This is a genomic window from Hymenobacter sp. M1-2, assembly GCF_057808495.1.
Genome location: NZ_JBTYZO010000006.1, coordinates 1 through 56,818, shown reverse-complemented (window position 1 = coordinate 56,818; position 56,818 = coordinate 1). Strand labels below are relative to the sequence as shown.

The window sequence follows — 56,818 nt, the reverse complement described above, 5'->3', positions numbered from 1 at the left end:
CGACCAGGTAACCATCACCATCCAGGGCCAGCCCGAAACCGTAGGCTGGCGCCTAACCGTAACCGACGACGGTATCGGAATTCCGAAAGGCTACCTGCCCGCCGTATTCGACCGTTTCTTCCGGGTGCCAACCGGCAACCTGCATCCCATCAAAGGCTTCGGGTTAGGTCTTTATTACGTCCGCCAAGTAATAGAGCGCCACGGCGGCCAGCTGCAAGTACAAAGCGAACCAGGCAGCGGCAGCGCCTTTTCCTTCTGGCTTCCGTGAATAGTAGTGAGACGTGCGTATTGAGTAGTTAGATTACCAAGGCGCCTATGGTCCTTGGATATTGGTCTTGTACTCACTACTAAATACCAACTACTGAATACTGAACTGCTACACATGCCCACTGTTCTGCTCATCGAAGATGAAGCGTCCCTGGCTTTAATCATCAAAGACAGCCTGGAAACGCGCGGCTTCACGGTGCGGCACGCCGCCGATGGCGAACAGGGCCTGCACCTATTCCGGCAGCAAACGCCCGATGTCGTAGTGGCCGACATCATGCTGCCCCGGCTCGATGGGTTCTCCTTCGGCGAGCAGCTGCGGCGCGAAAATCAGACCGTTCCGCTCATCTTCCTCACGGCCCGCTCCCAGCCCGCCGATGTGGTGCGTGGCTTCGAGCTAGGTGGCAACGACTACCTCAAAAAGCCCTTCAGCATGGACGAGCTGGTGGTGCGCATCCAAGCGCAGCTCAATCGCGCCATCGTGCCCGCCAAGTCGAATCCGCAGGAACCACTCAGAATAGGTCGCTACGTATTCGCCTACACCCAGCAGAAACTCCGCCTCGACGAAACCGAAATTCAGCTCACCAACCGCGAGGCGGAATTACTCAAACGCCTCTACGACCACCGCAACCAAGTCCTGGAGCGCTCCACCGTGCTGCTGGATCTGTGGGGCCAGGATCATTTCTTCAACGGCCGCAGCCTGGATGTATTCGTCACCCGCTTGCGCCGCTACCTGCGCGCCGACCCGCAGGTGCAAATTCTAAATGTGCGCAGTATCGGCTACAAGCTGATTTTCTGAAGTTAGCGGGGTAGGGGAAGGGCTGTTCATCGGTGTACTTCATTACGAAAGTCTACGGTTAGTACCCGCAACCAATAGCGCCGGCGCCAAGACGCGTGTTGGCATCTGGTAGTTGAACAAGGTTGCAGCAGGTCTTACCAACCGTAGCGGCAACGAGAAGATGATACGCGTCTCATCGACTGCCCGCGCCATTGGCTAAATAAGCCAGACAACTACTGAGACAAGCGTAGTATTCTCTGAGTTGAAAAGTCTTCTAGCAATTTGATTCTTTCAGTGGTGGTAACAGGAAAGCAGCAGCAAGTGCTGTGTTTGCTCATTTGTTGATATTGATATTTTACGGTGTACATTTGGCGTCTTAATTTCAGGGCTTAAAACATTTGAGTACATGACAAACGCACAGACAGTAGGGCAGAGATTCATGCAGTTGATTTCTCATTTGGGTATTTCTAAAAATGCCTTTGCTGCATCTTTAGATAAGACGGCTACTGTAATACAACATTTAGTTGATGAGCGTAATAAGCCCGGTTTTGACCTTTTATGTAAAGTTTTTGAAGTTTACCCAAATGTGTCAAAGGAGTGGTTGATGCAGGGCAAAGGCTCTATGCTGATGAATGAATCCAATGTCCCCGAAGCACCCCAAGTCGCTAAGCAGCCAATTGTCACGGAAGAAACTCCGAACATCAGTCTGCAACCAGCCGCTCGACTTCGCAACGAAACTCATACTGCCCCGGCAGAAAATCTAGCCTCAGCCTCAGAACCTGCTCCAGTAGCTACCTCACCTACAACTACGGGACCAGCAGCTACCGCGCCCGTTAATCAATTTGCGTCAGTTGCGGTGCCCGTTGAAGCTCCGGCTGCGCCTCCTGCTCCCGTATCTGTCACGCCGGATACCAGCTGGCAAACGGCGCTGTACACGCAGCAGATGGCGCACCAATTGGCCATGGCCGAGCTGCGCAACCAGCACTTGCAGGAACAGCAGCGCCTCATGCAACAAATGCTGGACCTGATGCAGCGGAAGCTGTAGCACTTAGAAGCTGTTCGACTTATTAAAGAAATCCTGCTTGCTCAATCAAGAGCCGTTTCGGGCGGCGTGTCCACCGAGGCGGAATACGCCGCCTCGGTGGACACGCCGGATACTACCGTCAAAACGGCTCTAGAGACAGGTAGACGGATGGTAGTGGGGCGACGGACTGAAGTCCGTGCCACAACACAACGACCAGACACGTGCTTGTGGCACGGACTTCAGTCCGTCGCCCCACGACGTAGAGCGGGCTGACGTAGCTAAAAACCGTCCTGCTTGACGTGCAATGAAACCCACTTAGCTAACGCAAACGGCTTCTTAGCTTTTCCAAACAACCAAGCCCCGGAGGGGCGGCATATCGGTAGCATCACCGCAGCCAGGAAAAAGGTAAAGCCCCATCGGGGCGACACTAATCGTTAGACGGTTTGTGTCGCCCCGATGGGGCTTTTAATCAACTGTACAGTTCTTTCTACCGACATGCCGCCCCTCCGGGGCTTGGCTATATAGGTCGCAACGGGGCTAGCGGGGCTACATTAAGGCAGCTGCATAAGAGCATGTACAGCCTCGAAAACAAGTTGCCTTAGCTTATATGATCAAGCTAAGCTCTGAATTCTAAGCTCTCAATTCATAATGCTGCAACACTGCAATGCCTAGCTCTTCGGCTTCCATCAGGTTCTGCGGGTTCACCGCTACCAGGCGCAGGCGCTTCAATTCGCCTACCAGCAGCGGGTCGTACTTGGCCGTGACGCGGATGTAGTTGGGCGTGAAGCCTTCCATTTGCCCGTTTGTCACGTCATCCTCGAATAACACGGCGGTTTCCTGGCCCACGTGCTGCTCGTAGAAAAAGCGCTTCTTCTTTTCGGAGAGGCCGCGGAGCTGGGTGGTCCGGTCGTGGCGGTGACGGTCCTGCACCCGGCTGGGCAGCGTGGGCGCCAGCGTGTTTTCGCGCTCCGAGTACGGGAACACGTGCAGGTAGCTCACGTCCAGCTCGTTGAGGAACTGGTAGGTGGTGAGAAATTCCTCCTCCGTCTCGCCGGGGAAACCCACAATCACATCGACGCCGATGCAGGCGTGCGGCATCACCTCCTTGATAAGCGCCACCCGCTCCTGGTATAGCTCACGGCGGTAGCGGCGGCGCATGAGGCCCAGAATCTTGTTGGAACCCGATTGTAGCGGCATGTGGAAGTGCGGCATAAACCGCTTCGACTGCGCCACGAAGCGGATAATCTCGTCGGAAAGCAAGTTGGGCTCGCAGCTGCTGATGCGGAACCGTTCGATGCCTTCTACTTCGTCGAGGGCGCGTACTAGGTCGTAGAACGTTTCTTTGCGCTCCCGCTCGGGACCTTGCAGCCCGAAGTCGCCGAGGTTGACGCCCGTGAGTACGATTTCCTGGACGCCAGTTTCGGCCAGCTGCTGCACCCGCTCCACCACGCTTTGCACGGAATCGGAGCGGCTGTTGCCGCGGGCCAGCGGAATGGTGCAGAACGAGCAGGAATAGTCGCAGCCGTCCTGCACCTTGAGGAAAGTGCGGGTCCGGTCGCCGTAGGAGTGGGCGGTGTGAAACTCGGTGGCTTCGGAAATCGGCGAGGCAAAGACCTGGCCCGGCTGTCCGGCTTCCGGCTTCTGGAAGCCCGCCAGCGTTTCTACTAGCTGGAATTTCTCGGCGGCACCCAGCACGGCGTGCACACCCGGAATTTCGGCTATTTCCTGGGGTTTGAGCTGGGCATAACAACCCACGATGGCCACGAAAGCCTCCGGGTTATGCTTCAACGCCTCCTTCACCACCTTGCGGCACTTGCGGTCGGCATGGTCCGTGACCGAGCACGTGTTGATGACGTAGATGTCGGCCGCGTCTTCGAAGGTGGTTTTCACGAAGCCGTGCTCCTCAAACTGCCGCCCAATGGCGGAAGTCTCGGAGAAGTTGAGCTTGCAGCCCAGCGTATAAAAGGCAACTTTTCTCGTTTCCATAAGCAAGGCGGCAAAGATACGGCGAAGCCAGGGCTTGCTCACTATGCCGCAGACTATGAATGCGCTGCCCGGCGCACGTCCCGTACGTAGCGCGGAAATTCGTTCCGCGCACGGGCGAAGCGAGTAGCCGGAACCCCGCCAAATGGTGCGGTGCCGGGGCCGGCCGAAAGTTTGGTTAAAACTTAATCGGGCGAAATACGAGGGCCGCTTCCCATTCAAAACCCACAAATTCGGCCAAGTTGAAGCGGAGCGCCTCGCTCAGAAGCGGTTTGAGTTATACTCGTTACGAAATGGTTTGCGAGAACGGGGGTAGAGACGCGACCCTTCGCGTCTCGGCGGCCGCGCCGGTTGGCCTCGTGTGGGCCTCGTGCGGGCCTCGTTCAACGCCGAGACACGAAGGGTCGCGTCTCTACCGCAGGCGGCTTTTCGCATTTCACTCCATGACGAGTATAACTTCGGAACGTCCTGCTCATCCTGGCATCCGCTGGTCGAAGCATCTCAGCGCAAGTTGGCCGTTTCTTGCCTTCTATAAGGTAGCTGATGAAGGAATCTTGCCCACCCGGAGGAGCAGGACCTTTCGGACCCATTAGCAAGCACTGACCTGGCAGTTGGCCTTACCGGTTTTTATTGGCTCGCTCCAGGCCATTTTGAATGTTGCTGCCCTGGTTCACCGTTTCTACCAGGGCGGGTCCACTGATGGTGAACTGCTTGCCGTCAGGACTGATTTTAACGCTGATGTCTTTGACCGCCGGGCTGGCTACGACCGTGAAATGTGCTTCCCCGCTCTTGGGCGACCAATAGGGCGAACGCTCCCCGATGCGGTCCAGTACCTCATACGGATAACCCATCATCAATTCGTAGCCTTTCACGGTGCAATTGGCCGGGGCTTCCACCGTCAGGGAAAATTTCTGGCTGAGGGTGTTGATTATCTCGTCCATCTGGGGGCGGTTGTCCTTTTCTTCTTCCTTGCTGTTCCCCTGAAGGGCCTCCAAGTCGCCCAGGCCTTCGCGCTTGGCGTAGGCGGTCACGAAACGGCACCAGTAGCGCATGGCCCCGAAACCGCTTTGATTACTCGTATTGGCCGGGTCGCTGAACTTGGCCCAGCAGGCCGGCGACATCTTAAACGTAAAGCACTTCTCGATAATCTGACTGTAGAGGTAAGACTGCTCGGTAAACACCCGTTCGACCAGCTCGGCCTTGCCCGCTTTGTCGGCGGCGCTTTCCGTGGCGGTTGAGACAACCGTAGCAGCCGCTTTAGGGGTCGCCTGGGCCGAGGTAGGCTTTTTGATGGCTTGGGCGTAGGTGTGGGTAAGGCAGGCGGAGAAAGCCAAGCTAAGTACGAATCTTTTCATGGGGAGGGAGGAGTTATGAGAGTGAGTGTGGCTTAAAAGTAATACAATGTGGGCCGGACAGTTGCCTGGGGTGGCCCAATTATGCTGGACAATTTAGGGGGTTAAGTTGAAGAAGCTGTTGATGAGTGGAATTGGGTGTCTGAAAGTCAATGCTGGAGTGCAAGCACTCGTGAGTGTAGCAGTCAAAATAGGCGGCGAGGCTGGCCTGCGCGTCGGTTAAGTCGGCAAAAACGGGTCGCTCGCGGCCTTCAAGCAGTACTTCCATTGTCAGGCGCTGCCAATACCTGCGCCATTGAGGTATCGACAACTACCGTCACCGAGAAGCGGCGGTAAACAAATTGCCCGATTGAGTTTCGCCGAGCCCAGTAGCGCGCAGCACCGGCTTCGCGTATCGTTGAACGATAATCGTTGTAGTGGCGCGAGAGTCAGCAACGATGCGCGAAGCGGGAGCTTCGCGCTACATGCACGCACAGGCAAAGCGAGCTATTTGCTCCGCTCGTGTGCAGCCCCGGAAGTGTCTGCTTGAATAAGTAAAGTGCGTGCTCGTAAGCGGTGAGCTTATGGTGGTGGGCAGTATAGGCTTTGTGGCTGGCCTTAGCGGCTCGTTGGACGGCAATACGTACTCTAACTGCCTGAAACGTGGGGTAGCGACAGGCGCTGCTTCACCAGTTCTATGAGCTTCGGGAGGTCGGCTTGATTGAGTTCCGTGGGCGTGAGGAAGGATTGCCAGTCGCCGCCGGAGTTGCGGATGAAAGCGGCGGGGAGGGGCTGCGAGGCTAGTTCCGGGTGCTGGGCGCGCAGCTCGTCGCGGTGCAGGAAGGTGGGCTGGATGGGTAGGGTTTGCAGAAACGCCTTCCACTCCGGCCGCATGGCAGTGGCGCCGTAGGTGAGGGCGCACAACGAGCACGCATACGTAGCCGGGGAGAGTGTTTTGTGGAGCGTATCGAGCAGGCCGTTCAGCAGCCCCGCGTTGGCGTTGTACACGAAAAGAAGTTCTGGCATGGTGTGGCGGCGCTTATTTAGCCAAATAATCGGCGAAGCTCAGCTGCTCGTAGGCTTGCCCTTGTCGCAGCTGCTCTTTGAATACGCCCGGACTGCGGCTGGTTTCCGCGCGCGAAACGTTGTCGAAGGTAAGGAAGCCGGCGGGCGTCACGAAGCCAAACCCGTCGTTGTAGCAGTAGAAGGCCGACGGTTGCTGCACGGGCCGGAGCAGGTCGCGGCTCCAGCGGTAGGCGGTGGCAGGCAGTTGAAGCTGGGCTAGTAGGGTCGCGGCCACGTCGGTTTGGGAGCCTACGCCGCTTACTGTGCGGCCCCGCGCTTCGGGGCGCAGGGCGCCGCCGGCCAGCAGCAGCGGAATCCGAAATTTAGCTGGCACGTCGTACGGGTCGTTGCCGGGCAGATGGTGGCCGTGGTCGGCTACGAGTACCAGTAGCGTGTTGGCGTACCAGGGCTGCTGCCGGGCTTCGCGCAGAAAGCGGCCCAGCGCCCAATCGGTATAATAGACGGAATTGCGAAACAGCGCCGTCTCGCTGGAACCCCGAAACTTGGGCCGAATCGGAATCTCAAAGGGCTCGTGGCTGCTCAGCGTGAAAGCCGTGGCAAAAAACGGCTGCCGTTGCGTGCGTAGGTCGGTGAGTATTCGGTCGAAGAGCACGTGGTCGTGGGCGCCCCACTTCGAGTTTTGCTGACTGGTCGGGAAGTCGCTGCGCTCCGTAAAGGCGTCGTAGCCGGCCGTGGTGAGGTAGCTCTTCATGTTGGCGAAGGCCAACTCGCCGCCGTAGTAGTAGTGGGAACTGTAGCCCGCCTGCTCAAACGACTGGCACAAGTGCGCCAGCCGCTCTGTTTTGCGCGGCGACTTAATAATGCCGCCCGACGTTGGCTGGCTGGGGTAGCCGGAAAGCAGCGCCACCAGGCCCTTTTGGCTTCGGTCGCCGGCCGCGTAGATGTTGTTGAACAGCACGCCGGTGCGAGCCAGGCTGTCGAGGTTGGGCGTGACGCCTTGCTCGCCGCCCACCGAACCCACCAGCTTGGCCGTGTAGCTTTCCAGGATGATGAAGAGCACGTTGGGCCGCGCCGTGCGCAGCAGGTGAGTAGCAGCGGTATCGGCGGGCGTGTCGGTGTAGGTATACATCGGGCGCACGAGGCGCTGGCTGGTGCTGTCGGGCAGGAAGTGGTAGCGGCTGGGGTCGGTTTCGCGCAGGGTCAGGGAGTTGACCACGTTCCAGGGCACATTGACGGCGGCATGATTGGCAAACGGCTCCCGCGCGAAATACACGTCGCTCTGGTTGACTGGAATCTGTTGTACGCCGCCGCGCAAGGGCACTATCAGCAGCAAGGCGTACAAGAAACTCACGAAAACCGCCCGCAGCCGCCCGAAACCAGCCGGTATGGGAGGCAAATTGCCGACCACCTTATTATATAGGAGCCAGCCCAGCACTGCCAGCCCCAGAAAGGCACCCGTCAGGAGCAGGAGCGGGGCGCTGCTCGCCGAAGCCACCATTTCGCCCGGCGAGTTGAGGTATTGTAGCGGCGTAGCATCGAGCCGGAAGCCCCAGGCGCGGTACAGCTCCAAGTCGGCCGAACTCATGAGTGCGAGCAACACGCAGACGATGGCCGTGTAGAGCCGAATAAGCCAGCCGGTGGGAAAACGCCGCCCCAGCAAGCTGCCGACCAGCAGCAGCACGAACGGCAGCAGACTTAAATAGGCCGCCGCCGAAGCATCCAGCCGCAGACCGTAGCCAAAGATGCCAGCAATGGTACTAGCCGATAGCGTTGCCGTTTTGCTGGCGTGGTAGAGCAGGAAAAGAGCCTTGGCTCCCAGAAAGAAAATCAGCCAAAACAGAAAGTAGCGCGGCTGGAACGCGAAGCGGTTTCTCACGCCTGCAAAGGTAAGCGCGGTTAAGCCTGTAGGTATTGGCCGGGAGCGTCTGAATCAGGATTTTGTTCTCAGGTCGTCATTCGGCCGTTGCCCGCATTCCCCCGCCGCTACTTACTCCCAGGTACATAACACCGTCTGGCATAACGAAATCTCAAATCCCAGACATTCTATGCAAGTGAATGCGTGTTAATCTTTGTGAAAACCTAAAAAAATACCACAGAAAAAAGGAGAAGGTGTGTTAAAAACTTACGTTTTTGAAAAAAATAACACATTTTTCCTAGCTCGCCATATCTTTTTTCTCCCTCAACACTGCCCACTCTGGCGCGAGCTAGGCTAAAATTTTGGGTTAAGGTCAGCGGAGACAGGTGCGAGCATTTGTCTAGCGACGAGCAGAACAAGCGAGTAGGCTAAGGGCTACAGACTCTAGCGCCCCCCTCCCGGACGACGAACCAAGCCCCAGCGGGGCGGCATATCGGTAGTCATCGTGCCTCACCAACTTTCCTGAGCCCTATAGGGGCGGCACCTAGTAGCGCGCGTGTCGCCCCTATGGGGGCTGTAGCCACCTTTCTGGTCATTCTTGCTACCGATATGCCGCCCCGCTGGGGCTTGGTTCGTCGCGCCGGGCTGAGCTAACAAGTCGGCGCTGTACCATCCAGGCTCTATACCCCAATTACTAGTGAGTACTGACTAACTCATGAGGAATAGTGGTGAGTGTATCGCAATAGGTACTTGTTATCAGTTGTAAGCTAAAAAAACAAAAGTGTCTGCTTTTTGAGAGGGGTAGTTTGTGAAAAGCATGTCTATGAAAAAATAATAGCCTTAACTCTGAGGGGGTGTTTGGAAAAACAAGAAATCAAGCCAACCTTTGTCACCATCAAACCGAACTAACCAAAATTCCCCGCTCACTCCTTCATGGCAATTCTGCGCTTTAAAGCACTTGAACTGGTTGATCAGCGTCAGCCGCTAACCGTACTCAGCAACGGCGAGCGTCGCTCCGACAGCTTCGGCAAAAACGTCTTCAACCTGGAGGCAATGCGGGCTACCATGCCCGGCGAGTATTTCAAGAAGCTCCAGTCGGCCATCAAGCAGGGGACGCCCGTGGAGCGCAGCGTAGCCGATGCCGTAGCCTCGGCCATGAAAACCTGGGCTATGGCCAAGGGCGCCACGCACTACACGCACTGGTTCCAGCCCCTAACCGGCGCCACAGCCGAGAAGCACGATTCCTTCTTCGACCTGAACTCGGATGGTCGTCCGATTGAGAATTTCAAGGGTTCGGCGCTGGTGCAGCAGGAGCCCGATGCGTCGTCGTTCCCGAACGGCGGCATCCGCAACACCTTCGAGGCCCGCGGCTACACCGCCTGGGACCCCACTTCGCCCGCTTTCATCATCGAAACCGCCGGGGCCAAAACCCTCTGCATCCCCACGATTTTCGTGGCCTACACCGGCGAGGCGCTCGACTACAAAGCCCCACTGCTCAAGTCGCTGGCTGCGCTGGAAAAGGCTGCCGTCGATGTCTGCCAGTACTTCGATAAGGACGTGAACCGCGTGCACACCACGCTGGGCATCGAGCAGGAGTATTTCCTGGTTGATAAAGCCCTGTACGCTGCCCGCCCCGACCTAGTGATGACCGGACGCACGCTGTTTGGCCACTCCCCAGCCAAAGGCCAGCAGCTTGAAGACCACTATTTCGGCTCCATTCCGGCCCGCGTCCATGCCTACATGCTGGAATTCGAGGAAGAAGCTAACCGCCTCGGCATCCCGCTGCGCACCCGCCACAATGAAGTAGCCCCGCACCAGTTCGAGTGCGCGCCCACCTTCGAAGACGCCAACCTGGCCGTCGACCACAACCAGCTCCTGATGGACATCATGGAGCGCGTGGCCGACAAGCACAACTTCAAAGTGCTGCTGCACGAGAAGCCGTTTGCCGGCGTCAATGGCTCGGGCAAGCACAACAACTGGGCCATGAGCACCGATACGGGCGTGAACCTGCTCGCTCCCGGCCGCCGGCCCAAGGAGAACCTGCAATTCCTGGCTTTCTTCATCACCACGATCAAAGCCGTGCACCGCTACGGCGATCTGCTGCGCGCCAGCATTGCCTCGGCGTCCAACGACCACCGCCTCGGCGCCAACGAAGCCCCGCCGGCCATCATGTCGGTATTTGTGGGCTCGATGCTGGATTCGGTGCTCGATGAATTGGAGCGCACCGCCAAAGTGCCGCTCGACAAAGGCGACAACATCTACCTCAAGCTCGGCATCGATAAGATTCCGGCCATCCTACTCGACAACACGGACCGTAACCGCACCTCGCCCTTCGCCTTTACCGGCAACAAGTTCGAGCTGCGCGCCGTGGGCTCGTCGGCCAACTGCTCGTCGGCCATGACCACGCTCAACGCCATCGTTGCCGAGCAGCTCATCGACTTCAAAACCAAGGTCGACCAACTCATCGAGGAAGGCAAGAAGAAGGAAGTGGCCATCGTGGAGGTGTTGCGCGAGTACGTCATCAGCTCCAAGAACATCCGCTTCGAGGGCAACGGTTACTCCAACGAATGGAAGGAAGAGGCCACCCGGCGCGGCCTGGCCAACGTGCCCACTACGCCCCAGGCGCTGGATGCCATGGTGACCGAAGATGCCGCCTCGCTGTTTGAGCGCCACCTCATTTTCTCGCACGTGGAGCTGCACGCCCGCCACGAGATTCTGCTGGAGGACTACATGAAGAAGATTCAGATTGAAAGCCGCGTGATGGGTGATCTAGCCATCAACCACATCATCCCAACGGCGGTAGCCTACCAAACCAAGCTGGTAAACAACGTCCGCGGCCTGCGCGAGCTTGGCCTCGACGACGAGAACACGCAGGTGACGGTAGATACTATCAAAGCCATTTCGCGCCACATCAGCATCATCAAGACGCAAGTAGATGAGATGATTGAGGCCCGCAAGGTGGCCAACAAGATTGACGATACGCGCGAGCGGGCCGTGGCCTACTGCGACACCGTCAAAGTACATTTCGACCCCATCCGCCGCTCCGCCGATAAGCTGGAGCTGATGGTGGCCGATGAGGACTGGCCGCTGGTGAAGTACCGCGAACTATTGTTCCGGCACTAAGCTATCGGACAGAATCGAGCCCGGAGTTGGGTGGGAATTTTTCTCCGCGCTTGATTTCAGAAAGGCCGTTTCCATGGGGGGAACGGTTTTTTTGTGTTTATACCTCTGTTCTTATTATGATGCGCATTGGCAGGATACCCCCTTTCTAAATCTTTAGGCGGCTATTCAGAAAGCTCGTTAAAATCTTCACTACAAACTATGCCGCCTCATCAGGAGAAATACAAGTGCCATGCTGTTACCTTGCGGCTGTTTGTGGCTCTGCTGTCAAAATTCATTTTACTATGTACCATTTTGTACGAATCGTTCTGCTAACCATATCCTTGTTGACTACTTCGGCTCCGGCTTGGGCCCAGACTGCTTGGCAGTGGGTTGGAGCGGCTGCCGGTGCCGACGGCACCAACGCTCAGGTTGCGGTGGACGGCTTAGGAAACACCTACGTGGCCGGCAACTTTAGTGGCACCTTAACCCTAGGGTCTTTTACGCTCACCAGCACTGGGGGTACCGACATTTTTGTGGCCCGGCTCAACGCTGCTGGTCAGTGGACGCAGGCGGTGCAGGCTGGCGGCACTGGTGCTGATTACGCTTTTGGTCTAACGGTGGATGGGGCCGGTAACCCAATAGTCTGCGGGTACTTTGCTAATACGGCTGCGTTCGGCACAACTACCCTTGCTAGTGCTGGGCGGGCCGATGCGTTCGTGGCCCGGCTTGTAGCGGGACAGTGGACGCAGGCGGTACGAGCTGGGGGGCCGGAAGACGACTATGCCCAGAGCTTGGCAGTGGACGCCGCCGGGCGCGTGGCTGTGGTTGGCACGTTTAGTGGCACGGCAACCTTTGGCCCTACAGTGCTAAGCAGCGCCGGAACTGCCGACGTGTATGTGGCGTGGCTCAGCCCATCGGGCGTTTGGACGCAGGCTGTGCGCGGCGGTGGCGCGGCGTTCGATTCCGCTTCATCCTTGGTCCTAGATGCAGCCGGCACCGTGACCGTGGCCGGGTATTTTTTCAGTAACAACGCCGCGTTTGGCTCGATCTCGCTGCCTAACTTCGGCGGGGCAGACGTATTCGTGGCCCGATTGAACGCCAGCGGCGCGTGGGTGCAAGCTGCGCGGGCGGGAGGAAGTGGCAGCGAGTACGGCCGACAAGTAGCCGTGAACACGGCTGGGCAGTCAACGGTCATCGGGGATTTTAGCGCCCCTACCCAGTTTGGCACCACTGCATTGCAGCCGGCTGGGCTCGCGGACGTGTTTGTGGCCCGGCTTAGCCCGACCGGCATCTGGACCCAGGCCGTGCGCGCCGGAGGCTCGGAACTAGACGTACCAGACGGGTTGGCGGTTGACGGCAGCGGTAACGCGATTATCACGGGTCTGTTCAACGGCACAGCTGGCTTTGGCGCAATTACCCTGACGAGCAGCGGCGGGCGGGACATCTTCGTAGCTACGTTGAGTCCGGCCGGCACATGGATGCAAGCGGTGCGGGCGGGCGGACCAGGCGATGACTATGGAGGAGATGTAGTAGTAGGACCCGACGGCGCGGCTACGGTAGGGGGCCTGTATGCGGCTGGCGCTACCTTCGGGCCGCTGACCTTGCCGGCGAACAGCAGCGGCGCATTCGCGGCCCGCTTGACTGGCCTTCCTTTAGCGCGCACGGCGGCCAACAGCAGACCCGCGTTTCTCTTAGCGCCAAACCCTGCGACCACGCACGTCCAAGTAAATTGGACGGGCCGCGCCATTGGAGCGGACGTCATACAGGTATTGGACAACTTGGGACGCACTGTGCGACAACTACCTACGTTAGGTCCAACAGGTAGTGTTCAAGTAGACCTCCAAGGCCTGTCGGCCGGTTCGTACACCGTGCGTTACGGTACTACGGCAGCTCGCTTGCTAATAGAGTAATAGTCAACAGAACTCATTGAGCAAATCTGCCCGCTTCCGACTGAGCGATTGAGTATATGAGAAGTTAAGGAGACTATCGTTCCACTACAACCTACTGGTCCTCCAAATTGCGCGTCAAGTAGCGCGTAATCAAACCACCCAGAAATCCTGAGCCGGCCAACTGGAATAGGCGGTCGATGAAGCCTAGCTGTTCTTTGTTGAGCCAGAACTGCTCCGGGGGTAGAAAAATGTGACAGGAGCGCACGATGATGGCTACCAGCAGAATAAAACCCGCCGCAACCAGCAGCACCAGCAACACCCAATGGAGGAGGTTGCGGGCCTGCTGGTCGCGGCGGTGTTTGCCTTTGCGTTTGTCTTCCTCAAACCAATCCTTTTCCTGCTCAGCCGCTTTCAGGGCGCCGCGGCGGGTTGGCCGCTTTTCGGCCTGAATAGCGCTGAGGTCGGGTTTAGGAGCTGATTCAGACGGCGTTGTCACTTGCTAATACCTGTTTATAGTGAGATTGAATAGCATCGTTGGCAATAAGTACGGCGCGGGTGTCTTTACCACCTTTATTGTGCCAAGTTTCAAACCAGGGCGTCTCTTCCTGATGCGTCAGGGCGGAGAGTTCCACAGCGGAATAGTCTTTATACTCGTCCCAAATTTTATCCAGAAAACTCGCCAGCTCGGGCGTGGTGATGGAGTAATAAACCATCTGTCCGTTGGCGCTGAGTGCGCCGGCCGGCTCCGTTACGGGGCTGCCGCCGTACTCTTTGAAGCTCGAATACACGGACGGAACCACGGGGCCATACTTCCAGGCCTGTACGCCTTCCGCTATCAGGGGCTCCCCGGTCAGGCCGAGGTACCAGCCGTGCGCTACGTAAACTAACTTGACTAATTTCATGGGCGTTACAGGAATACCTGAATCCAACGATTTCCTGACGAAATAATTGGCTACTGCAACTGCGTTTTCCATAGGTGTGTGCGTGGTGTGGTGGAGCTAAGTAGAGCGAAGATATTGTAAAACAAGCAGGTATATACGAACAATCCAGCTTTATGTAATCAGTATACTATTATAATACTCTGGCATGGGGCAAATACTTGGGTGCCAGCCGTTCAGCCCACTTTAAAATAATTTTCAAAAGCCGAATTTAAAAGCCCATATAGGCTTCGAGTTGACTCCATCACGATTCAACCGGGAATCTTTGTAAGCGGCCACCGGAGCAAAAACTACAGAGTAAGAATAAGAGCAAGGAATTCGAAAAGCCGTTATGCTACCTCGTGTTGCAGCATGTAATCCGCTATTTCTTTTCCCCACACCGCATAAGTCAGCGACGAAGGGTGGACCCCGTCGCTGAAAAAGTCGGCAATAGTGCGCGACGGACCTAGGCGTGTGGCCCAGTGCTGGAAGCGAATAGGTTTATCCACGTAATACACCCGGGAGAATTGCGCTGGCACATCCCGGATAACGGCTTCGTGGAGCCGTACCAGTCCGCCCAGCACGCGCCGAAGCGGGTTGGGGAAAGCCGGGAAATCACCAACTGGCGGCAGACTCGCAATCACGATTTTAGCTTGCGGCTGCCGAGTTTGCAGCTCCTGGATGAGTTGGAGCAGGTATCGTCGGAAAGTCAATGGGCTGCTCAGATCGAAGGTGTCATTGCCACCCAGGCCCACCAAAATAATGTCGAAGGAAGTAGCAGGAAGTTGGGGTAGCAGCTCCGTCAGGACGCGCCTCGCGGTGTAGCCGCTGCGCGCCAGTACCTGCCACTGCACCGTTTGGCCAGTGCCGTTGGCCAGCGTACGTACCACATGGCCTGTTAATCCGTCGAGATGGTCGGTGACGCCCACGCCGGCCACGGTGGATTCTCCGAGGGCCAGCAGATGCAGCGCTGGGTCCGCTCCCGACAGCGTGCCAGTTAGGTTGAGCGAGGCTTCTGGCAGACGCGGGACAGACTTGCGCACCCGCTTGCCCTGGAAGGCCAGCAGCGGAAGAAAAGGCAGCGCCAGCAGCACGCCCAGATAAAAGTAAATCTGCTGCTTCATGAGCCAGGAGAGTGAAGAGCAAATGTATTGTTCTTTCCGGCGCTAGTCTAAGCAGGGGTGCCCAACGCTTTGCTCGCCGACAGTGCAAGCCATCTATGCTTGACCATCCAGGATGGGTTCTGCTCAGCAGCAGCTAAAGGCACGTCCCGAAGCCTTACTCAAAAAGCTTCTACGTTGTGTACACGCCGGCCTGCGTCCTCACGCAAACGGCACTAGCGCCGCCAGCAGTGTATTCATCACTTCCTGCCAACGGGCGTACGTCCAGGTGCCGCCGGATAAAGATTCGCGCTTGACGGTGGCCAGCCAGCCGAGCAGGACGTTTTTGCACGGTGTGGGACAGTCGAGGCGGGAGGTAGTCGGCCAGTGGCCGGTAGGCCATTGGTGCAGGAAATACTCGGCTTGGTCGGCGATGCGCGCCAGGCGGGCCGGGGCGTACAGATCGGTGTGGCGCAGGCTGCGCGCGCTGCGGTACAAGTCGCGGAGCGACCGGCTCAGTGGGGGCAACTCCTGCGTAAGCTGCTCCAGGGTGAAGTTTTCCGATATATCCATTTGCCCTCACGTACGAAAGGCAAAAACCAGCCGGATTCAAGCTGAACCGCTGAAAGTGTGAAAATTTCTCGCAGAATCAGTCAGTTGCGTGTCGTTGCGGCGCGACCTAAGCCGGCAGCTGGCGAGGCAGTTCGGCGTCATCGTCCAGCACTTCGGCGCCGGTGCCGTGGTCTGGTACGATGCGCTTCCAGGCGGCGCGCTTCAGCTCTTCGAGGCGGAGCAGGTTTTCCTGTACCGTGCTATTGGCGCGAATTTTTTCGAACAGCCCGGTTTTCTGACCCACTTTCACCAGCTGCTCCAGCACGAACGGCAAAATCCAGCCCACCACGCTCGACGCCAACACCCCGCGCAACCCGATGCGGACCAGTAGGCGGGCGGCTATGCGCTCCAGCAGCAGGGCACGGGCGGCGGGCAGAGCTTTGTTGGTCAGAAAGTCGACTACCAGCTGCTTGTTGCCCTTTTTCAACTCCGCCCGCAGCACTTCCAGAATGGCGTCGAGGGCGGAGGCGGCGGCTTTGCGAAACAGGCGGCCGGTCTGCCAAGCGGCCATGCCCGTGAGCTGGCCCGCCGTACGCAGGAAGTGGGGAAGCAGGCTGACTTTCTTCATGATGCGGCAAGAAACGAAAAGAACCGCGAAGCACCACTTGCCACCGTGCCGATGTTTGCATCAGAATAGCAGAGCCGGAAGTAGCGCGAAGCTCCCGCTTCGCGTATCGTTGCTGACGTTGAACGACCACGTGGGGCTACTATGACTATCGTGCAACGAGGCGCGAAGCCAGAGCTTCGCGCTACTGCTCGCATCGCTGCTGAGGGTTACGACGTAACAGTGGATTTTCGCTCAACGAAGTGCGAGCTTCGCGTTGCTTTACGTCTATGGACTCCATTGTTATCACGGAACCCGGTGCGGCGGCGGTGCTGCAACTGCGGCAGCAAGCCGTGCCCGAGCCTGCCGCCCACGAAGTGCTGATTCGCGTGCACGCCGCCGGCATCAACCGCCCCGACGTGCTGCTGCGCCAAGGCAAGTATGCCGGTTCCGGCGATGTAACGGGGCTTGTACCGGGGTTGGAAGTGGCCGGAGTGGTGGAGAAATGCGGGGCCGACGTACCGCGCTGGTACGTGGGTTCCAGAGTATGCGCCTTGCTGGCCGCGGGCGGCTACGCCGAATATGCCGTAGCCGATGCCCGCCACTGCCTGCCCGTGCCCGAAGGCTGGGACTTCGCGGAAGCCGCGGTCTTGCCCGAAACCGTGTTTACGGTGTGGCACAACGTGTTCCAGCGCGGGCAGCTACTCGCCGGGGAACGGCTGCTGGTACACGGCGGCAGCAGCGGTATCGGCACCACGGCCGTGCAGCTGGCGCGGGCCTTGGGTAGCCCGGTGGCCGCCACCGTGGGCAGCGCCGCCAAAGTGGTAGCCGTGCGCCAACTCGGGGCCGAGCCCGTCATCAACTACAAGGAGCAGGACTTCGAGCCGGTATTGCAAGAGCTAGGCGGCGTAGACGTGATTCTGGACATGGTGGGCGGCGAATACACGGCCAAAAACCTGCGCCTTTTGCGCGACGATGGCCGCCTGGTGTTCATCAATGCCATGCAGGGCGCCAAAGCCGAGTTCAACGCGCTGGACGTGATGCGCCGCCGCCTCACCGTCACGGGCAGCACGCTCCGGCCCCGCTCCGCCGAGTTCAAAGCCGCACTGGCTGCCGATGTGGAACACCACGTATGGCCGCTGTTGCAACAGGGCCAGCTCCGGCCTGTGCTCTACCGCACGTTTCCGCTGGCCGAAGCCGCTGCTGCGCACGAGCTGATGGAAAGCAGCGAGCATATCGGCAAGCTAGTGCTGCTTGTGGAGCATTAAGTTGAGCGGAAGAGTAGGTGCAGAGGTAGCCGAAGCATCTCGCGTGCTGAAGTTGTAGTGGTAACTGTCATGCAGAGCGAAGTATCTCGCGTGCTGATGCTGGATTGGTAATGATGCTCCCCAACGTCCGCACGCAAGATGCTTAGCCTCCGGCTCTGCATGACCGCCACACATGCCCAAAACCAGTTGCAACTTATTGGTACTTGGAGTGCCGATACTGCATGGAGGGAACTCTAGTTCTGTTTAGTTGCGTAGTTTGCACTACTGTTCTGCTAAAACCACCTATCAACTACCTATGAAAACTGCTCTTCTCATTGGCGCCACCGGCTTGGTTGGCGACTACCTACTGCGCCAACTCCTCACCGACGACCGTTTCGACCGAATCAAGGTTTTCACCCGCCGCCCCACCGGCTACCAAAATCCGGAGCGGTTGGAAGAACACCTTGTCAATTTCGACCAGCCGGAGCAGTGGCAGCACCTACTCACCGGCGACGTTCTGTTTTCGACCCTCGGCACTACGCTCCGCCAAGCCGGCAGCAGCGCCGCCCAGTACACAGTCGACTACACCTACCAATACCGTACGGCCGAAGCCGCGGCCCAGAATGGCGTGAAAACCTACGTGCTGGTTTCCTCGGCCGGGGCCGATGCGGATGCCTTCGTCTCCTACTCGCGCATGAAAGGTGAGCTGGAGCGGGCCGTGAAACGCCTGCCGTTTCAACGCATCCGCATTTTGCAGCCCGGCATGCTAGCTGGTCACCGCTCTGAAAGCCGACTAGCTGAGCGTATCGCGCTGCCGCTAAGCGTGGTGCTCGCCAAACTACCCGGCCTGCGCCAGTACCGTCCCATTCATGGCCGGGAAGTAGCGCAAGCCATGATCAATGCCGCCCTCGACGAAAAGCCCGGCGTCCAGACCGACACCCTCGAAGACGTTTTTAGCCGCGCTGGAAAGCGGTAACACAAGAATCCGTCGCGCAACGAGCGAAACGAGTTTCTCCGTGGCTAGCTTGGTAGCTCGGTCCTGGATACTCGCCTGCAGCTCGTCGCGCGACGGATTCTTGCGTCGTGGGCTCTACGCTAGGCCTTTTTCCACTTGATGGTGCAGCCGATGGCTTTAGTGGAGCTCACGGAAGCGGGTTTACCGGCGATGATGTCGGTCATGGCGTTTTCGAGGTACTTGGTTTTCACCAGGCTGGCATCTTCGGAGTTGTCGTCGATGGCCCCGATATAGGACACCACGAAATCGGAGCCTTTGCGCGTGAGCACGTAGAGGTGGGGCGTGCGGGTGGCACCGAAAGCTTTGGCTACTTCCTGCGACTCATCCTGCAAGTAAGGGAAGCCGTACTTCTTGGCTTGGGCCCGCTTCTGCATTTCGGCGTAGGAATCGCCGGGCACCACGCCGGGGTCGTTGGGGTTGATGGCGACTACGGGGTAGCCCTGGCTGGCGTACTTCTGGTGCAACGCCATAATTCGGTCTTCGTAGGCTTTGGCGTAGGGGCAGGTGTTGCAGGTAAACACCACAATGTAGCCCTTGGCCGCCTTGTTGTCGGCCAGCGCAACGGTTTTGCCATCCACGTTCTTCAGCTTGAAGTCCGCGGCTTTATCGCCGACCTGGTAGCCAGCGGCGGCGGGGCGTAGCACGAAGCTGCTGAGGGCCAGTACCAGGCAGGTAGCCAATATCGAAAGAAGCTTTTTCATGGGAGGTAAGAGAAATGAGGTGAAGAAAGGAAGCTATTGCTGAAATTTTTGCAGCTCGGCGGTTAGCTCCGATTGCGTAAACTCTTTTTCGAAGGAAGCTCGTTTCTTGCGTTTGTTGTTGAGCAAAATCGTAAAAGGCAGCGAACCTGACCAGCGCGGGTCTATTTTGCCCACCCAAGTATTCGGGTCGGTTTCGTTGAGCAGCACCACCTCCGATTTCAGCCCGCGTTTGGCCACGAAGGGCTTGACCTTTTTGTCGAGCTGCGAAACGTAGTCGGTGCTCACCAGCAAGACCTTCACCTTTTTGTCGGCATTGGCTTTGCTGAGCTGCTCGAAATGCGGCAGCTCTTTGATGCACGGCGCGCACCACGTGGCCCAGAAATTCACCACGTAGGTGGTATCAGAAGGCTGGCTCAGGCGCTTTTGCAGCTCCGGCAGCTTGATTACCGAAACTTGCTGCGCCGCACTAGGCAGGGTCAGTAGGAGAATAGCGGCCAGGGCCAGGAATTTCAATGATTTCATAGTGGAAAGAAGCAGTTTAGGCAAAGACAGCCCACGCGCCCAGAAGTTGCGGACCACAGCTGGGCAATGAAGAATTAGAAATAAAGAATTACCGTTGGCTCCGGTCTGCCCGCTTTTTTGGCGGGCAGACCGGTCGAAGGGCGCGCCGCCTGTTAATGAAGAATGAGGAAGGAATAATTGGGGCGAACGAGCAGCCGGAACAACGTCAGCTGACGGCGACCGGTCAGCCCGCCGAAAAAGCGGGCAGACCGGTGGTTCTGAGTCAAGAACTACGATAGTCGGGCCGGTGGTGTGAGCCGCAGCGCGGCTGATTGGTAGCCGTCAGTTAGCCATCAACACCAGAGCCCCGGTGGGGCGACACCCATCGTTCCAACGAAATAGGTGCCACCTCGCCGGGGCTCTGGGTTTTCATTATGCCAACGGGACTACCGATGTGCCGCCCCGCCGAGGCTTGAGCCTTTAGCGAATTCTTCCTTCACGGACTAAGGCGGGCAGCTTTACTGAACCCAGGGAGTACAAACCTTGCGTACCTTTGTTGTCCTAGCGAAATGCCCGCTGCTGCCTCATGAATAAGACTTATTGCCCCAGCCTCACCGAGTACCGCCGCCGCCTCAGCCGTGAAGTGAAAATTGGCGAGGTAGCTATGGGCGGACTCAATCCCATTCGGGTCCAGAGCATGACCACCGTGGACACGATGGACACGCTGGGCTCGGTGGAGCAGACGCTACGCATGGTGGAAGCCGGCTGCGAGTACGTGCGCATCACGGCGCCCAGCGTAAAAGAGGCCCAGAACCTGCTTGAAATCAAGAAGGAGCTGCGCAAGCGCGGTTGCAACGTGCCGCTCATCGCCGACATTCACTTCACGCCCAACGCCGCCGAGCTGGCCGCCCGCATCGTGGAGAAAGTGCGCGTGAACCCCGGCAACTACGCGGATAAGAAGAAATTCGAGGTCATTGAGTACACCGATGCCTCCTACCAGGCCGAGGTGGAGCGTATTCGGGAGCGGTTCCGGCCGCTGGTTCAGATCTGCAAACAGTACGGCACGGCCATGCGCATCGGCACCAACCACGGCTCCTTATCCGACCGGATTTTGAGCCGCTACGGCGATACGCCGCTGGGCATGGTGGAGTCGGCGCTGGAGTTTTTGCGCCTCTGCGAGGAAGAAAACTACTACGACGTGGTACTGAGCATGAAGGCCAGTAACACGCAGGTGATGGTGCAAGCCTACCGCCTGCTGGTGCAGAAGCTCGATGAGGAAGGTTTACAGCCGTACCCGCTGCATCTGGGCGTAACCGAGGCCGGCGAAGCCGAAGATGGCCGCATCAAGTCGGCCGTGGGCATTGGCACGCTGCTCGAAGACGGCCTCGGCGACACCGTGCGCGTGAGCCTTACCGAAGCCCCCGAAGCTGAAGCTCCCGTAGCCCGCGCCCTCATCAACCGCTACACCCACCGCGCCGAGCTGGCCAAGCCTATTCGCCCGCTGACCTCACCCCCTAGCCCCCTCTCCAAAAGAGAGGGGGAACTAGCTATAGAAAATGCTAGCTCCATTCAGCTAGAAATTAGTCCCCCCTCTCTTTTGGAGAGGGGGCTAGGGGGTGAGGTTCCCCTCAACCCATTCCAGTACCACCGCCGCGTTACGCACGAAGTGCTGAACTTCGGTGGTCAGAACGTGCCTCGTGTTGTGGCGGACCTCTCGCGCCTGCCGCGCCTCGAATACGGCGACCTGCGCGCTGCTGGCCACCTGTACTCGCCCTTCCTCGACAAGTTTCAGATGAGTGACCTGGGCGCCGACTACATTTACACCGGCGAGCGGCCCGTGCCATTTATGCTGCCCAACGGCCTCAAGGAAATCGTGACCTACAGCGCTTGGGTGGATGCGGGCCGCCGCCCCGACCATTTTCCGCTGCTCACGCCCGACCGGTATATGTGGGATTTGGTGCAGCTGCACCCGCAGCTCAACTTTCTGCTGCTTGATCTGGCGACCCTTACGCCCGAACTGCTGGCTCGTCTGCGCCAGGACGCCACCGTGGTAGTGGTGCTCGATACCACCAACGCCCACGCCATGCCGGAGCTGCGGCGGGCGTTTTTCGAGTTGATAAATGCCCAGGTGAACTGCCCCGTGGTGGTGCGCCGCATCTACCCGCTCCAGGATCCGCAGCAAACCCAGCTTGACGCCGCTACCGATCTTGGCGGCTTGCTCATCGACGGCCTCGGCGATGGTGTGGTACTGTGCGCTGACCTGCTGCCCGCCAATGCCACCCAGGACGAGTGGCTACACTCGCTGGACCAACTCAACCAGCTAGCGTTTGGCATCCTGCAAGCGGCCCGCACCCGCATGTCCAAGACCGAGTACATCAGCTGCCCCAGCTGCGGCCGCACCCTCTTCGACCTGCAAGAAACCACCGCCATGATCCGCAAGCGCACCGACCACCTCAAAGGCGTCAAAATCGGCATCATGGGCTGCATCGTGAACGGTCCCGGCGAAATGGCCGACGCGGACTATGGCTACGTAGGCGTAGGCAAAGGCAAAATCGCGCTCTACCGCGGCCAGGAAGTCATCAAGAAAGCCGTGCCCGAAGCCCAGGCCGTGGATGAGCTAATCGAGCTGATGCGCGAGGATGGCCGGTGGATTGAGAAGGAGTTGCTAGAGGAGCCGGTAGGAGTGTAAGCAGTTATTTCCATGAAGAGAAACGGGACTAAGCATAGCGGTGCTTAGTCCCGTTTTGCCTATTACAGAGTTACCGATGCTCGACTTTTACCTGCTCGATGACAGCCAGCCAAAGCAAAATAAACCAGGGCAAGACTTGGTGTACCTTGGCGGCATAGAGGCCAATATATTCCGCCAAATGCAGGCGGAAGGCATAATTGAAGCCCGGTTTGATTACTACAGCGACTTTCGATGGACCAGCGAAGTTGTTGCTAGGATGCTGCTCTCGCTTCACGGGAAGCAGAAGTTAGCTGCTTTTGATTCGGGAGTAGTAACGTTTGCCTCTATTCTTCAAAAGGCAGTTGACTTGAAAACCGGGATAATTGCATTTGCTGATTAGGTCATCACCAGATAAGTAGAGGCTTAGAAATGCCATTTTAGAATTATTACCGCGTCAGGAAAAACTGACGGAATAGCTCTAGCTCTTCCAATTCCTTTTGCACGTACGCGTTAAAAAACGATTCTCCTACCTGGCGTTGCAACACGGAAATACCTACATCAATTAGTCGTAGGCCGTGTTCGGTGAGTAGAATATTGTCGTACCGGTCGCCGGGCATATTGGACGGGCGGAGCAGATCACGGTGCACGAAGCCGGCGGCGTGGAGGGCTTGTAGCTCGTCGGCGAAAACGTCCAGCCATAGTTCGCGCCTTTCCACTTCGTGGGCGCGAAAATCAAGCGGGTAGATGCGTTCCATCACCAGCATGTCAGAGTTGAGTTCCGCGTTGTATTCCAGGCGCTGGTACTGCACCACCAAATCGTTTACGCCATTGGCAAAGCGCAGTTTCTCGGCCTCGGAGCCAATATCGGAACGAGTGTCGCCGCCGAATAGCTTGCCGACTTCCGTTTCGGACAGTGCGATAACAGCGTTGTTGGCGCCGCGCGAGAGTTGCCGGGGATAACGTTTGAGTTCCATGAGTGCACCGGGTTGGCCCAGCTAAAAAAGGGGTTTCGGTCAGCTAAGGCTTGGGAATGCCGAGCTGCTTGCAAATCTCCTTGCACAACTCCTCATCGATATCCCCGTGGCGTGGCACGCTGGTGCGCTTGCCGGTTTGCTCGTTCTTATGAATATCATGACGGCTGCCGTGGCGGTGCAGCGGGCAATTATGGGCTTCCAAGTGGCGAATGAACTTACCGCGCTTCATGCGGCCTGCTCCACGAACTCCAGCTCTTCCTGCGCAATCACATCAGCGGCATCGGCGGCCTCTTCCCGCATGTCTTCCAAATACAGAGCCAGCGCGTCGCGAATATTATCCTTTACCTCGGCCACGGAGTTGCCCTGAGTAAGAACTCCGGGCAGCTCCTTCAACTGACCAATGAGGTGGGTTTTTCCTTGACGAACTACTAGGGTGAGTTTCATGGCTATTAAAATCAGTTGCTTCGCTAAGCTAACACGGAAACAAATAAGGATGTGCCGACGGCATGTTTGCTCTGCGGCTAAAAACATACCGCCCGCTCATCCGTCTGCCGCTCCATGAAAATCAGAGCTATTCTAACCGGAGCAACGGGCATGGTGGGAGAGGGAATACTGCACGAATGCCTCAACCACCCCGACGTGGAGCAGATCCTGTCTATCAGCCGTAAGCCTAGCGGCGTAACGCACCCCAAGCTGCGCGAAATTATACACGCAGATTTCCAGGACTTGTCGGCTGTTCAGGACCAACTGACTGGTTACAACGCCTGCTTTTTCTGCCTAGGCGTGTCGGCGGTGAGGCTGAAGGAGCCGGAGTACCGCCGCCTCACCCACGACCTGACGCTGCACTTCGCCCAGACAGTGCTGCCACGCAACCCGGACCTGACGTTCTGCTACGTTTCCGGCGCCGGCACTGACAGCACCGAACGGGGCCGTAGCATGTGGGCCCGCGTGAAAGGCCAGACGGAGAACGAACTGCTACAATTAGGTTTTTTCGGCGCCTACATGTTCCGGCCCGGCTACATGCACCCCACGCCGGGGCTGAAAAACGCGTTGCCCTACTACAAATACCTCTCGTGGCTCTATCCGGTAGTGCGCCGCGTGTTGCCGCAGTATGTTTCCACGCTCGGCGAGCTAGGGCAGGCTATGATCAACGTCGCGCGCCAAGGCTACTCGAAATCCGTGCTGGAGGTCAGAGATATCGTGGCACTGGCCAAGCAGTGACTTCGCCCTCATCTAGTACCCAGGGTAAGCTTGCACAGAGCCCGATAGGAGTTGAATAACCGGCGCGTACAACTGCAAAAGGAAGGTCCTTCGCGTTGCTCTGGATGACAGGCTAGGTTACTTGCACTTCTCTTTGCGGCGGGTGTCGATTACGTGGGCTATTTTCCAGCCGTCGGTTAGCTTCACGAGCTGGAAGGAGTTGTAGCCGCAGTGGCTGAAGGTGCTGCCGAGGTAGAACTCGTAGGGCGTCCAGACGCTGGCCAGGTTGGCGTCGATGAGGATTTTGTCGAAGGTGATACGCTCATCCCACACTTCCTTGTGCGGCGTGCCCACGGCTTTCACAAAATCGGAAGGGTTTTCGATGCGTAGCTGGGTTTGTCCGGTGCGGTTGGTGAGCGTGTGAAATACGGCGCCGGGGGCCAGAGTGCGGCGCACGAGGGTACTGTCGCCCTTGCGCATGCCGTCGAAAAAGGACTGAATGGTTTGCTTGACGGCCTCCGTTTCGGAAGGCGTTTTCTGGGCTGTGGCGGCCATGGTGGCGCCGAGCAGGAGCAAGGCGGGGAGTAGGAATTGCTTCATGGGAGCGACACTTAGGGAGGGGTTGTGCAGCACTGACGCGCATCGTACGGTAGAGTTGCAGGGCCTGGGGAAGAGGCAGAAATCTGGATTAAATCCTACGATTAGCAAATCATTCCGGGGCTGCTGGTGTTATCTTGGTGTACTGAAAATCCCACCACCATGCGCAAAGACCTGTTTAATCTTGGCCCTGTATTCAGCTACTTCTTTCGCAAGAACGATCCGAATCGCCATACCAACTTCAACCTGCGGACCATGCACTTCATCAATAAGCTGAGCATGGCCATGTTCCTGGTCGGCTTCCTGGTGCTCATCTACCGCTGGTTCATCCGCTAATACTTGCCCGTGACGGCTGGCCGTCATGGCTCATAAAAACGTCAACCCCAACGAACGTGCTGCAAGCAACTTCTCGCTTGCAGCACGTTCGTTTGCACGTATCCAGACCGCCCGACTACCATATGAACATCGAAGACTTCCGCGACTACTGCCTGCTGAAAGCCGGCGTGACTGAAGAAACGCCCTTCGGCCCCGAAACGCTGGTGCTCAAAGTCGGCGGTAAAATCTTTGCTCTCACGGATATCGATACGTTCGGCAGCATCAACCTCAAGTGCGACCCGGAGCGGGCCGTGGAGCTGCGCGAGCAACACGACTACGTGCGGCCCGGCTACCACATGAACAAGAAGCACTGGAACACGGTGCTCGTCGGGACGGGCGCCTCGGAGCAGCAGCTGCGCGAGCTGATCGACCATTCGTACGCGCTGGTGCGGGCCTCGCTGCCGAAGAAGCAACGGGAGGAGCTGGCCGCCGCGGAAGCAATCACGTAGCCTGGGCTTCAGCCCGGGAGTATTGGGCCAAACCGTACGAGTTTCCCCGGGCTCAAGCCCGGGGCTACGCAGCGGATAATGGCGCAAAAGCGGTAATGCTTGCCTAGGGCGAATTTCAGGTTGCGGCACGGGGTGTAGCGCGAAGCTCCCGCTTCGCGCATCGTTGCTGACTGCCGCGCCAAAGCAACGACATCGTTCAACGATGCGCGAAGCCGGAGCTTCGCGCTACACCCCGTACCCCAATGCAAGAACCGCTATAGCTGCCCATACAACAGCACGATAGCCCCGGAGGGGCGGCATGTCGGTAGAAAAACGACTATACCGTTGGGTAAAGCTCTGTAGGAGCGACACTAATCGTCGGACGGTTTGTGTCGCTCCTACGGAGCTTTACCTTTTTTTGCTGTTGTGATGCTACCGATATGCCGCCCCTCCGGGGCTTGAGTGCGTTTAGTGCTGGCTTGATAGAATCTTTGAGGTATCTCTTGAATGGATTGCTATAGCAAAGGCCCGCCGGACAACTCCGGCGGGCCTTTTTCCTTGTAGCGTGAAGCGGATTTACACCACCACGTTCACCATGCGGCCGGGTACTACGATGACCTTTTTGGCTTCTTTGCCTTCGGCGAAGCGGGCCAGGATGTCGGTGGCGCGGACGGCGGCTTCGATTTCGGCGGCGGTGGCGGTGGCGGGGAACTGGAGCTGCTCACGCACCTTGCCGTTGATGGCTACCGGGTAGTTCACGGTGTCTTCGACCAGATATTCTTCCCGGAACTCGGGGTAAGGGGCGTGGCTGATGCTGCCGGGCGCGTGCCCGAGCTTCTCCCACAGCTCCTCGGCCAGGTGCGGCGCGTACGGCGACACCAGCACCACCAGCGGCTCCAGAATGGCGCGCTTGTGCGTGTCGAGGGCGGTTAGTTCGTTCACCGTAATCATGAGGGCGCTGACGGTGGTGTTGAAGCTGAACTTCTCGATGTCCTCTTCCACTTTGCGGATGGCTTTGTGCAGGGCCTTCAGCTCCGCGGGCTGCGGAGCTTCTTCCGTCACGGCGAAGTCGCCGTCCTGGGGGTGGTAGAGGCGCCAGAGCTTCTTGAGAAAGCCCGCGACGCCGCTCATGCCGTTGGTGTTCCAGGGCTTGTACTGCTCCAGCGGCCCCAGGAACATTTCGTACAGGCGCAATGCGTCCGCTCCGTACCGCTCAATTAGCGTATCGGGACTCACCACGTTGTACTTCGATTTTGACATTTTTTCGACTTCCCAATCACACGTAAATACATCGTCCTCATCTTCGATGAAAACAGCATCTCTCATATCATCACGCCATTCACGAATAGAAGTCAAGTTTAATATGTCATTTTCAACTCGATTGACATCAACCGGTATTCTTTGAAAGGCATTAAAGTTGATACTGTTAATTGTAATTTCAACTCCAGGATTTTCTCGGCAGTATTTTTCAACTTCTGCGTTGAGACGCATCTCAATCAGTTTTTGAATTTTTGATTTGTCTTTATTAAGAATGGATTCGATGCTATCAACTAAACTTTTAGAAATGAAGACAGCAGGAAAATATGAATCCCCTGCTACACCAATTTTACTATAGTTAAAGGATAGCCGATACACGAAATTCGACCTACCCAAGATCATTCCCTGATTAATGAGCTTTTGGAAAGGCTCGGGGGCGGATACGAGGCCCAGGTCCTTGAGGAACAGGTGCCAGAAGCGGGAGTAGAGCAGGTGGCCGGTGGCGTGTTCGGCGCCGCCGAGGTAGAGGTCCACGTTCTGCCAGTATTGCTCGGCGGCTTCGCCCACGAACCGCTCGGTGTTGTGCGGGTCCATGTAGCGCAGGTAATACCACGAAGAGCCGGCCCAGCCGGGCATGGTGCTCAGCTCGTAGTCGTACTGGCCTTTGTACTTCCAGTCTTTGGCACGGCCCAGGGGCGGCTCACCGGTTTCGGTGGGCTTGTACTCGTCGATTTCGGGCAGCACCAGGGGCAGGTCGGCTTCGGCCACACCGTAGGCTACGCCGTCTTTGTAGTAGATCGGAATGGGCTCGCCCCAGTACCGCTGCCGGCCAAAGATGGCGTCGCGGATGCGGAAGTTGGTTTTGCCCTTGCCCAGGCCTTTCTCTTCCAGGTAGGCAATGAGCTTCTGCGTGCCTTCTTTGTAGTCGAGGCCGTTGATGAGGCCGGAGTTGATGTAGCGGCCTTCCTTGGTGGGGTCGGCCTGCTCGTCGAGGTTCTGCTGAGCGTCGGTCACCGGCACGATGGGCAGGTGGTAGTGCTTGGCAAACACGTAGTCGCGCTGGTCGCCGGAGGGCACGGCCATGACGGCGCCGGTACCGTAGCCGGCCAGCACGTAATCGGCAATCCAGATGGGCACGGGCTCGCCGCTCACCGGGTTCTGGGCGTAGGAACCCGTGAAAGCGCCCGAAACGGTCTTGGTATCGGCCATGCGGTCGCGCTCCGAGCGGCGCTTGGTGGCGTCGATGTAGGCCGTAATCTCCGCCTGCTGCTCCGGCGTGGTCAGTTCCGGCACCAGCTCGTGCTCCGGCGCCAGCACCAGGAACGTGGCCCCATAGATGGTATCGACCCGCGTGGTGTAGACCTTGATGTGAGAGGTGAGAGGTGAGAGGTGAGAAGTGAGAGAAGACGGAGCCGAGGCGTCCGAAGTCGCACCGGGAGCGTCCGAGGTGGAGTCCGCAGTGTCCGAAGCCACGTCCTGACTGTCCAAAGCGAAGTCGGGACCGTCCGAAGCCGAGTCCGCAGTGTCCAAAGCCAAGTCGGGACCGTCCGAAGCGAGGTCCGGAGTGTCCGAAGCCAAGTCGGGACTGTCCGAAGCGAAGTCGGGACCGTCCGAAGTCGAGTCGGGAGTGTCCAAAGTGAAGTCGGAGTCGGCCGATTTCTCACCTCTCACCTCTAACTTCTCACTTCTCCCCAGCACCGGGAAAGTCACTTCGGCCCCGATGCTCTTGCCGATCCAGTTGCGCTGCATCTCCTTCACGGCGTCGGGCCAGTCGAGGTGGTCGAGGCCCTGGAGGAGGCGGTCGGCGTAGGCGGTGATGCGCAGGTTCCACTGCGGCATGAGGCGGCGCTCCACGGGGAAGCCGCCGCGCTCGGAGAGGCCATCCTTCACCTCGTCGTTGGAGAGCACCGTGCCCAGGCCGGCGCACCAGTTCACGTAGGTGTCCTGCTGGTAGGCGAGGCGGTAGGGGTGCACGGCCTGGAGGCGTTGCTTCTCGGAGAACAGCTTCCACTGGCCCGCCGTGAAGCTATGGCGCTCCTCCTCGTCGCCGGCCGCGCGGATGCCTTCGCTGCCGTTTTGCTCAAACTTGTCGAGCAGCGTTTTGAGCGGTTCGGCGCGGTCGGTGTCGAGGTTGTACCAGCTGTTGAACAGCTTGAGGAAGATCCACTGCGTCCACTTGTAGTAAGCGGGGTCGGAGGTGCGCACCTCGCGGCTCCAATCGTAGCTGAACCCGAGCGAGCTGAGCTGCCGGATGTAGGTGTCGATGTTCTGCTCGGTGGTGAGGGCCGGGTGCTGCCCGGTCTGGATGGCGTACTGCTCGGCGGGCAGGCCAAACGAGTCGAAGCCCATGGGGTGCAGCACGTTGTAGCCGCGCAGCCGCTTGTAGCGCGACACGATATCGGAGGCAATGTAGCCCAGCGGGTGCCCCACGTGCAGGCCCGCGCCGCTGGGGTACGGGAACATGTCGAGCACGTAGTACTTGGGCTTGTCGGAGGCGTTGTCGGCCTTAAACGTGTGCTGCTCTTTCCAGTGGGCTTGCCACTTCTTCTCAATTTCTTCGGGACGATACGCGGGCATGGGGGCGGTAGTTAATCCGGGCAAAGGTAAGCCGGAAGGCAATGAAGAATGAAGAATGAGGAATGAAGAGTTATTGTCTGGTCTGGTCCGGCCGCTTTTTCGGCAGGCAAACCGGAGCGGGCAACGAGTGGGAGTTTGAGCAGGGGTGGAGTTCCTGGCCTGATGGGAAGGATGAGAGGTGGAGGGAAGGTAGATAGAGTAGCGGACTGAAGTCCGCGCTACACGCTATATAAAGCTTGACAGTTACCTAGCTGAAGCGTATCTTTTGCCGGCCATCCTACCGTCTGGCGTCGGGGTTATCGGCAAGTCGTTTTTTCAGCCTCTTACCTAGGCACTCTCTATGTCCGTGTTGAACACCCTGCGCCGCCATCCGTTCGTGCTGGACGCGTGGTTTGAGTATTCGCTGGTGCTCACCTTCGCCTACCCCCGGGCCGTGCTGGAGCCGCTGCTGCCGCCGGGGTTGGTGCTGGATACTTATGAGGACTACGGCTTCCTGGCCATTGCGCTGGTGCAAGTGAAGGAACTGCGGCCGGCGGGGGTGCCGGCGGCGCTGGGGCAGCGGTTTTTCCTGTCCGGGTACCGGCTTTTCACGCGCTACCACACCAGCCGCGGCAAGCGGCTGCGCGGCCTCTTCATCCTGCGCGGCGACACCGACCAGCGGCGCATGGCCTGGCTCGGCGGCCTCACCTCGCACTACCAGTTCGAGCACGCCCAGCTCACCGCGCACGTCAGCCCCGACGAAATCAGCCTGCGCCTGCGCACCCCGGCCCACCGCGCCGACCTCGACCTGACCGCCCATCTGAGCGGCCCCGCGCCGCTGCCGGCCACCTCGCCCTTTCCCGACTGGGCCACCGCCCGCCGTTTCGCCGGGCCGCTGCCCTTCACCTTCAGCCCCGACGCCGACGGGCGCTCCATGCTGCTCGTGGAAGGCCGGCGCGAAAACTGGACGCCGCAGCCCGTGGCCGTCACGTTGCGCGAAGCCACGTTCCTCCACCAGCCGCCCTTTGCCGCCGAGCCGGGACGCCTTGCCAATGCCTTCCTGATTCGGGACATTCCCTACCGCTGGCGGCGCGGCGTGCTCGACCGTATTCCTGAACCCACACCTGCCCTGTTAGCCCTATGAGTACGATGAGCACCAGCACGACGATAAGCACTAAAAGCCCCGTAAGCACCCGGAGCGCCGCTATTCGTCAGCCCGGGCAGGGCGTGCGTAATGTGGTGCGCTTCAACTGGGATTTTTACGCCGTAGGGTCCGTGGCGGCGGTGCTGGGCAGTGTGGGGCTCCTGGGCTGGGGCCATTGGCTGCCGGACGCCGTGCAGTGGCTGGGGTGGCTAGGCGTGGGAGCGGGGCTGTATCTGCTGCTGGCTTCGCTGCTGGTGTCGTGGTGGGTGTATGATGTGGCACCGCTGTACCGCTGGCAGTGGCTGCCGGCTTTCCTGGGCCGCAACCCCAAGCTGCCGCTGCGGGCGCTCAATATTCATTCGGGCTTCGATGAAAGCACCCGTCCGCTGCGGCAGCTGTTTCCAACCAGCTCCTGGCAGTCGGCCGACTTGTTTCCTTCCCTGCCCCAGCGCGAAAAATCCATTGTTCGGGCGCGGCAGCTGTACCCGCCCGATGGTTCGGCTCAGCCAGCCGCACCCCATCAGCTGCCCTATAACACCGCCGAGTTTGCGGTAGTGGCTTTGTTGTTCGCGGCCCACGAGCTTCGGGCGGCGCGGCAGCGGCGGGAGCTGCTGGCCGAAGTGCGCCGCGTGCTGCAACCCGGTGGACAACTCGTGCTGGTAGAACACGTGCGCGACGCGGCCAATGCCCTGGCTTTCGGGCCGGGCGTGTTCCACTTCTTCGGGGCCCGGGAGTGGGAGCGGGCCGCCGCCGAAGTGGGGTTGCAGCTCCAGAACACGCAACGCCATACGCCCTTTGTGCGGGCTTGGCTTTTCACCGCTCCTACCATCGCCTGATGAGTATAACTCTACTGGAACTCAACCTACGTGTGGCGGGCGCCACGCAACTGCTGCTGGCACTGCTGCATCTCGGCTTCAGCCGCCGCTTCGACTGGCCCGGCGAGTTAGGGCGGCTGAGTCTGCTGAACCGGCAGATTTTCTACGTGCACACGTTTTTCGTGGCGTTGGTGGTGGCCGGCATTGGGCTGCTGAGTCTGGTGGGGACGGCGGCGCTGCTGGCCGCCGGGCCGTTGGTGGGCTGGGTGGCGGCGGGCTGCGCCTTGTTCTGGCTCTGCCGCCTCTACTGCCAGTTTTTCTACTACGACGCGGACCTCTGGCGCGGTAACCGCTTCAATACCACCGTGCATGTGCTGTTTGCGGTTCTGTGGAGCTGGTACAGTTTCACGTACGGCTGGCTGTTTGCGCACACTCAACTTCTTTTCTGATTCATTGATGAATAACCGCTGGCTTTTAGCTCTTCGGGTGGTGTTGGGGGTGGTGTGGCTCTACAACGGACTATGGCTGAAAATTCTGGCGCCGAGCCCCGAACACCTGGCGGTAGTAGCCGGGCTGCCGGGGTTCCTGGATATGTCGTCCAAAGACTTGCTTACCGTTATTGGAGCGGGCGAAACGGCGCTGGGCGTGGGCAGCATCAGTGGCTTGTGGCCACGGTTTGTAGCGTGGTTTCAGTTTTTCGTGCTGCTCTTGATGAACGGTATCGGCATTTTGTTCAGCGGAGCCATTGCCGAGCCGGTGCATCTGCTGGTGCAAAATCTGCCGCTGTTTTTCTGCATTCTGCTGGTGGTGAAGTATTCTTCCCGGCGCCGGCATTCCCTGTATGGCGCGCGCTGAAGACTCGGTAGCTACCATGTGGGCGGAGGGGCAGTTGGGCCGTGGTAGTGCACCCGAAGCCGCCCAGCTTATTTTCGGGCAGGTGCGGGAAGACCCCAGCGCCGAACTGCTGGTGCTGCGGCCGCTGGGGCCGGGGCGCCGGGTGTTTTGCATTGCGTCGGGTGGCTGCACGGCCTTCGCCCTGCTGAGCGCCGCACCTGCCACCGCCGTGGCTTGCGACATCAACCCCGCCCAAATAGCCCTTGCGGAGCTAAAGAAGGCCGTATTGCTGCAAGATGCCAGTGCGGCAGTTCGCCAGCAGGCCTTTTGGCTGGACGGTCGGCCCGCGCTGGTGGAGGTGGAGCCGATATTGTCGGACGCCAGCCGCTGGTTTTGGCAGCAACACCGGCAACGGCTGCAGCGCGGGCTCCAACAGGCTGGCCTCGTGGATGGCTACCTGCGTTGGGCGGTGCGGCTGTTTCATGTTGCCGTGCATAGTCGTAGCACCACGCGCCGGCTCTTGGGCTTTTCTGATTTGGAGGCGCAGCGGGAGTATGTGCGGCGGCATTGGCAAAGCTGGCGGTGGCGGGCGTGTTTTCGGCTGCTGGATGCGCGGTGGCTGCTGCGTCTGGGGTACGGCCGCGCCGTTCTGCGCCGCCTGCCGGCCAACTTCGCCGCTCTTTTACAAGAGCAAGTAGAGCAGCCCTTGCGCGAGCACGCAGCCGCCTTCAACCCCTACGCCTGGCATTTCTGGCTGCCCCGCGAGGCCGCCCACCGACCCGAGGTGCAGCCGGTATTTCTGGAGCCTCAGACGCTGCCCGCAGTACGGGCGGCGCTGCCACACTTGCAGCTGGTCGTTGGCAATGCGGTGGAAGTGCTGGCGCAGGCGGCCGAGCCGTTCGATTTTGTGGCGCTATCCAACATTCTGGAATTGGCCGAACCCGCCTTGGTAGCACAGCTGGCGCAGGCTCTGACGGCGGCTACGCGGCCCGGCGGGCGGGTAGTGTTCCGGTTTTTCTTCCCGCCCGCTGCTTCCGCCTGGGAGCTATTTCAACCCCATTTCTTTCGTGATACTGAGCTGGAAATCCAGTGTCAAGCCGCAGACCGGGGCATGTTCTGCACGCACTTCGTGGTGTTGATTAGGGGTGGGAATTGAAAGGTGAGAGCCAGGCGAGATGATGACAAGAGGTAATAGTTGAGCCCCGGCGGGGCGGCATATCGGTAGAAATACCAAGGCCAAAAAGAATCAAACCCCCTCGGGGCGACACCACCCGTCCAACGATTGGTGCCGCCCCGCTGGGGCTTTACATATCTTCATGATCGGGTTCTCTACCGATATGCCGCCCCGCCGGGGCTGCACCAGACTGGCTCTGGGGCCGTACGCGTGCCGCTCCATAGCCCGGGGTTTAAACCCTGGGCTAGTTAGGGCTTTAGGCAAGTTCATGGTGCTGAAAACGGTTCCCACTATTAACTCCGCAACAAGGGGCAAGGGATTGAGCAACAGAGAGCACACATACTTTTATCTCATGTCTCACTTCTCACCTCTCATATCTCACTTCTCCATCACGGGTAGCGTGAAGCGGAAGCGGCTGCCTTGGCCGGGGGCGCTTTCCACCCACAGGCGGCCACCTTGGGCGGCAATGAACTCGCGGGAAATGCTCAGACCGAGCCCGGAGCCGCCTTTGTGGCCGCTGGGATTGGGTACCTGGGCGAAGCGCTGAAAGATTCGCTCGTGATATTCGGACGGGATGCCGGGGCCGTGGTCCTGCACGCTTACTTCGACGTAGCCTTCGGCCTGCGGGGTGGCACTGACCGTGAGCGTGGCGCCGCGGGGCGAGTAACGGATGGCGTTGGCGAGCAGGTTGATGAGCACCCAGGTCGTTTTCTCCACGTCGGCACGGGCGGCGGGTAGGGCGGGCGCTACGGCTAGCTGCAGGCGGAGCTGCTTGTCATCGAGCTGCGGCTGCACGGTATCGGTGGCGTATTCGATGACGTCGGTGAGGGTGACGGGCTGCACGTCCAGCTGAATGCCGGCCCCCGCATCGAGCCGCGACACAGCCAGCAGCTGGCCCACCATGCCCAGCAGGCGTTGCGTCTCGTCCCGAATGCCATCGGCGATGCGCAGGCGCTCGGCGGGGTCGGTGCGCTCGTCCTGAAGCAGCATCAGACTCAGGTTGATGCTGGCCAGCGGCGTCTTCAACTCGTGCGACACCGTGGCCAGGAAGTTGGATTTCACTTCGTCTAGCTTCTTGAAGTCAGACACGTTGCGCAACGATAAAATGTGCCCCACGAACTCCGTCCGCCCCGTTTCCCGGTTCCGCGACACAATATGGCTCACTGTGAGGCGGTAGTATGCTTCTTCGCCCTGCCGCGTAATAGTGAGTAGCACCGGCTTGCTTTCATCTGCTGCTCGCGCCGATTCCTGCTCCAGCAGCGGCCGGAACAGCTCTCGCAGCAACTCCGATTCCTGGCTGAGTGCCTCCGCCTGGTGCCCGACGAGGTCGGCGGCTTCGCGGCCCAGCAGCTCGCGCGCTACGGGGTTGGCCAGCAGCACGCAACGGGCCGGATCGAGCAGGAGCAGGCCTTCGTCGAGGTGCTCGATGAGGCTTTCGAGGCGGCTGCGCTCGGTGGCCAGGGCGGCGCGGGTGGCGCTCCGCTGGTCCTGCATGTAGCCGAATGCGCGATTCAGGGCCAGGGCTACAGCGCCTACTTCGTCGTTTTTGGCAATGGAAACCTGCGTGGCCGGGCCGGGGCTGACGACATCCTCCACGTCGGCGGTGAGGCGGCGCAGGGGGCGCAACACCACCCGCGGCAGGCGCACGAGCAGGCCCAGGCCCACGGCTACGCTCAGCAGCAGCAACCCTGAAACCACGCGCCGGGCGCGCTGGGCAGTGGTAGCAGTGCGGTGAGTTTGCTGGTTGAAGGAACGAGCATTGAGGCCAATTACGCGGTGTGTCTCGGCCCGTAGCTGGCGCAGCTTTTGTTGCTGCTCGGCGGCTGGCGCACGGTCGTCCACGAGGCGCTGGAAGTCGGCCAGATGCTGGGTGAGCGTGTCAACCAGCTCCAACTCGCCGGGCTCCGTGATATTGGCGGCCTGGCGGGTGAGGGCCCGCCGAAACTGCTGCAGCGGGGCCGGCGCGGCGGGTTGGTCCTGCAACTGCTCCAGGGCCAGCAGCATTTGCTCGCCATACTCCACCGACCGGAAATTGGCTCGCTGAATCCCGCGCGCCCCGCCTTCCAGCCGCTGAATCGTGAAAAACGCGTAGCCGCCCAAAGTCAGCAGCAGCAGCAGCAGCGCCAGCACACTCAGCCGGATTTTAAGTTTAAGAGACATAAGGAGAGAGGCCGTGGGGTAGTAAAAGCAGTAGGTGCCTTCTGAGCTTTAGCTTCTGATTCCGCAGCATGACATGACAAAAAAACAATGAGCGAAAACTAGCTCCTCTCAAGTTGCAGAGGCCCAAGCCCCAGCGGGGCGATATATTGGTAGCCAGAACGACCGTAAAGGTAGGTACAGCCCCAGCGGAGCGACACGCACGTTGCCAAGTGCTGCCCCGATGGGGCTCTGAGACGATATGGCAGCACCTCGTCTACCGACATGCCGCCCCGCCGGGGCTCAACGGCTTACCTCGCGCTATTGGCCAAGTGGTCGGGCAATAGTAACCGCATATGCCGCTTTCACAAGATCATGATATACATAAGCGTATCTCAGTTCCAAGCTCTCATATCTCACTTCTCATGTCTAACCTCTCACATCTAAGGTCTCACCACTCACAGCCCGTACTCCTGCACCTTGCGGTAGAGCGTTGTAAGGCCGATGCCGAGGCGGCGGGCGGCTTCGGTTTTGTTGCCCTGCGTTTGGTACAGCAGCTGGCGAATGTGGCGGGCTTCCACGGCGCGCAGACTCTGGTCGGTAGGGTCGGCATCGGGGCTGAGGGGCGCGGGCAGGGCGTGGAACTCGTCGGGGAGGTAGCCGGCGGCCAGGGGCTGGTTGGCGGGAGCCAGGATGGCGGCGCGTTCCAGCACATTTTTCAGCTCCCGCACGTTGCCGGGCCACTCGTAGCGTTGCAGCAGCTGCAGGCAGTCGGGCTCCAGGCCGGGCAGGCGTTTACGCAGCTGAGCGGCGAAGTAGTGCAGGAAATGCTCGGCCAGCGCCGGTACGTCGGTGGCGCGGTCCTTGAGCGGCGGCACGTTCAGTGTGAATACGGAGAGGCGGTAGTACAAATCGGGACGAAAACGGCCCTCGGCGGCTTCCTGCTTGAGGTTGCGGTTGGTGGCGGCCACGAGGCGCACGTTCACGCTGGTGGGTTTGGTGTCGCCGAGCTTGGTGAACTGCCGCATTTCCAGCACTCGCAGAAACTTGGCCTGCACGTTCAGCTCCAGCTCCCCGATTTCGTCCAGAAACAAGGTGCCGCCGTTGGCTTCTTCCAGCAGCCCTTTCTTATCGGCCAAGGCCCCCGTGAAAGCACCTTTCTTGTACCCAAACAACTCCGATTCGAGCAAGTCCCGCGGGAAGGCGCTGCAATTGACGGCCACGAACGGCTTAAGCTTGCGGGTGCTGGCTTCGTGAATGGCTTGGGCAAACAGCTCCTTGCCGGCGCCGGTGGGGCCTTCAAGCAGCACGGTGCTGTCGGTGGGCGCCACCTGGCGGGCCAGCTCCTGAGCGCGGTGCAGGGCTGAGGAGCTGCCAATCATGCTCTCGAAACTGTAGCGTTGCGCCATGCGCCGCTCCAATTCGGCCACGCGGCGGCGCAAGCGGGCTTTTTCGGCGGCCCGCTCCACCACTACCACCAGTTGCTGCTCGTAGTCGCCCTTGGTGAGGTAGTCGAACGCGCCCTGCTTCATGGCCCGCACGCCGTCGGGAATGCTGCCAAAGGCCGTGAGCAGCACGATTTCAATATCTGGCGCTTTGGCCTTGAGGCGCGGAATGAGGTCCACGCCGTGGGCGTCGGGCAGCTTCACGTCGGAGAGCACCACCAGCACCTCGTCGGCGTGCTGCTGGAGCAGCTCCAGGCCGCGGGCCGCGTCGGGCGCTTGCAGGGCGGTGTAGCCTTCCAGTTCCAGCACCCGCGCCAGTAGCTGGCGCAGGCGGGCTTCGTCATCAATCAGGAGCAGAGTACCGGAGGGCATTTGAGGGAAACGGTTATGATAAGAGGCAAATGTCTCAATTCTTCATGGACAAGGTATGCATCGCCCAAACCCCAGCTCCGCTTCCGCCTTTTCGCGCCGGAGAGGGCTCATTTTGCGTGAGGGTGCCTAGGCTGCTCATTACGCCCTCAAAAACTCACCGCAATAGAAGAAGTCACGTTGCCGTAGGTGCGGGACGGGGTGGCATCCGCATCGAATAGCTTGCCGGGGCTGCGCAACACCCGGCCTTCCAGCCGCGCTACTACGTGGCTGCTAGGGGCATAATCCAGGTTCAGGGAGCCGCCCGCCACGCGAAAGAGCGGTTCGAAGGCTATGGGTCGGATGGTTTGCACGATGACACCACGCGCTGCCCGGTAATACTCGGCCCGCGCCGTGGCCGACCAACGCTCCGCGAATTGGTAGCGGGCCAGTGCGGCGCCCGCGTGCCACACATCTGCCCGGCGGCCGGGGGCTTGCTGCGCGCCGAGGTCAAACACTACGGCCAGGCTCAGAGCTTGCGTGGGAGTGTAGGTGGCGTAAAAATCGTGGAAGTAGCGGCGCCGGCGCGACGAATCCTGGGGCTGCTCGTTGCCGAAAAACGTACTGCTGTTGAGTAGCAGCTTGCTGGTGGGTTTCCATTGTAGCTGCGTGCCCACAGCTTTGCTGCGGTTGTTGTCGCGCAGGTTTTGCCAGCCGTTCAGCACCAAGGCAGTAGCGGTGAATTTTGGTGAGGCCTCGTACGTGAAGCGCGCCCCGGCTTCGTAGTAGGGCGAATTTTCGGCCATCAGAGAGCGAGTCAGCGTCCAGTTGTCCTTGCTTAGCGCCGACTCAAAGCCAATGTGCGAGGTGAAAATGCCGAGGTCGAGCCAGGTGTTGGCGGTGGGCCGGAATCCGGCGTACGCCTCGTAGAGGTGGCGTAACACTGCGGGCTCGGCGGCATAATTGGCTTCCACATACGTGCCGGCATGCAGTGCCAGGGCTCCTCGGGCATGCTCGTCCTGATAGCGCAGCCCTAGCACGCCGTTGTTGAGCGTAAACTCATTCGCGCGGTTGTGGGAGTACAGAAAAGCCGGGCGGCGCTGGCTCTTACCTGAAAAGTCGTAGCCGTAGTACGCGTCGGCGAAGCCGTACACGGTGAGAGCGGAGGCTTTGGGAGTGGCAGCCGAGTCGGGCAGGGCCGGAGAAACCTGAGCCAGCGCCGACGAAGCGAGCAAAGCCCCCAGGCTACAGAGGGTAAGGAATTTCATGGAAACAAGAACGGAGGGCGCCGCCGTACTGAGCAGGCGCGATGCAAGAAAGTGAGTAGGGAAAGGGCAACAGTACCCAGGCTGCGTTAGCTGTTACGCGCTTTGCCGGATTTCATCTTTCAAGTGCTGCACAAACCGGTTGAATTCCGGCTCGGCTTCTACGTGCGGGTGCCAGGCCAGGCCCATTTCGGCCAGGTTGTACTGGTGGCGGGAGCTGATGGTGGCGCCCGGCAGCAACTGCCCGGTGGCGTCGCGCTCGTAGCCCAGGAGCCAGAGCGTGTCGGCCAGGGCGGTGGTAGTGGCCAGGTCGTGCGAGACGATGACGACGGTGTTCAGCTCGTGCATGGTGGTAACTTCCACGATGATTTTTTTTAGCTCGTCGATCATGGCCACGTCGAGGCCGGAGAAGGGCTCATCCAACAGAATGAGGTGGTCGGAGCACAGAAGCTGCTGCGCGATGGCGGCGCGCTGGCGCTGGCCACCAGAAAGCTGCGCGGGGAATTTCTTACGGTGCGGGGTCAGACAAAAACGCTCCAGGTAGGCTGCTACTTCCTGTTTGGCGGTGTCCGGTGCGTGCTTGCGACTGGCGGCCAGCAGCAGGTTGTCGGCCAAGGTGCGGTGGTTGAACAAGGGGTAGCGCTGCTGCACCAGGCCCACGTCGCCGGGCTGCACGGGGCGCTGCTGCTCGCCTACCTGCACGGCGCCGCTGCTGGGTGCAACCAACCCCGCGATAATGCGGCACAGCACCGATTTGCCAATGCCCGAGCGGCCATAGAAGCCCACCACCTGTCCCTGGCTCATGCCGGGCCGCACAACGTTGAGCACCTGTGCGTTGATGTCGCGCAGCACCAGCTCCCCATTGAACGTCTTGGAAATGTTGTCGAGCGTGAGAACGGGCTCGTGGTGAGAGTAAGGGGCCATGAGAGGTGAAATGGAAAGTTGTAGAGCGGCTGTACGGTTGTAGCGCTCAGCTCCGGCTTGGCGTATCGCTGCTGAGGTTGAACGACAATCGTTCGGGCGGCGCGGACGATGCGCGAAGCTGGAGCTTCGCGCTACACCCATACGCCAGTCTCGGAACTGCCATAGATGACAGCGTCGAAAAGGACGTGCAACAAAATTTTATGTAACATTTTAAATTGTTGCACAAAGATTTGTTGCAAGGCCGACGTGGCGGGTTAGCTCATTCAGCTGTTTTGCGCTTGCGAGAGGGCCGCGTAAGGAAAAAACACGCGGCGCAGCAGGCCAAAAATGTAGTCCTGGGCGGCGCCGGTGGCTAGAATAACCAGCTGAATGGCCAGTACGCCGCTCAGGTGCAGGTAGCGGTTTTGCTTGTAGAGCAGCAGCCCAATGCCGCCTTCCGACTGGTAGAGCGTCTCGACCAGTGTAATCATGGTCCAGATGATGGCGAAATTCTGGCGCACCACCTCCAGCATCAGGTCCAGCTTGCCGAGCACCACTACTTCCCAGAAGCTGCGCCACTCGCCCAGGCCCAGAGTGCGGGCGTGGTCCATTTCCTCTTGTGTGGTCATGAGAATCACACTGGTCATGCCCGTGACGAGGTAGACGGTGGTGGCGAAAATCAGGACGGAGAGCTTGACCTGGTGGCCCGAGCTAAGCAGCAGGGCCATGAAAAAGGTGAGTCCCGTGAGCGTGAGGTAGCGCATCTTGGAAGCCGCGTAGGCCAGGGGCCGGAAGAAGGGTAGCGCCGTGAGGTAGGCAATGAGCAGCGCCAGCCCCGTCGCCACGGCCAAGGACTGAAGCGCTGTCGTCATGCTGGCCCACAGCTCCTGAATCAGCCCCTGCGAAGTGGTCAGGTCGGCCAGGGCGGCTAGCACTTCGCCGAGCGACGGAAAAAGTTGGAGCGGATAGAACAACCAGAGCAGCAGCAGGAGTGAGGCTTGCGCGGCGGCCATCAGCAGCAGCGTGGCGCGCGGCAGCCGGGCATTGGGAATGAATAGGTTTTTCATGTTATTCAATGAGTGGATGAGTGAATGAGTAAATGAGTGGATGAGGATGAAGAATTTCCTAAAGGCCTAGCCTGGCAACTGCTCATTGCCGTTGGTTCCGGTCTGCTCGCTTTTTCGGCGAGCTGAACGGTCGTCGTCAGCTGACGTTGCTCATCTGCCTGGCCGTTGCGATTCCTAATTCAGAATGAACGGGTGGCGCGCCCTTCGACCGTTCAGCCCGCCGAAAAAGCGGGCAGACCGGGCCGCCTATGAATACGTCTTTCATCTTAGCGAATGAGTGGATGGGTGAGCTATTGAAAAGCCGTTGGACGACATTCACTCATCCACTCATTCAATCATTCACCATTAGTTGCCTAGCACGATTTCCACGCGGCGGTTCTTGGCTTTGCCTTGCGGCGTGGCGTTGCTGGCTACCGGCTCGGTGGCGCCGTGGGAGTACACCTGGATGCGGCCCTCAGGGAAGGCGCTGGTGCTTTTCCGGCTCAGCCACTCGCGCACGGCCAGCGCCCGGTCTTCTGAGAGCTGCTGGTTTTTCTGCGTGTCCCCCACGTTGTCGGTGTGGCCGTGCACGGCTACTTTCAGGCGGCCGGCCACTACCAGATCGTCGAAGAGCTGGCGGAGCTGCTGCTCGGCGGCGGGCGTGAAGGTGCTTTGGCCGGTGTTGAACTCGATGTTCCAGGCCCGCTTGCTCACGCTGCGGCGGATTTCGTCATCGGCGGCAAACTGCTGGGTTTCGGCCGGGGCAATGGCCTTGCCTTTGTACTGCGCTTGCAGCTTCTTGAGCAGGCTCAGGTCCAGCATCTGGTCCAGGGGTACGTAGCTGGGCAGCTCCTTGGGATAGAGGCGGTGCTGCACGTCGCCGAAGGTTTTGTAAACGGACGCGTAGATGTTGGTGCCGCCGTTGTCGAGGCCGAACAGGGTCAGGTTGTCGGCGAAGTTGAAGGCCTTGCTGCCGCCCAACTCCACTACTTCGCCGTTGCGGTCGGCCTCGCTCACGCCTTTGTAATAGCGCAGCCAGTAGGCGCCCGGCTTGTCCTTGTCGCCGTACACGGCGGCCGAAATATCGGCGGCGCGCTGCAAGGCTTCGGGGTGGCTTTTCACTTGGTCGCCGGCCACGGCAAAGGCCGTCATCAGGCTTTCCACTTCTTTCTGGTGAGCGTCGTACCAGCGCTTGGTCGTCACCATGATGTTGGGCATCTGGTTGGAGTAGTCCTTGGTGGACACGATGTTGACGAGGCCGCCTTTCTGCTTGGCAATGTTCACGTCGCCGGGCGTCCAGGTGGCTACGGCGTCGGCCACCACATCCACCGTTACGCCGGTGTTTTTGCCGTTCACCACTTTGGTGCGCTGCTCCGGCTTGCCGAGGATGTATTTCTCGGCCGCTACCAGGAAGTCCGACGCCGCCATGAAGTTTACCGCCTCGGGGTCGTAGGTCGTCTCGTCGGGGTTGACTTTGAGGCCGTTGTCGGCGCACCATTTCAGGGCAATGTTCTGGTCGCCGTCGCGCAGGTAGCAGGCCACGGTTTTGCCCAGGGCCAGCTTGGGGTTGTCGAGCCACTCTTTCGGGCCCATCAGCTTGTCTTCACCAAACGACTTGCCCACGCTGTAGGGAATGATTTGCAGGCCGGTGCCCGCCTTTTCCAACTGCGCCTGCACCACCGAGAAAGCCGGCAGGCCGTCGCCCATGATGCTGACCAGCAGGCCGGGCGTTTCTGGGTTTTGTTGCAAGTCGAGGGCGTTTTTTACGAGGTCGGCCTGCATTTTGGCCACATCGTCCTGGCGCACGATCTGCAAGTCGAGGCCGTTGGCGGCCAAGCTGGAGCCGGCTGTGGTGCGGGGGCCGCCGTTGGCGAGCATGCCCGCCATCTGCGAGTTCCAGGCCATTACTTCCCATACGATGGGCGTGCCTTTTTCGGTGGGCGTGCTGCCCGGCAGCGGGGCCAGCGGCACCGCCACGTTGGTACGCGAGCCGCTGGCCGTGGCCGGCAGCTCAATGGAGTTCAGCAGCACCGATTCGGTGGCTACTTTCTTGAACACAATGCCGCTCGACACCAGCTTGTTGATGCCGAAGTACAGCAGCGCCACGATGAGGGCGCCAATTACAATTTTACCGCGAGTGGTCATGGTATTGAAAAGGAGAGATGTTGAAAAGGAAAGGGGCCCGTGTCCGGTGTCCCAGGGCTGAAGCCCTGGGCTAGTCAGCGGTCAGCGGGTGGCTGGGGCAGATGGAAGGCGTTCTGTAGCCCAGGGGGCTACAGCCCTGGGTCGGCTGAACCATCCGGGCAGGCTATGTGAGCCGCTCCATAGCCCAGGGCTTCAGCCCTGGGACAATGGCACGTTGGGATACCGGGACGCTAGGCCGATTAGAAGCCGGCGAGTGCAAGGCGGCACGTAAAGCCGTGGTCAGCAAAAGGCTAATCAAGCAAATTAGAATAGGCATCGTTCGTGGCTTTGGCGGTGGCGGCGGGCGTGAGGCTGCTCATCGGTTTGGAGTCGAGCAGGGCGTTGAATTCGCCTTTCTGGTACTTCTCCAGCAGGCGCTGGCCTTTCTCGCTCATCACGCCATTCTGGATGTCCATTTCCTTCACGAACTCCTGGCTGTAGCGCATGGCCTGCTTGATCTGGCCGAGCTGCTGGGCCATGTCCTGGGCCACGCGGTCGGTGGCCAGGTCGAAGAAGTACTTCTTGTCGGGGTCGCCGCGCAGAATGTTCATGGCGGCGCGCATGCCGGAGCTGGTGCGCTTCACCAGGGCGTATTCGTCTTTGAGCAGGTTCACCTTGAACTTGCTGTTGTCGATCTGGCGCAGGGCGGCTTTGAGAATCTGGCGCATCACCAGGCTCACGTTGGCCGTGGTGGTGGCCATGGGTTGCAGGCGCTGGTTGTACTCTTCGAGCTGCGCGGCGCGCGAGGCGTAGGAAGCGGCCATGTCGGTTTCCTGCTGGCGGGTGGCTGAATCGGCCAGGGCCAGGTATTCGCGCATCTGCTCGTGGTTGGCTTCCAGCTTGCGCTTCACCAGCTCGTGGGCCCCTTCGATGTGGCCCACTTCCTCCTCCATCTTGCGGGCTTCCTGGCTGGTGCTTCGGATGTAATCCTCCATGATGCCAATGGGGTCGGTGTTGACGAAGATGCCCGCCGCCGTCCGGAAAATCCGCTGCCCCGCGTACCACAGTCCCGCCTTGATGCGCTTGTTCGTAGCCAGCAGAAACAGCCCAAACAGCACGCCCAGGCCTATGCCCAGCTTCACGGTATCGAACACGACGTCGACCAGGAACGGCACGATGATGCCCCAGCTATACACGCCAGCGGCCACCATGCCCGCCAGAAAAAACCAGCCGGCTACCTTTTCCGGCTGCTGCCACTTAGGCAGCTTATCCGCCAAACCAGGCTGTGAATCAGAAGTAAGTAGCGAGTTCATGTTGTTAGGTTTTTAAGTGACAGGTTGTGGGTGACAGGGGATTAGGGGAGTAGGTATTGTGCGGGGAATGGGAGTAAGGGAGTCAAGAAGCGAGTGCCGTTTAGGGCATAGCTGGATACCGCCTCACGTGTCACTTGTCACCTCCTCACCCAAAACCTGTCACCTCAGTAGAAAAGACTGAGCGGCTTGGCGGTGGGCTTGCAGTTCGGCGGTGGCAGCGGCGTTGGCTAGCTCGTAGGAAGCCAATGCCGTGCTGGCCTTTTGGTGCTGCTCCTGGAGCTGTTGGCGCGTGTCGAGGAGCTGTTGCTGCTTGTCTTCGAGCTGGCGGGTAAGTTGCGCTAGCTCGGTTTGGAGCTGCTGTTCCTGTTGTTGCAGTTGTACCAGGGCGCTGGGCGCCACGTTCGGAATGCGGATTTCGCCTAGCTTCTCGCGGTGGCGTTCCAGCACGTGGTTGCGGTCGGCGAGCAGCTTGTGCTCGAACTGTTCCGCCGAGGTTAGCAGGGCCGGTAGGTCCAGACTGGTGAGGGCGGAGAAGGCGTTGAAGGCCGTCTGGTACAGAATGGGCCCACTCAGGCCGCTGGCCGCCATGCTTTTCACCATTTTGGTGTAGGCCACGAAGTCTTTACCGTCGCCGGCCAGCAGCTGCTGGATATGGTCGAGGTGGCGCTGCTCGGGCTGGGTAACCAAGGGAGTCGCCGGGCTAAAGGGTGCCGGAACCGGGTTGGAAGGAGCCGGCTGGGTTCCCGGCAAGGGCCTGGCCACTGGGGCCTCCGAAGCAGCCGGCGCGGCACTTTCCTCTACGAAGAAGTCTTTGGCCGCTTTGGCAAGATGGTCGAAAATAGGCATGGGCGAAGGCAGTGTGGTAATGGGGATGCCAGGCCTATTGCCAAGCCAATGCCGCTCCTCGCCTTTAAATCTGAAATAATTTGTAAAGTGTTGGTATACAGAAAATAGAAATAAAATAGCCCATCAGATACTTGATCTGACGGGCCAGCAAAGCCTACCGTTTTGAAAAGGTTATTTCCGTATTGGTAGGATAGTAAGTAAAGTTTGAAGCAGACTTGCTCCGGTCTGCTGGCTTTTTCGCCAGCTGATCGGTCGCCGCCGGCACGATTCAGTCAGGTATTAGAACTGTGGCGCTGTGTATATAGATCAGCTGTGGAGTCAGAGTCTAATTAACCTACGTTACGCAACAACCGCATAGCGGCGACAGGTTTGTAACCCAAGTTGGTTCGGGGTAGCGCCGCATAGCGGTGCCAGAGACGCCCACTAATCTGGCACCGCTATGCGGCGCGGGGTCGTTCTAGGCTGGGTATTCTACAAGCCTTCAACCGCTATGCGGCTAGTCCACAACGTGGGGTAACTACCCAATACTTACGTCTCACTACTTGAACCTACGTCAGAAGACGTCGACCCATCAGCCCGCTGAAAAAAGCGGGCAGACGGGCAGGCATCAGCAAGAGGCGAGTAGCGCCTACCCCTCTGCGGGGTTACGGCCGTCCCAGGTTCCTTCGGTGCGCAGCACTCGAAACCGCGCAAATAGCTCCTCGCCGTACCACTGCTCCTGCCGCGTAAACCGAATGACCTCCTTGTGCTTTTCGCTGCGGTAGGCGTACTGCTGCATGGCCTGTGCCGATTCCCACAGACTGAACGTGGCTTGCCGCACCACCGGCAGTTCGCCCAGTCCAATAGCAGCCCGCACACCCGGCGCTTCCGCTATGGTGGCGCTGGTGGGCGCTACGTAGCGCCAGAAGCGGGGCGTTTTCTGCCAGCGAATAGAAGCGCGCGTCAGCACGGCCACGGGTCCATCTGCGGCCGCTTCTTCGGTGGCGTAAGCAAACGGATTCGTTCCATCCCACAGTCCGTGCGACTTCAGCGGAGCCAGCCACGCCGTCCATACTTCTTTCGTCTGGGTCTGGTATTGCTGCCAGAGTGGATGGCTCTCAAAAAAGGCCTGCGCCGCATCCTCCGATTCCCACACCGCCATCAACCCATACCGGTATAGATTTGGCCAGGCGCCGAAGCCACCGGCGCCGCTGCCCAGCAGCTTCTGGAAGCGCAGGCCCGCTACCTGCTGCAAAGGCCGTTGCGCAGTGCCCATCTGGGCCAGCCCCCAACGCGCAGTGCCGGGCCGGAGGGTGAGAATAGAAAGAGTGGTGAGCAAGTGTGAGAATGAGGAATTAGGAATGAAGAATTATTGCTGCGACTTTCCGGTCAGTTTACGGCTGTCGTTCCGAGCAGAGCGAGGAATCTGGGGTATTATAAGGGGTATCTCAGATTCCTCGCTCTGCTCGGAACGACAGCCGTATTTGCGTATAAGAACTGCTGTACGTGTATCTCAGCGAGAACCTGCATCAATACGCAGCAAACAACGAAACAACAAAAAAGGGCCGGAACAGTGTCCGGCCCTTTTAAAATGAGTGGGCTTAGTGCCCGTTACAGGTTCACCTTGGCGTGTTCGTCGCCGGTGGGCTGGTACCGCTCGCCGGTCGTTACGGCCTTCACGTAGCCGAAAGCCCGTACCAGCACGTTGCTGGGCTGGTCCCAGTATTCGCCCCGGTCGATGCTGATGCGGAGCAGGGCAATGTTGGGGTCTTCGGGGCCTTTCGGGAACCAGGCGCGCAGGCCTTCCGACCATAGCTCCTTGATCTTGTTCTGATCGGTGAGGATGGCGGCCGTGCCCGAAATGGATACGTACAGGTTATCGTCGGGCTTGGAGTAGCCAAGGTTTACGTTCTGGTCTTGGCGCACCTCGAAGATCTTGGCCGAATCCTTCTCCGTGAAAAACCACAGGATACCGTCGTTTTCCGGCTTGTGCGTGTACATGGGCCGGCTGTGCAGGCCACCATCGGTATCGGCGGTGGTCAGCATGGCAATCTTGATGTCCTTGATTCTATCAATCAGCTTGGTCACGTCGTGACTTACGGCAACTTGCTCAGCCATATTCGTAGGGGTTTGGTGGTGTAGAAATCGTAGCAGAAGATACGACAGGACGGCTTGAAAGTTCAGCTGCTGAATTTTTGCCGTACTTCCGGACTCGCATGAACTTCCTCGCCCACCTGCTGCTCTCCGGCCTACCCACGGCCCCCAACTACGCCGATGTGGTGGTCGGCAACTTCGCGGCCGAAGCTGTGCGGGGCCGAGCCGGACTGCTGGCCTATCCGGCCGCCGTGCAGCGCGGTATCCAATTGCACCGCTTCATCGATTCCTTTACCGATGCCCACCCCGTCGTGCGCCGCACCACTGCCCGCCTGCGCGCCGCCGGCCTCGGCAAGTGGGCCGGGGTAGTGTCCGACATGGGTTACGACCACCTGCTGGCCCGCGACTTCGCCCGCTACCACTACGACGCCACCGAGCCACTGCCTGCCTTCACCCACCGCCTGTACGAGCTGCTGCACCGACGCCGCCAGGAGCTGCCGGAGCAACTGCAACACATGCTCCACTACATGCGCCGCGACGACTGGCTCAGCGGCTACGCCCACCCCGAAGGCCTGCACCGCGCCCTAACCGGCCTCAGCCGCCGCGTCCCCGCCGCCAGCGTGCTAGCCACGGGGGCCACCGCGTTTCTGGCTGAGTTGCCCGCCTACGAGGCGGATTTTCGCGAGTTCTGGCCGGAGTTGCAGGCAGCGGTGGGGGAGTTTATAACTGATGGAGAGAAATAAAAAAGAGGCTCCAGGGCCTCTTTTTTATTGTTGATGAATGTATCCTAAAGCCTGAAGATGAAAGCTAGGGCTTAGAATTTACTTATCAAGGTTGCCGAGTTTGTCTAAAATCAAATCCAGCTTGCCGTCCATGCTAGTTTGCTGCGCTTGAATACCAGATTGCTGAATTTGCATTTCGGTAAGTTGTCCTTTCATGTTGGACTGGTCAGCTTTCACTTCACCAAATTGCTCTCTCATTTCACCAAGCTGCGCTTTCATTTCAGCCTGTTCGCGCAGCAAAAAGCTAAAGTTGTCGCTGTGCTGGCTCACAATGGTGAGCAACTGGCCCGTGTTGGTTGTGAGTTAATGGAGAAGGTTCGTGTGCTGTTGCAGGAGATTCGTGTGCTGTTTGAGCTGGGCCGTGTGCCGGTCCAGAATAGCCAGGGCTTCAGATAGCATAGGTTCTAATTGGTCGAGGCGCTCGTCAGGTGTCATAGGGGTAAGGAAAAAATACTGTGCTAAAGCGGAGTGTTCAAAAATACGGGAATAAAAATGGGGCCGCAAAGCCCCGTTTTTATTGCTGATAAAGAGTTCTACGAGTGCTGATGCCCGCCTTCGCCGTGTACGTGGCCGTGGTCCAGCTCTTCCTGGGTGGCTTCGCGCACATCGGCTACTTTGCCGTCGAAGTGCATCACCATGCCGGCTAGGGGGTGGTTGAAGTCCATTTTTACGGCCTCTTCACCAATTTCTACCACTTTGCCCTGCATGTGGTGGCCCTGGTTGTCGGCCATGGGCAGGAAGTTGCCGACTTGCAGCATCTCGTTGTCTATCTGCCCGTCAACTTCGAAGACGTTCTTGGGAATATCAACCACGGCTTGCTGGTCGTAGTCGCCGTAGGCTTGCTCGGGGGTGAGGCTGAAGCTGAACGCGTCGCCAGCCTGCTTGCCATCGAGCTGACGCTCAAACTCCTCGGGCAGTCCGCTCTGGCCGAACAGGAACACCATCGGGGCATCTTCCTCGGCCGATTCCACGAGGACTTTCTCTTGGTTTTCGTCGGTTACGCTCAGGTCGTAGGTGATGGTAACGACTTTGTTTTCGCTGATCTGGGCCATACTGCGGGTGGACGAGGGCGTCCGGGGCTGGGGTGAAAAATGATTTGGAGCGGCTAGTTACGGAAATGACCCGTAATTCCAGGCGCTATAAGGCTGATACTCCACTTTACGCGGCCAGGTTGAGGTAGGTAAAATTTTGGCATCCACTTATGGCGTCAACGTCCGGCCACACTCCGCAGCCAGAGAGAATGTAGGGCAGAAATCCGTTCCGCGCACGAGCGAAGCGAGTATCCGGGGCCGCGCCATGCAGGGCTCCTGACCTGTAGCGCGAAGCTCCGGCTTCGCGCACGAGCAAAGCGAGTTCCTACGCGGCCGGGGCCAGTGGCGCGGAGCCAATCGTGCAATGATGCGCGAAGCTGGAGCTTCGCGCTACAAGGTCGTGTGGTCCCGGATACTCGCTTCGCTCGTGCGCGGAACGAATTTCCGCGCTACAGCCGCTGAACAAACAAGCCCACGGCTACTTCTCGTCCGTCCAGATAGCGACGAAGGGCTCCTCTTCGCTCACGCGGTAGGCGCGGCGCATGACGTTGGTATTGGCTTCGAGGGCGATGTTGCCGTCTTTGTCGATGGCGATGAAGCCTTTGTCGCCTTGCAGGTCTTCGTCGCGCAGGGTGAGGGCTTGGCGGCAGGCTTCGGGCGCGCTGAGGCCCTGGTACTTGACGAGGGCGTAGACTTCATGAGCCAAGGCGCCGCGCATGATTACCTCGCCGTCGCCGGTGCAGGACACGGCGCAGGCTTCGTTGGTGGCGTAGGAGCCGCCACCTAGTATGGGGCTGTCGCCCACGCGGCCTTTGGCTTGGCCTTCGATGCCGCCGGTGCTGGTGGCTACGGCCAGGTTGCCGTTCTGGTCCAGCGCCACGGCGCCCACAGTGTCTTTCTGCGGCCCCTTCTGCTGCTCCTGCACGATTTCCAGCCACTCCTGGCGGGTTTTCTCCGTTTCGAAATAATGCACCGCTTCCAGGGGCTGACCGTGTTGCAAGGCAAATTCCAGCGCCCCATCGCTCGACAGATACACGTGCTCGGACTTCTCCAGGATAAGCCGGGCCAAGCTGATTGGGTTCTTTGCATACCGTACACTGTTGACGGCCCCGGCCCGGAGCGTGCGGCCATCCATGATAGAAGCGTCCATCTGCACTTCGCCCTGGAGGTTGAGGCTGCTGCCGCGGCCGGCGTTGAAATGCTCGTTGTTTTCGAGGCTGCACACGGCGGCCTCTACGGCATCGAGGGCGCTGCCGCCACGGTGCAGGATGTCCCAGCCGGCGTCGAGGGCCTGGCGCAGACCTTCGCGCAGAGCGGCTTCTAGTTCGGGGGTGATTTTGGCCGGGTCCATCGTGACGGCTCCACCGTGGAGTACAATAGCGTAGTTGCTCATGCGTAGCTAGGTTACTGACGCGCCAAAGTAGGCGCTAGAGGTAGCTGACGTACGCACGAAAAAAAGCTCCGTTCGCGCGAACGGGGCTTTTCAGTATAAGTACGCGACTAGGATAAATACCTACCGTTGCCGTCGTGCCACCGGGCGGGCGGCTTTGGGCCGCCCGTCCGGTTGTCGTTAGAACAAGGTCGGCGCAACATCAGCATGCTTCTACCGGGCGGCTTAAAGCCGCCTGCCCGGTTCGTTCTACTGCATTTCCCAGGCGGTGCGGTAGGCGCCGATGCGCTCCACGTAATCGAGGAAGGCTTTGTAGAAAGGGTGGCCGCCGAGGGTGCTGGAGTCGCCGACGATGAGCAGCTTGCGGCGGGCGCGGGTCATGCCCACGTTCATGCGGCGGATGTCAGAGAGGAAGCCGATGTCGCCCTGGGCGTTGCTGCGCGTCATCGTGATGCAGATAATATCGCGCTCCTGGCCCTGAAACGCGTCCACGGTGCCGATGCTGAGCATGCGGTGTTCTAGCAGGCCCATCAGCTCGTCGTTGCTTTCCACAGCGTCTTTGAGGTAGTTGATCTGGGCGCGGTAGGGCGCAATGACGCCGATGGTCAGCAGGTCGGTTTCGTGGTCGGCGGCATCGTAGGGTTCCAGCAGCTGAGCCAGGCGTCGGAGCAGCAAGTCGGCTTCCTCGGGGTTGGCAATGGAGCGGCTTTCCTCGATGCCCAGCTCCTGAAAGCCGAAGCCCGCCGTATCCAGAAACTCCACGGCCTGGTCGGGCGCGAAGCGGATGTCGTAGTCGGGCAGGTCGGCGTGGGCCACGGTGGGCGCGGCCAGGAGCTTGCCATCGTAGAACTGCTCCGAGCTGAATTCCATGATCTGCTCGTGCATGCGGTACTGCACCTGCAACATGCGGGCCGTGTCGGGCTGGCGGCGGATGCACTTCTCGAACAGCGTTTCGCGCAGCGCCCCGGCTTTCTCGCTTTTCACGGTGGGCGGCAGCTGCTGGTGGTCGCCGGCCAGCACCACGCGGTTGGCCTTGGTAATCGGAATCCAGCAGCCGGGCTCCAGGGCCTGGGCGGCCTCGTCGATGAACACGGTTTCGTAGGTGAGATGGCGAATGGCGCGGTTGCCGGCGCCCACCAGCGTGCACGTAATCACCTGCACCTGCTCCAGCAGATCCTCCGTGATATAGCGTTCCAACTGGTCCGACTCCTGCAACATCTGGTGAGCCTGCTCCTTGAGCTGGCGGCGCTCCTCCCGTTCCTCCCAGCCGAAGTGGCGCTTGAATTTGCCGGCCATCTCGCGGTATTGCTCGGCCGTCTGGCGCATGCTTTTCAGCTCGGCGTAGCTCTTGTGGCTCATGATCTGAGCGTCGAGCGTGTGTTGCAGCAGCAGGTCCGACACGCGCGAAGGGTTGCCCATGCGAATCACGTTCACGCCGCGCTCAGCCAGCTTTTCGGTGAGCAGGTCCACGGCCGTGTTGCTGGGCGCGCACACCAGCACGCGCCGCTCGCGCCGGATGGTTTCCAGAATGGCCTGCACCAGCGTGGTGGTTTTGCCGGTGCCGGGCGGGCCGTGCACGATGGCCACGTCCTGGGCGGCCAGTACGTGCCGCACGGCCGCCAGCTGCGACTCGTTGAGCGGGCTAGGGTAGTAGAGCGTGGCTTCCGACTCAGGCTTGAAGCGGGCGGGGCGGGCACCCAGCAGCACGTCGCGCAGCTCGGCCAGGCGCGAGTCGAAGGCGCCCATCACCTTGCCCAGGGCGTACTCCATCTCGCGGTAGCTCACCTCGTCGAAGGTCAGGTCCACGCCCAGCTTGCCCTCGTCCACCCAGTCGGGCAGGTCTTCCTTGGTGGTGGCGAGCAGGATTTTATTGCGCTTCACGCTCGTGATGACGCCATTAAGCGTGGGTCGGTCGGCGCCGGCGCGACCGGGGATATTGCCGAAGAGGGCAGCGTTTTTGCCCACCTGAAACAGGTGGAGGCCATTTTGGGAGGCTGGGCGTTCCAGCTCAATCACCAGCTTACCGCCGAAGCCAATGTCTTCCTTGGTGATCTTGACGGGGTACCAGGTAAGGCCCCGCTGCTGCCGCTCGGCAATGGAAGCCTTGGCGCTCTTGATTTTGAATTGCTCCAGGTCTTCCTGCTGCTCTAGTTTCAGCAGGGCCTGGACCTTGCGCAGCTCTTTTTCCAGCGCGTAAGGGTCGGTATAAGTGGTGTGTTCAGCCAACAGAAGGAGTAGTTGAGATTCGCTGATAACAACGAATCCGACAAAAGGGTGGCCGAAGGTCGGGGAGAATTTTGGAATGGGCTATTGCTGGGCACGAGCCAGGCGGCCCCGCATTGTCACTGCTTGTGCCGGCCGTTCCTCCAGACTCTCCACGCCATAGGCTCGCGGCGCCACCACAGCTGCCGGGTAGGCGTTGGCCGACAAACTCATCGAGCGCACCCGAACAGATGGTGCCAACCACGCCAAAGCCACGGCCTGATCTACCTAACGGTTTTTCAGATTATGTAAAAAACCGTTGGGTGAGTGAAGACCTAACACTTTTTAGCTTCATTGAAAAAAAGTGTTAGGTAGGCAGTGACCTAACAGTTTTCAAGTCGTGTAAAAAAGTGTTAGGTCGCTGCTGCTCCCCAGTAGGCAAGGGTGCGTTCTGACAGAACCGATGTCTGGCACCCCTCTCCCGGAGGATTCCGCGCATCAAGCGGCGTGGGACGGGGGTGGGGTGGACGTCTTAGTCGCTGCCAAAATATTGCCGCCAAGCTTCTTCCAGGCGGGTGCTACTCAGCTGTGAATCTACCAGGCCGGGGGCGCCCACGCACCAGCTGCCACACAAGGCGCCGTATTGCAGGCATTTCTGTGGGATTTCCTGGCGTAGAAAGCCGTAGAGGAAGCCAGCGAAAAAGTTGTCGCCGGCGCCATTGCTGTCCACTACCATGGGGGCAGGCACGGCGGCTTGTTCCAGCCACTGGCCCTCGGCGGTGAGCAGGGTGGCCCCCGCCGCGCCGTGGGTACACACGACGAGACGCTTACCCGCCGCCCGCAACTGCTGCATGACTGGTCGGTAATCGGGCAGGTTGTCGGAGCTGAGGTGGATGTACTGGGCGGCCTCGATGAAGGGCTGGTGGTAGGAATTGTGCCCGTCGTAGTCGTGCAGGTCGGTCCAGATGGGGTGCGGGTAGTTGCGCAGCAGCGGGATGAACTGCTGGCAGTAGCTAATGATGTTCAGCACCAGGCACTCACTGTTCTGGATGAGGCCCGCTACCTCGGCGTGGTCGAAGGCCAGTTCGGGCGAGGACTGCGTAATAAACAGCGAAATGCGCCGGCCCTGCGCATCCATCAGGTTGATGTGGCGCTCGGTGCCGGCCGGGTCCAGCACGTAGTGGGCCGTTACGCCCTGCGCCCGCAAATCGGCCACGATGTGGCGGCCATACGTATCGTCGCCTACGGCCGAAAATAGGGTAGTGGGCAGGCCCAGCTTCGTCAAAGCCAAGGCTTTGCCGGCACCAGTCGAGCCAGTGCCTTCGTGAAAAGGAGCCTGGTGGATGGTCTGCGGCCGTGGAGCTGGCAGCTCGGGCAAGCTAACAATATGGTCGAAGGTGGTGCCTCCTAAGATGAGCGTGCGCAACACAGGAAGGAATGAAAAGCTAGTGAAAGCAGAATAGGCAAGGACGGCCTACAGCAGTTTTATGGCAGTGTCCTTTCACTCACTAGCCCAGGGTTTAAACCCTGGGCTACGGAGCGTGCTTGGTCAATACCTTGTTCTTGAAACCGCTGTAAATCAGCGCAGCTCCCACACCAAAGCCGTATACGCCGGTAGGGTGGCCGTTTGCAGGTTTGGCACCACGGCATCCGTCAATACATCTTGCGCCGAGGTGTAGCCCTGTAGGCGTTCCGCGAAACGATTCAACTGTACCGTTTTCGCGGCTGCGTTGCAGTTCAGCATCACCAGCACGGTGTGGCCCTGGGCATCGTGCCGGAAGTAAGTGTACACGCCGTCTTCGGGCACAAAGTGGGTGAGCTGGCCGGTGTGGAGCACCGGGTGGGTTTTGCGGTAGTTGGCCAGCTTGCGCACGTACTCGTGCACCTCCTGCTGAACCGGCGTGCGCCCGGCGGCCGTGAAGGCATTGCGCGGGTCGCTGGGCCAGCCGCCGGGGAAGTCGGACCGCAGTAGCCCGTCGGGCCTGCTGAAGTTCTTCATGAGCACCTCGGTGCCGTAGTACAGTTGCGGAATGCCGCGCTCGGTCAGGAGCCAGGCCAGGGCCATTTTCTGCTTGCGCACATCCTCGCCCAGCACCGAAAACACCCGGTCCACGTCGTGATTGTCCAGGAAAATGACGTTGCGGCTGGCGTCTTCGTACATCCAGTCGCCCTGCACGGCGTAGTAGAGCTTGGACACGCCCTCGGCGAAACCGGCGGGCTTGGTTAGGCTTTCGAGCAAGGCCTGGCGCAGAATGAAGTCGATGGCGCCGGGCAGGTTGCTTTTGAAGCCGTTAACGGGCGGAAACACGTTGCGGGTCCAGAAGGCCTGCTGGGCTACGCCTTCGGCCTCCTGCATCCAGGTTTCGCCAAACATGCCCAGCTGCGGATACTCCTCCAGAATGGCCCGGCCCCACTGCATCAGAAACGTGGGGTCGGAGTAGGTATAGGTGTCCACGCGGTAGCCGTCGACGCCAGTATATTCCACCCACCACAGGAAGTTCTGGATGAGGTAGGTGGCTACCAGCGGGTTTTCCTGGGCCGGGTCGGGCATGGTGGTGTCGAACCAGGTGGTGCTGAATATTTTGCGGTCCAGCGCCGAGCCGTGCGGGTCGTTCACGGTGCCGTTGCGGTAGTTGCCCCGCGTGAAGGTGGGCCACTGGTGAAACCAGTCTTTGGCGGGCTGGTCGAGCCAGAGGTGATGGAAGCTGCCGATGTGGTTGAGCACCACGTCGTGCACCACCTTGAGGCCCTGCTGGTGGGCGCGCTGCACGAAGCGCACGTAGTCCTCGTTGCTGCCGTAGTGCGGATCGATGGCGTAGAAATCGGTGAGGGCGTAGCCGTGGTAGCCCGCCTTGGGCATGTTGTTGTCGACCACCGGCGTGGGCCAGATGGCCGTCACGCCCAGCTCTTTCAGATAATCGAAGTGCTGCTCAATGCCCTTTAGGTCGCCGCCGTGCCGGGCGTACATGGAGTCGCGGGCTATGCCGGGAGCCCGGTTGCCCTTCACTACATCATTGGTCGGGTCGCCGTTGGCAAACCGGTCGGGCATGAGCAGATAAATGAAGTCGGCGCTGCTGATGCCCTGCACCTTGGACTTGTCGCCGGGCGTGGTGCGCGCCCGCAGCTCGTAGGCGTAGGTGGCCTTCTGCTTGCCCTTAAACTCCAGCCGCAGCTTGCCGGGCTTAGCGGCGGGGCTGATGGTGAAGTTGACGAGGAGGTAGTTGGGGCTTTCGAGCCGCTGAAAGCCGTCCAGCGTCACGCCGGGGTAGCGGGCCAGGGTCACCTGGCTGCTGGCCAGCCCCGGCCCGTGCACCAGCAGTTGCAGCTTGGGGTTTTTCATGCCCACCCACCAGAAGGTCGGGTCGATGCGCTGGATGGACGGGTTGCCGGACCCGGCGGCGGGGGCGGTAGCCGTGGCAGGAAGGCGGCTGCCGACGAGAAGCAGCACGAGGAGCAGTTTGGCAAACGACATGGGAAGAGAAAAGCAGCGCGGCACCAGTGGCCGCCGGGTGGGAGAAATAGGGCGTCCCGCCCCGGCAGACCGAAACCCGGCCGAGGTGGGCTGGCAAACCTAGTCTTCTGCCTTACGAGCCGCGCCCCACTTTTCAAAGTCGGCCCTTTCTGGTTGAGGTGGTGTATCAAGTTGTTGTATATAAGATACTTATAGCTGTATAGAGCTGGTGCGTTTTTCCGAAAGTGGTACTTCGGTGCCTGGCACCTTTAGCAGCAATGATGAGGAACAGGGACCCATGCCCGCCGGGCATATACTTGTAGCAGGATGTCCACACGCCAGCCCGCTTGGAAGCCCCGGAGGGGCGGCATATCGGTAGTCCCTAATTGAATAGTTATTCCCAAGCCCCGTAGGGGCGACACTCAGCGACTGGTGTCGCCCCTACGGGGCTGTACAATGGAATGTGCCTAGTATTTCTACCGATATGTCGCCCCGCTGGCAGGGCTTCCGCACCAAAAGTGAGTCGTAGTTTTAGGCCATGAGTATTTTAAC

The 56,818-nt window shown here is 59.7% G+C and carries 51 protein-coding genes and 1 pseudogene (1 of these 52 cut by a window edge); 18 read left to right on the top strand and 34 right to left on the bottom strand.

Annotation, left to right across the window (positions count from 1 at the left end):
- The 3 genes from ACYSMN_RS07515 to ACYSMN_RS07505 all read left to right on the top strand — a co-directional run.
- Positions 1-268 carry the final stretch of a sensor histidine kinase gene (locus ACYSMN_RS07515; RefSeq protein WP_488923241.1) on the top strand. It extends 1,115 nt beyond the left edge of the window, so only the last 268 of its 1,383 coding nucleotides appear in the window; its start codon lies off the left edge, out of view; its stop codon occupies positions 266-268.
- A 114-nt stretch (positions 269-382) separates the two neighbouring features.
- The gene (locus ACYSMN_RS07510) at positions 383-1,063 is read left to right on the top strand and encodes a response regulator transcription factor (protein WP_488923240.1); all 681 of its coding nucleotides are present in this window, start codon (positions 383-385) and stop codon (positions 1,061-1,063) included.
- A gap of 385 nt (positions 1,064-1,448) precedes the next feature.
- Positions 1,449-2,087 (top strand): hypothetical protein, encoded by a 639-nt coding sequence (locus ACYSMN_RS07505; RefSeq protein WP_488923239.1) that lies wholly within the window; start codon positions 1,449-1,451, stop codon positions 2,085-2,087.
- A gap of 609 nt (positions 2,088-2,696) precedes the next feature.
- On the opposite strand, the gene mtaB is transcribed toward ACYSMN_RS07505, so the two are convergent.
- The 4 genes from mtaB to ACYSMN_RS07485 all read right to left on the bottom strand — a co-directional run bounded on the left by mtaB (position 2,697) and on the right by ACYSMN_RS07485 (position 8,282).
- Complete coding sequence (gene mtaB / locus ACYSMN_RS07500) at positions 2,697-4,052, bottom strand: tRNA (N(6)-L-threonylcarbamoyladenosine(37)-C(2))-methylthiotransferase MtaB (protein WP_488923238.1); 1,356 nt, start codon at positions 4,050-4,052, stop codon at positions 2,697-2,699.
- Between the two features lie 614 nt (positions 4,053-4,666).
- Positions 4,667-5,404, bottom strand: a complete 738-nt coding sequence (locus ACYSMN_RS07495) for a hypothetical protein (RefSeq protein WP_488923237.1) — start codon at positions 5,402-5,404, stop codon at positions 4,667-4,669.
- A 624-nt stretch (positions 5,405-6,028) separates the two neighbouring features.
- Positions 6,029-6,406 (bottom strand): hypothetical protein, encoded by a 378-nt coding sequence (locus tag ACYSMN_RS07490; RefSeq protein ID WP_488923236.1) that lies wholly within the window; start codon positions 6,404-6,406, stop codon positions 6,029-6,031.
- 13 nt (positions 6,407-6,419) lie between these two features.
- A complete protein-coding gene (locus tag ACYSMN_RS07485; protein ID WP_488923235.1) occupies positions 6,420-8,282 on the bottom strand; it encodes an LTA synthase family protein in 1,863 nt (620 codons plus the stop codon).
- Between the two features lie 912 nt (positions 8,283-9,194).
- Here ACYSMN_RS07485 and ACYSMN_RS07480 point away from each other — a divergent pair.
- Both ACYSMN_RS07480 and ACYSMN_RS07475 read left to right on the top strand, forming a co-directional pair.
- The gene (locus tag ACYSMN_RS07480; protein ID WP_488923234.1) at positions 9,195-11,384 is read left to right on the top strand and encodes a glutamine synthetase III family protein; all 2,190 of its coding nucleotides are present in this window, start codon (positions 9,195-9,197) and stop codon (positions 11,382-11,384) included.
- A 320-nt stretch (positions 11,385-11,704) separates the two neighbouring features.
- Positions 11,705-13,273 carry a T9SS type A sorting domain-containing protein gene (locus tag ACYSMN_RS07475; RefSeq protein ID WP_488923233.1) on the top strand — a complete coding sequence of 523 codons (1,569 nt, stop codon included), beginning with the start codon at positions 11,705-11,707 and terminating at the stop codon, positions 13,271-13,273.
- 91 nt (positions 13,274-13,364) lie between these two features.
- Here ACYSMN_RS07475 and ACYSMN_RS07470 read toward each other — a convergent pair whose 3' ends face one another.
- The 5 genes from ACYSMN_RS07470 to ACYSMN_RS07450 form a co-directional block, all read right to left on the bottom strand.
- Complete coding sequence (locus tag ACYSMN_RS07470; protein WP_488923232.1) at positions 13,365-13,748, bottom strand: hypothetical protein; 384 nt, start codon at positions 13,746-13,748, stop codon at positions 13,365-13,367.
- Positions 13,732-14,226 carry a Panacea domain-containing protein gene (locus ACYSMN_RS07465; RefSeq protein WP_488923231.1) on the bottom strand — a complete coding sequence of 165 codons (495 nt, stop codon included), beginning with the start codon at positions 14,224-14,226 and terminating at the stop codon, positions 13,732-13,734. The genes ACYSMN_RS07470 and ACYSMN_RS07465 overlap by 17 nt, the downstream gene beginning before the upstream one ends.
- A 293-nt stretch (positions 14,227-14,519) precedes the next feature.
- Complete coding sequence (locus tag ACYSMN_RS07460) at positions 14,520-15,293, bottom strand: SGNH/GDSL hydrolase family protein (RefSeq protein WP_488923230.1); 774 nt, start codon at positions 15,291-15,293, stop codon at positions 14,520-14,522.
- Positions 15,294-15,491: 198 nt separating this feature from the next.
- A complete protein-coding gene (locus ACYSMN_RS07455) occupies positions 15,492-15,842 on the bottom strand; it encodes a hypothetical protein (protein WP_488923229.1) in 351 nt (116 codons plus the stop codon).
- A 106-nt stretch (positions 15,843-15,948) separates the two neighbouring features.
- Entirely contained in the window at positions 15,949-16,449 is a 501-nt protein-coding gene (locus ACYSMN_RS07450) for a hypothetical protein (protein ID WP_488923228.1), read from the bottom strand.
- Between the two features lie 266 nt (positions 16,450-16,715).
- Here ACYSMN_RS07450 and ACYSMN_RS07445 point away from each other — a divergent pair, with 266 nt between their 5' ends.
- Positions 16,716-17,693 carry an NAD(P)H-quinone oxidoreductase gene (locus tag ACYSMN_RS07445; protein WP_488923227.1) on the top strand — a complete coding sequence of 326 codons (978 nt, stop codon included), beginning with the start codon at positions 16,716-16,718 and terminating at the stop codon, positions 17,691-17,693.
- 295 nt (positions 17,694-17,988) lie between these two features.
- On the top strand, positions 17,989-18,648 hold the full coding sequence (locus ACYSMN_RS07440; protein WP_488923226.1) for an NAD(P)H-binding protein: 660 nt from the start codon (positions 17,989-17,991) through the stop codon (positions 18,646-18,648).
- 119 nt (positions 18,649-18,767) lie between these two features.
- Here ACYSMN_RS07440 and ACYSMN_RS07435 read toward each other — a convergent pair whose 3' ends face one another.
- Positions 18,768-19,388: a thioredoxin family protein gene (locus ACYSMN_RS07435; RefSeq protein WP_488923225.1), complete on the bottom strand. Its 621-nt coding sequence runs from the start codon at positions 19,386-19,388 to the stop codon at positions 18,768-18,770.
- Between the two features lie 33 nt (positions 19,389-19,421).
- A complete protein-coding gene (locus ACYSMN_RS07430) occupies positions 19,422-19,910 on the bottom strand; it encodes a TlpA disulfide reductase family protein (protein WP_488923224.1) in 489 nt (162 codons plus the stop codon).
- A gap of 565 nt (positions 19,911-20,475) precedes the next feature.
- Between ACYSMN_RS07430 and ispG the strand changes: the two genes are divergently transcribed.
- Together ispG and ACYSMN_RS07420 are read left to right on the top strand one after the other, a co-directional pair.
- Entirely contained in the window at positions 20,476-22,578 is a 2,103-nt protein-coding gene (gene ispG / locus ACYSMN_RS07425) for a (E)-4-hydroxy-3-methylbut-2-enyl-diphosphate synthase (protein WP_488923223.1), read from the top strand.
- Positions 22,579-22,654: 76 nt separating this feature from the next.
- On the top strand, positions 22,655-22,957 hold the full coding sequence (locus tag ACYSMN_RS07420) for a hypothetical protein (RefSeq protein WP_488923222.1): 303 nt from the start codon (positions 22,655-22,657) through the stop codon (positions 22,955-22,957).
- Positions 22,958-23,003: 46 nt separating this feature from the next.
- Here ACYSMN_RS07420 and ACYSMN_RS07415 read toward each other — a convergent pair whose 3' ends face one another.
- From ACYSMN_RS07415 to ACYSMN_RS07405, 3 genes are read right to left on the bottom strand one after another with little or no spacing between them, the layout of a single operon-like run.
- Positions 23,004-23,531, bottom strand: a complete 528-nt coding sequence (locus ACYSMN_RS07415) for a hypothetical protein (protein WP_488923221.1) — start codon at positions 23,529-23,531, stop codon at positions 23,004-23,006.
- A 43-nt stretch (positions 23,532-23,574) separates the two neighbouring features.
- Positions 23,575-23,760: a type II toxin-antitoxin system HicA family toxin gene (locus tag ACYSMN_RS07410; RefSeq protein ID WP_488923220.1), complete on the bottom strand. Its 186-nt coding sequence runs from the start codon at positions 23,758-23,760 to the stop codon at positions 23,575-23,577.
- Positions 23,757-23,975, bottom strand: a complete 219-nt coding sequence (locus ACYSMN_RS07405) for a type II toxin-antitoxin system HicB family antitoxin (RefSeq protein WP_488923219.1) — start codon at positions 23,973-23,975, stop codon at positions 23,757-23,759. The genes ACYSMN_RS07410 and ACYSMN_RS07405 overlap by 4 nt, the downstream gene beginning before the upstream one ends.
- A 114-nt stretch (positions 23,976-24,089) precedes the next feature.
- On the opposite strand from ACYSMN_RS07405, the gene ACYSMN_RS07400 reads away from it, so the two are divergent.
- Positions 24,090-24,752, top strand: a complete 663-nt coding sequence (locus ACYSMN_RS07400) for an NAD-dependent epimerase/dehydratase family protein (protein ID WP_488923218.1) — start codon at positions 24,090-24,092, stop codon at positions 24,750-24,752.
- A gap of 117 nt (positions 24,753-24,869) precedes the next feature.
- Here the strand turns inward: ACYSMN_RS07400 and ACYSMN_RS07395 are convergent, their stop codons facing one another.
- Positions 24,870-25,331, bottom strand: coding sequence for a nuclear transport factor 2 family protein (locus ACYSMN_RS07395; RefSeq protein ID WP_488923217.1), 462 nt, complete (start codon positions 25,329-25,331; stop codon positions 24,870-24,872).
- A gap of 159 nt (positions 25,332-25,490) precedes the next feature.
- Here ACYSMN_RS07395 and ACYSMN_RS07390 point away from each other — a divergent pair, with 159 nt between their 5' ends.
- Positions 25,491-25,664 (top strand): DUF6728 family protein, encoded by a 174-nt coding sequence (locus ACYSMN_RS07390; protein ID WP_488923216.1) that lies wholly within the window; start codon positions 25,491-25,493, stop codon positions 25,662-25,664.
- A 122-nt stretch (positions 25,665-25,786) separates the two neighbouring features.
- Positions 25,787-26,152 carry an MmcQ/YjbR family DNA-binding protein gene (locus tag ACYSMN_RS07385; RefSeq protein ID WP_488923215.1) on the top strand — a complete coding sequence of 122 codons (366 nt, stop codon included), beginning with the start codon at positions 25,787-25,789 and terminating at the stop codon, positions 26,150-26,152.
- 555 nt (positions 26,153-26,707) lie between these two features.
- Here ACYSMN_RS07385 and ACYSMN_RS07380 read toward each other — a convergent pair.
- Entirely contained in the window at positions 26,708-28,705 is a 1,998-nt protein-coding gene (locus ACYSMN_RS07380) for a class I tRNA ligase family protein (protein ID WP_488923392.1), read from the bottom strand.
- 351 nt (positions 28,706-29,056) lie between these two features.
- Positions 29,057-29,965 (bottom strand): annotated as a pseudogene (locus tag ACYSMN_RS07375) (class I tRNA ligase family protein); the annotation flags it as partial.
- 340 nt (positions 29,966-30,305) lie between these two features.
- On the opposite strand from ACYSMN_RS07375, the gene ACYSMN_RS07370 reads away from it, so the two are divergent.
- The 5 genes from ACYSMN_RS07370 to ACYSMN_RS07350 are packed head-to-tail and all read left to right on the top strand — an operon-like array spanning position 30,306 to position 33,893.
- Positions 30,306-31,088, top strand: a complete 783-nt coding sequence (locus ACYSMN_RS07370; RefSeq protein ID WP_488923214.1) for a DUF2071 domain-containing protein — start codon at positions 30,306-30,308, stop codon at positions 31,086-31,088.
- Positions 31,085-31,924: a class I SAM-dependent methyltransferase gene (locus ACYSMN_RS07365; RefSeq protein ID WP_488923213.1), complete on the top strand. Its 840-nt coding sequence runs from the start codon at positions 31,085-31,087 to the stop codon at positions 31,922-31,924. The genes ACYSMN_RS07370 and ACYSMN_RS07365 overlap by 4 nt, the downstream gene beginning before the upstream one ends.
- On the top strand, positions 31,924-32,352 hold the full coding sequence (locus tag ACYSMN_RS07360; protein ID WP_488923212.1) for a hypothetical protein: 429 nt from the start codon (positions 31,924-31,926) through the stop codon (positions 32,350-32,352). The genes ACYSMN_RS07365 and ACYSMN_RS07360 overlap by 1 nt, the downstream gene beginning before the upstream one ends.
- Positions 32,353-32,359: 7 nt before the next feature.
- Positions 32,360-32,758, top strand: a complete 399-nt coding sequence (locus ACYSMN_RS07355; protein WP_488923211.1) for a DoxX-like family protein — start codon at positions 32,360-32,362, stop codon at positions 32,756-32,758.
- Entirely contained in the window at positions 32,745-33,893 is a 1,149-nt protein-coding gene (locus ACYSMN_RS07350; protein ID WP_488923210.1) for a DUF3419 family protein, read from the top strand. The genes ACYSMN_RS07355 and ACYSMN_RS07350 overlap by 14 nt, the downstream gene beginning before the upstream one ends.
- A gap of 396 nt (positions 33,894-34,289) precedes the next feature.
- On the opposite strand, the gene ACYSMN_RS07345 is transcribed toward ACYSMN_RS07350, so the two are convergent.
- From ACYSMN_RS07345 to ACYSMN_RS07300, 10 genes are all read right to left on the bottom strand, one after another.
- Entirely contained in the window at positions 34,290-36,071 is a 1,782-nt protein-coding gene (locus ACYSMN_RS07345; RefSeq protein WP_488923209.1) for a sensor histidine kinase, read from the bottom strand.
- A 434-nt stretch (positions 36,072-36,505) separates the two neighbouring features.
- A complete protein-coding gene (locus ACYSMN_RS07340) occupies positions 36,506-37,864 on the bottom strand; it encodes a sigma-54-dependent transcriptional regulator (RefSeq protein WP_488923208.1) in 1,359 nt (452 codons plus the stop codon).
- A gap of 146 nt (positions 37,865-38,010) precedes the next feature.
- Entirely contained in the window at positions 38,011-39,108 is a 1,098-nt protein-coding gene (locus ACYSMN_RS07335; protein ID WP_488923207.1) for a porin, read from the bottom strand.
- Positions 39,109-39,201: 93 nt separating this feature from the next.
- Positions 39,202-40,029 (bottom strand): ATP-binding cassette domain-containing protein, encoded by an 828-nt coding sequence (locus ACYSMN_RS07330; protein WP_488923206.1) that lies wholly within the window; start codon positions 40,027-40,029, stop codon positions 39,202-39,204.
- A gap of 263 nt (positions 40,030-40,292) precedes the next feature.
- Positions 40,293-41,075, bottom strand: coding sequence for an ABC transporter permease (locus tag ACYSMN_RS07325; RefSeq protein ID WP_488923205.1), 783 nt, complete (start codon positions 41,073-41,075; stop codon positions 40,293-40,295).
- 345 nt (positions 41,076-41,420) lie between these two features.
- Positions 41,421-43,199 (bottom strand): OmpA family protein, encoded by a 1,779-nt coding sequence (locus tag ACYSMN_RS07320; RefSeq protein ID WP_488923204.1) that lies wholly within the window; start codon positions 43,197-43,199, stop codon positions 41,421-41,423.
- A gap of 290 nt (positions 43,200-43,489) precedes the next feature.
- A complete protein-coding gene (locus ACYSMN_RS07315; RefSeq protein WP_488923203.1) occupies positions 43,490-44,491 on the bottom strand; it encodes a hypothetical protein in 1,002 nt (333 codons plus the stop codon).
- Positions 44,492-44,650: 159 nt separating this feature from the next.
- Complete coding sequence (locus ACYSMN_RS07310; RefSeq protein WP_488923202.1) at positions 44,651-45,337, bottom strand: hypothetical protein; 687 nt, start codon at positions 45,335-45,337, stop codon at positions 44,651-44,653.
- A gap of 628 nt (positions 45,338-45,965) precedes the next feature.
- Positions 45,966-46,655, bottom strand: coding sequence for a spheroidene monooxygenase (locus ACYSMN_RS07305; protein ID WP_488923201.1), 690 nt, complete (start codon positions 46,653-46,655; stop codon positions 45,966-45,968).
- A 272-nt stretch (positions 46,656-46,927) separates the two neighbouring features.
- Positions 46,928-47,434, bottom strand: a complete 507-nt coding sequence (locus tag ACYSMN_RS07300; protein WP_488923200.1) for a pyridoxamine 5'-phosphate oxidase family protein — start codon at positions 47,432-47,434, stop codon at positions 46,928-46,930.
- A 98-nt stretch (positions 47,435-47,532) separates the two neighbouring features.
- On the opposite strand from ACYSMN_RS07300, the gene ACYSMN_RS07295 reads away from it, so the two are divergent.
- Positions 47,533-48,153 (top strand): acyl carrier protein phosphodiesterase, encoded by a 621-nt coding sequence (locus tag ACYSMN_RS07295; RefSeq protein ID WP_488923199.1) that lies wholly within the window; start codon positions 47,533-47,535, stop codon positions 48,151-48,153.
- Positions 48,154-48,231: 78 nt separating this feature from the next.
- Here the strand turns inward: ACYSMN_RS07295 and ACYSMN_RS07290 are convergent, their stop codons facing one another.
- The 7 genes from ACYSMN_RS07290 to ACYSMN_RS07260 all read right to left on the bottom strand — a co-directional run bounded on the left by ACYSMN_RS07290 (position 48,232) and on the right by ACYSMN_RS07260 (position 56,287).
- Positions 48,232-48,474 carry a hypothetical protein gene (locus ACYSMN_RS07290; protein WP_488923198.1) on the bottom strand — a complete coding sequence of 81 codons (243 nt, stop codon included), beginning with the start codon at positions 48,472-48,474 and terminating at the stop codon, positions 48,232-48,234.
- A gap of 21 nt (positions 48,475-48,495) precedes the next feature.
- Positions 48,496-48,627: a hypothetical protein gene (locus ACYSMN_RS07285; protein ID WP_488923197.1), complete on the bottom strand. Its 132-nt coding sequence runs from the start codon at positions 48,625-48,627 to the stop codon at positions 48,496-48,498.
- Positions 48,628-48,725: 98 nt separating this feature from the next.
- Complete coding sequence (locus ACYSMN_RS07280) at positions 48,726-49,244, bottom strand: FKBP-type peptidyl-prolyl cis-trans isomerase (protein WP_488923196.1); 519 nt, start codon at positions 49,242-49,244, stop codon at positions 48,726-48,728.
- A 457-nt stretch (positions 49,245-49,701) separates the two neighbouring features.
- Complete coding sequence (locus ACYSMN_RS07275; RefSeq protein ID WP_488923195.1) at positions 49,702-50,616, bottom strand: isoaspartyl peptidase/L-asparaginase family protein; 915 nt, start codon at positions 50,614-50,616, stop codon at positions 49,702-49,704.
- Between the two features lie 246 nt (positions 50,617-50,862).
- A complete protein-coding gene (locus ACYSMN_RS07270; RefSeq protein WP_488923194.1) occupies positions 50,863-52,839 on the bottom strand; it encodes an AAA domain-containing protein in 1,977 nt (658 codons plus the stop codon).
- A gap of 508 nt (positions 52,840-53,347) precedes the next feature.
- Positions 53,348-54,241 (bottom strand): carbohydrate kinase family protein, encoded by an 894-nt coding sequence (locus tag ACYSMN_RS07265; RefSeq protein WP_488923193.1) that lies wholly within the window; start codon positions 54,239-54,241, stop codon positions 53,348-53,350.
- Positions 54,242-54,394: 153 nt separating this feature from the next.
- A complete protein-coding gene (locus ACYSMN_RS07260; protein ID WP_488923192.1) occupies positions 54,395-56,287 on the bottom strand; it encodes a glycoside hydrolase family 13 protein in 1,893 nt (630 codons plus the stop codon).
- Between the last annotated feature and the right edge of the window lie 531 nt (positions 56,288-56,818).

Coding starts and splice junctions, on each gene's coding strand:
- ACYSMN_RS07295 (WP_488923199.1), top strand. CDS start 47,533: ATGAACTTCCTCGCCCACCTGCTGCTCTCCGGCCTACCCACGGCCCCC.
- ACYSMN_RS07405 (WP_488923219.1), bottom strand. CDS start 23,975: ATGAAACTCACCCTAGTAGTTCGTCAAGGAAAAACCCACCTCATTGGT.
- ACYSMN_RS07360 (WP_488923212.1), top strand. CDS start 31,924: ATGAGTATAACTCTACTGGAACTCAACCTACGTGTGGCGGGCGCCACG.
- ACYSMN_RS07325 (WP_488923205.1), bottom strand. CDS start 41,075: ATGAAAAACCTATTCATTCCCAATGCCCGGCTGCCGCGCGCCACGCTG.
- ACYSMN_RS07450 (WP_488923228.1), bottom strand. CDS start 16,449: ATGAAGAAAGTCAGCCTGCTTCCCCACTTCCTGCGTACGGCGGGCCAG.
- ACYSMN_RS07400 (WP_488923218.1), top strand. CDS start 24,090: ATGAAAATCAGAGCTATTCTAACCGGAGCAACGGGCATGGTGGGAGAG.
- mtaB (WP_488923238.1), bottom strand. CDS start 4,052: ATGGAAACGAGAAAAGTTGCCTTTTATACGCTGGGCTGCAAGCTCAAC.
- ACYSMN_RS07460 (WP_488923230.1), bottom strand. CDS start 15,293: ATGAAGCAGCAGATTTACTTTTATCTGGGCGTGCTGCTGGCGCTGCCT.
- ACYSMN_RS07285 (WP_488923197.1), bottom strand. CDS start 48,627: ATGACACCTGACGAGCGCCTCGACCAATTAGAACCTATGCTATCTGAA.
- ACYSMN_RS07345 (WP_488923209.1), bottom strand. CDS start 36,071: ATGTCTCTTAAACTTAAAATCCGGCTGAGTGTGCTGGCGCTGCTGCTG.
- ACYSMN_RS07465 (WP_488923231.1), bottom strand. CDS start 14,226: ATGGAAAACGCAGTTGCAGTAGCCAATTATTTCGTCAGGAAATCGTTG.
- ACYSMN_RS07310 (WP_488923202.1), bottom strand. CDS start 45,337: ATGCCTATTTTCGACCATCTTGCCAAAGCGGCCAAAGACTTCTTCGTA.
- ACYSMN_RS07505 (WP_488923239.1), top strand. CDS start 1,449: ATGACAAACGCACAGACAGTAGGGCAGAGATTCATGCAGTTGATTTCT.
- ACYSMN_RS07260 (WP_488923192.1), bottom strand. CDS start 56,287: ATGTCGTTTGCCAAACTGCTCCTCGTGCTGCTTCTCGTCGGCAGCCGC.
- ACYSMN_RS07415 (WP_488923221.1), bottom strand. CDS start 23,531: ATGGAACTCAAACGTTATCCCCGGCAACTCTCGCGCGGCGCCAACAAC.
- ACYSMN_RS07350 (WP_488923210.1), top strand. CDS start 32,745: ATGGCGCGCGCTGAAGACTCGGTAGCTACCATGTGGGCGGAGGGGCAG.
- ACYSMN_RS07395 (WP_488923217.1), bottom strand. CDS start 25,331: ATGAAGCAATTCCTACTCCCCGCCTTGCTCCTGCTCGGCGCCACCATG.
- ispG (WP_488923223.1), top strand. CDS start 20,476: ATGAATAAGACTTATTGCCCCAGCCTCACCGAGTACCGCCGCCGCCTC.
- ACYSMN_RS07455 (WP_488923229.1), bottom strand. CDS start 15,842: ATGGATATATCGGAAAACTTCACCCTGGAGCAGCTTACGCAGGAGTTG.
- ACYSMN_RS07445 (WP_488923227.1), top strand. CDS start 16,716: ATGGACTCCATTGTTATCACGGAACCCGGTGCGGCGGCGGTGCTGCAA.
- ACYSMN_RS07320 (WP_488923204.1), bottom strand. CDS start 43,199: ATGACCACTCGCGGTAAAATTGTAATTGGCGCCCTCATCGTGGCGCTG.
- ACYSMN_RS07480 (WP_488923234.1), top strand. CDS start 9,195: ATGGCAATTCTGCGCTTTAAAGCACTTGAACTGGTTGATCAGCGTCAG.
- ACYSMN_RS07390 (WP_488923216.1), top strand. CDS start 25,491: ATGCGCAAAGACCTGTTTAATCTTGGCCCTGTATTCAGCTACTTCTTT.
- ACYSMN_RS07340 (WP_488923208.1), bottom strand. CDS start 37,864: ATGCCCTCCGGTACTCTGCTCCTGATTGATGACGAAGCCCGCCTGCGC.
- ACYSMN_RS07280 (WP_488923196.1), bottom strand. CDS start 49,244: ATGGCCCAGATCAGCGAAAACAAAGTCGTTACCATCACCTACGACCTG.
- ACYSMN_RS07440 (WP_488923226.1), top strand. CDS start 17,989: ATGAAAACTGCTCTTCTCATTGGCGCCACCGGCTTGGTTGGCGACTAC.
- ACYSMN_RS07510 (WP_488923240.1), top strand. CDS start 383: ATGCCCACTGTTCTGCTCATCGAAGATGAAGCGTCCCTGGCTTTAATC.
- ACYSMN_RS07385 (WP_488923215.1), top strand. CDS start 25,787: ATGAACATCGAAGACTTCCGCGACTACTGCCTGCTGAAAGCCGGCGTG.
- ACYSMN_RS07365 (WP_488923213.1), top strand. CDS start 31,085: ATGAGTACGATGAGCACCAGCACGACGATAAGCACTAAAAGCCCCGTA.
- ACYSMN_RS07275 (WP_488923195.1), bottom strand. CDS start 50,616: ATGAGCAACTACGCTATTGTACTCCACGGTGGAGCCGTCACGATGGAC.
- ACYSMN_RS07410 (WP_488923220.1), bottom strand. CDS start 23,760: ATGAAGCGCGGTAAGTTCATTCGCCACTTGGAAGCCCATAATTGCCCG.
- ACYSMN_RS07335 (WP_488923207.1), bottom strand. CDS start 39,108: ATGAAATTCCTTACCCTCTGTAGCCTGGGGGCTTTGCTCGCTTCGTCG.
- ACYSMN_RS07435 (WP_488923225.1), bottom strand. CDS start 19,388: ATGAAAAAGCTTCTTTCGATATTGGCTACCTGCCTGGTACTGGCCCTC.
- ACYSMN_RS07315 (WP_488923203.1), bottom strand. CDS start 44,491: ATGAACTCGCTACTTACTTCTGATTCACAGCCTGGTTTGGCGGATAAG.
- ACYSMN_RS07490 (WP_488923236.1), bottom strand. CDS start 6,406: ATGCCAGAACTTCTTTTCGTGTACAACGCCAACGCGGGGCTGCTGAAC.
- ACYSMN_RS07495 (WP_488923237.1), bottom strand. CDS start 5,404: ATGAAAAGATTCGTACTTAGCTTGGCTTTCTCCGCCTGCCTTACCCAC.
- ACYSMN_RS07355 (WP_488923211.1), top strand. CDS start 32,360: ATGAATAACCGCTGGCTTTTAGCTCTTCGGGTGGTGTTGGGGGTGGTG.
- ACYSMN_RS07430 (WP_488923224.1), bottom strand. CDS start 19,910: ATGAAATCATTGAAATTCCTGGCCCTGGCCGCTATTCTCCTACTGACC.
- ACYSMN_RS07370 (WP_488923214.1), top strand. CDS start 30,306: ATGTCCGTGTTGAACACCCTGCGCCGCCATCCGTTCGTGCTGGACGCG.
- ACYSMN_RS07330 (WP_488923206.1), bottom strand. CDS start 40,029: ATGGCCCCTTACTCTCACCACGAGCCCGTTCTCACGCTCGACAACATT.
- ACYSMN_RS07420 (WP_488923222.1), top strand. CDS start 22,655: ATGCTCGACTTTTACCTGCTCGATGACAGCCAGCCAAAGCAAAATAAA.
- ACYSMN_RS07300 (WP_488923200.1), bottom strand. CDS start 47,434: ATGGCTGAGCAAGTTGCCGTAAGTCACGACGTGACCAAGCTGATTGAT.